Genomic DNA, 57,671 nt, shown 5'->3' on the forward strand with positions numbered 1-57,671 from the left:
ATTAGAGAACGACCTTGATGCTGACAATGATGTATTGACCTTAATTGCGGTAAGTACAGACGTCGGTTCTGCGGTGATTGTTGACAATACCATTCACTTTACGACGACTGATACATTTCAAGGCAGCGCACAGGTGCGTTACGCGATTGCTGATGGATTCGGTGGGCGTGACGAAGGATTATTGGAGATCAAGCAACAACGAGATTCAGCACCAACGATCACCGTGCCAAACCCAATAACGGTTAACGCAACAGGGCAATTTACCCAAGTGGATTTAGGCGTTGCAACTGCAATAAACGCAGCTGGTGATGCTATTGCTGTTACGCGTGAGGGAGGTGAGCACTTACCTTCAGGGCTTAATAGAATTTACTGGCAAGCATGTAGTAACGAGGTGTGTGATAAAGTTGCCCAGCAGGTAAACGTTAAACCTTTGATTGGTTTTTCATCGCCAAGCCAAGTGGTACTTGAAGGCAATAAAGCGGTGATCCCTGTAGTACTAAGTGGTGCACATTTTGAGTACCCAGTCACACTTGGGTACTCAATCAGTGGCACGGCTAGTACCGATGACTTTGGTTCACCAAGTGGTGAACTGGTTATCACACAAGGGACGCACGGGCAGATTGAAATTGACGTGTTGAGTGATACGTTAGCCGACACCGGTGAATCAATCGTGGTGACTTTGCAAAGTGATGAGCAAAACTTAAGTAATCAAACGAATCATGAAATTGTGATATCTGAATTAAACCTTGCTCCGGTTGTGACGCTAAGTGCGACGCAGGCGGATCAGCTGCGTACCACTATGTCGCAGCAAGATGGCAATATTCTGATACACGCCGCGGTAACTGACCAAAACCCTGATGATTCACATACCATAAACTGGCAACTACCGGATGGGGTAGTTAATAGTACTCCACAGTCGAATGAGCTGAGTATTGACCCGCAAACACTTGTACCGGGTATGTATCAATTGAGTGCTACTGTAACTGATGAAGAGGGATTACAAGATACGCAAAGTGTGTATTTTAAATTAGTTGCAGTTACGCCAACCCTTGATGAAACGAAAGACACCGATGGCGATTTGCTCAATGATGCATTAGAAGGGTTTGCTGATGATGATGGTGACGGTATTGCCAATTACTTAGATCCAATTGATAGTCAGTGTAACGTTCTACCAACTCAACAAAATGAGTGGCGTACTGGATTAATAGAAGTAGAAGCAGGTGTGTGTATGTCGTTAGGCAGCGCCAGTTTAGGGGCTGCCAGTGCGCGACTGAATGAAGAGCTGATCGCAAGCTCAGCGCATTTAAGCTTAGACACTGGCATGAAGAACCAAGGGGGGGTTTTCGATTTCGTTGTGACTACTGCCAGTGGGATGTCGAGTGTTAAGGTTGTGTTACCTCAACAGGCTGCAATACCTGCTAATGCACAGTATCGTAAATTTTTGCCAGAGCAAGGGTGGATCACCTTTGTTGAAGAAAATGGCAATGAATTGCACTCTGCTATGGGGCAACAAGGTCATTGTCCTGCCATTGATGCTCCGAGCTGGCAAGCTGGCTTAATCGAAGGGGCTTGGTGTGTACGTTTGACACTAGTAGATGGTGGTCAATATGATGCAGACGGTATAAAGAACGGCAAAATTGTCGACCCCGGTGGTGTGAGCGTTGCGGTGAGCGATAATCAGGCACCTGTCGCGGTAGATGATACGCTGGCTATGTCACAAAATAAGCAAGCAGTGGTATCGGTGCTAAATAACGACACAGACGCTGATAATGATGCCTTGTACGTCATTAGTGCGTACGCAGAATTCGGGCGCGTACACATTAACAGTGATTCAACGTTAATGTATGACAGTGCCTTGGACTTTGTTGGGACTGATAGGATTACTTACACCATCAGTGATGGTAAAGGTGAGACTGCCAGTGCGCATGTGACAGTGACAATATCTGCCGCGGTGAATGAAGAAAATCACGCGCCAATTGCACACAATGATAGCGCGACGGTGTTTAATGATGAAAGCAGTGTGATTGATGTATTAAAAAATGACACAGACCCCAATAATGACGCGTTATCTTTGTTAAGTGCTGTAGCCAGTTCAGGCGCAGTATCAATCGAGGCTGAGCAATTAGTGTATCAGCCTGTTGCGGGCAGCGAAGGCCAAGTGACGATTAGTTACATTGTTGCTGACGAACACGGTATGCAAAGCACAGGTAATGTTGAAGTGACGGTTAAAGCCAGAGCGGCAGTAGAGCCTAATAATGGAACGCAATCGTCTAGCGGCGGCAGTGTCCCAGTGTTTATATACTTGTTGTTAGTACCTGCATTGATGCGACGAGTAAGACGCTAACCAAAACATAAGTTATTAAATATAAACCCTTATTAGGATCAACTAATAAGGGTTTTTTTATGTGTAGAATGCCTTTGTATGCGCAGCGTAAAGCCCCGCCAACGGGCAAGATGAAATGGAGTACTCACCTCATACTCCGTCTTTCTGACGCAGGTCAGAATCTATTGTGTTTAGGAAGAGGCTAAATGACGTGTAGCTGAATTTACATGCGGACCCTGAAACCAGTTCAGGGAGACGAAGTTGATTGAATTTACTTACCAGCTTTTAGCCTTTGCATGCGTGTCATAAAGCGCCGCCAACGGGTAAGATGAAACGGAATACTCGCTTTATACTCTGTCTTTCTGACGCAGGTCAGGAACCATGGTTTTTATGAAGAGGCTGGGGCTAAATGACGTGTAGCTGAATTGACATATAGACCCTGAAACCAGTTCAGGGAGACGAAATTGGTTTAATTTACTTACCAACGTCTAACCTTTATATGCGCGGCATAAAGCCCCGCCAATGGCTAAGGTGAAACGCAATACTGGCCCCACACTCCGTCTTTCTGACGAAGGTCAGGATCCATGGTTTTTAGGAAGAGGCTGGGGCTAAATGACGTGTAGCTGAATTGACTTATGGACCCTGAAACCAGTTCATGGAGACGAAGGGTTGAATTTACTTAGTAACTGTTAGTTTTTATATGCACGGCATAAAGCCCCGCCAACGGGTAAGACTAAATGGCATGTTCCCGTCATGTTCCGTCTTTCTGACGCAAGTCAGAATCCATAGTGTTTAGAAAGATAGGTCATGGGACTAAATGACATGTAGCTGAATTGACGTATGGACCCTGAATCAAGTTCAGGAAGACGAAATTGGTTTAATTTACTTACTAACGCCTAACCTTTATATGCGTGGCATAAAGCCCCGCGAACGGCTGAGATGAAACGCAATACTGGCCTCATACTCCGTCTTTCTGACGAAGGTCAGGATCCATGGTTTTTAGGAAGAGGCTGGGGCTAAATGACGTGTAGCTGAATTGACGTATGGACCCTGAATCAAGTTCAGGGAGACGAAATTGGTTTAATTTACTTACCAACGTCTAACCTTTATATGCGCGGCATAAAGCTCCGCCAACGGGTAAGACTAAATGGCATGTTCCCGTCATGTTCCGTCTTTCTGACGCAAATCAGAATCCATAGTGTTTAGAAAGATAGGTCATGGGGCTAAATGACGTGTAGCTGAATTGACGTATGGACCCTGAATCAAGTTCAGGGAGACGAAATTGGTTTAATTTACTTACCAACGTCTAACCTTTATATGCGTGGTATAGAGCTCCGCCAACGGCTGAGATGAAACGCAATATCGGCCCCATACTCCGTCTTTCTGACGAAGGTCAGAATCCATTTTAGTATTGAGCGTGTAGTTAAAAGCGCATTTAAAATCATTGATGGTGCAGTTGTGTTTTTCATGTCATTATTTGTACGAACAGATGTAAAAATACCCTTTTATTTTTCGCTCTTTAAAAAAGCATTTAAAAACAATAACCTATATTTTCTTGGTTTTTACAAGGTAAAAATAGGTATATTGGTGTTAAGCTTCTGATTTTAATTGGTTTAAGATAAATTGGTCATTGTTCACTGCCGCACAGGCAGCTTAGGTGACACTTCGCCACTTTTTACTGATTGACTTAAAGTTCACTGCCGCACAGGCAGCTTAGGTGATGAGTGACCGAAACGAAGTTTCGCAGCACGAAGAAGTGAGGTCATGGATGACCGATGTAACCCCGCTCCAAGGACGGATTTAAAACGATGAGGTTAATTTTATCTATTCACAGCCGCACAGGCAGCTTAGGTGGTGGCAGGTTTTTTGTTCCAGACAAAACCTAAGTACCTGCATCCATGCAGGCAACGATCAATGTAACCCAGCTCCACGGATAGATTGCTCGCACTCTAGCGGCTATTGTGTGGACCCTGAATCAAGTTCAGGGAGACACAGGTTTAGTATATTTGTTTTTAAATGAACTCTGAATTTTGGGATTACTTGCAATACTCGCCTTATACACCGTCTTTCTGACGCAGGTCAGAATCCATTATTTCATAGGCCTGTTTTTGATTGATGATCTTTAGACCCTGAAACCAGTTCAGGGAGACAAAGGTTTAGTATATTTGTTTTTAAATGAACTCTGAATTTTGGGATTACTTGCAATACTCGCCTTATACACCGTCTTTCTGACGCAGGTCAGAATCCATTATTTTTAGTAAGACTATAGAGCTAAATCACTTGTATTTGAATGACATATAGACCCTGAAAAAAGTGAAAGTGGTGAGATAGGTATGTTTACTGTGGGGAGTAAAGCTTTAGTTGTGAAGTTATAACACGCTGGTTTAAAAGACTATACCAGTAAAATTACCTACTTCGGGTAAAGGTAACTAAAACAAAAAGATTGTATTGTTACATTGTAACAATTACCATAAGTGCAATAATATAACATACTAAAACCCTCAACTATGAAAAAACAATTACCTGCTTTAATATCTAGCTTACTCTGTTCTGGTGCCGCTTTTGCTAACACTGGGCAAGAGATTGAATCAATAGAAGTACTTAGCCATAAACAAGCTTATCGCGGTAATGTTGCGATTGCTGACTTACCTCAGTCAGTTTCAGTGGTGACCGCTGAGCAATTAGATGATCTTGGTGTAAATAACTTTCAACATGCCCTAAATCAAGTTAGTGCAATTTCAACACAAAACAATTTTGGCGGCTTGTGGGAAAGCTTTGCGATACGGGGCTTTGCAGGCGATGAAAACTTACCTTCGGCCTATCTGATCAATGGCTTTAGTGCCGGTCGTGGCTATAGCGGCTTGCGTGATGTGTCTAATATTCAAGCGGTAGAGGTGTTAAAAGGACCGGGTTCTGCGTTGTATGGCCGCAGTGAGCCTGGTGGTACCATTAATGTGATCACCAAAAAGCCACAGTTTGAGCAAAGTGGTTACGTGCAGCTTTCACTCGGTGAATATGACTACAAGCGGGTGGAAGGTGATTATACTAATTCTATTAATAGTACTGCGGCGTTTAGGGTAAATGGTGCTGTAGAAAAGTCGCAGAGTTACCGTGATACCATTGAAACTGACAAGGTTGCATTCACCCCGTCAATTTTAATCAACCTCAGTGATGCAACGCAGCTTACCTACGAGCTAGAGTATGCAAATCAAGCCATACCTTTTGATCGCGGAGTGCCTGTTTTACCCGGTTTAGACTTACCAGAAAGCCGATTTTTAGGTGAGCCCAATGATGGTGCCATGAATGTCGATGCAATGGGTCATCAATTAGAGTTGTCACATCAGTTAAATGATGACTGGTCTATCAGCGGTGGTGTGGGTATTCGGGAGTCATCATTAGAAGGGTATTCATCTGATACTGAACTGTCTCCGGGCCGTCAATTACTTTATGTTGATGGTGAAACCGTGAGTCGCCAACGCCGCTACAGAGATTATGATGCCACAGATTTATCAGCAAGGGCTGAGCTTAGTGGAACATTTGCAGCGATGGGATTGACGCACAATGTGATGTTTGGCGCAGATATCTATGACTATAAATTAGAGACGCATCAACAGCGTTATCGAGTCGCTTGGGGCGCGGGTGACACAACGTATAGCGTGAATGTATTTAACCCTGTGTATGGTCAAACTGCGCCTGAGCTAGCACCGACAGCTGATAATGTTGAGAAGCAAAAAGCATGGGGTATGTACTTTCAGGATCAGGTTAAACTAAATAAAAACTTGCAGGTGCTGGTTGGTGCTCGATTCGATCGTTTCGAACAAACAATAGAAAATAAGCTTTCGGGTGCAGATGCTGAGCACACAGAATCAGAGTTTAGCCCACGAGTGGGCGCTGTTTATACCTTTGATAATAGCGTTGATTGGTATGCCAGTTATTCAGCTGGGTTTAGGCCAAATTCAGGTGCTGATCACTCAGGAAACACCTTTGAGCCTGAAAACAGTAAGTCATTCGAAACCGGCGTAAAATGGCTACAAGATAGTGATGATTTTGCCCTGACAATGGCTCTTTTTCGCTCGACAAAATCGAATATTCTTACGGCCGATCCGGTTAACTCTGGTTTTAGTGCGGCATTAGGTGAAGCCCAAAGTACAGGTGTTGAGGTTGATTTTTCATGGGAACTCACTGAGCAGACTAACTTGAGCAGCAGCTACACTTACGTTGATGCGCATACCGTCAATGACATGGTTAATACCGACTGGGGCGTCGCAATTCCTGCCAACAGCCAATTGATCAATGTGCCAGAGCACAGTTTGAATATGGTACTGCGCCATTACACGCAAGTTATGGGGTATAGCGTTGATTTTGGTGTGAACTTACAATATGTCGGCACGCGATTGGGTGAAACAATCAACCCAGATTATGAATTACCAGCGTATACGCTAACGCATTTATTTGCCAATATTTCGCTTTCTGATGCTTTTATGTTGCAGTTTAATATTGATAATGCGTTGAATAAAAAGCACTACACCAATTCATACTCTCATTTGTGGACTATGCCAGGGCAACCAGCGCAATTTAGAGCCAGTTTAAAATACCACTTTTAATCGATAATAAGGAGTGGGCGTACTCTGGCTACGCCCATTATTTTATGACGAATAACACCTTGAATAAGCGATTAGTATCTATCGATATTCTGCGAGGCTTAGTGATAGTGATCATGTTAATTGATCACACGCGAGAGCGGTTTTTCTTGCACCACCAAGTAGCAGATCCAATGGATATTGACACGACTGATCCTGCGTTGTTTTTTACGCGGTTACTCGCACACTTTTGTGCGCCTATTTTTGTCTTTTTGACAGGTCTGTCTGCATTTTTATATCAAAATCCAATCAATAAGCCTGCACGTAATGTGCAAAGCTTTTTGTTGAAACGCGGTGCATTTTTAGTGTTGCTAGAAGTAACCTTGGTTAACTTTTCATGGTTTGCCGCATATAACACGTTATATTTGCAAGTAATGTGGGCGATTGGTGTGAGTATGATCGCGTTAGCTGCTTTAAGCTATTTACCAAGACTGTGGTTACTTGGATTGGGGCTGGCTATTGTATTTGGGCATAATGCGTTGTCGCCGGTAACGTTTTTAGCCAATGAAACAGGATATACGCTTTGGACCATATTACATGATAGGGGCTACCTTATTAGTGATGGGCTGGTTAAAGTGAAAGCCTCTTACCCCGTACTTCCTTGGATTGGGGTTATTATATTGGGGTATGTCTGTGGCCCATTATTTACTCAATCAGTAGCGGCTGCCGTAAGGCAAAAAGCCTTAGTGGTTGGCGGTATTGCGTGCTTAGTGACACTGTGCATTTTAAGGTCTCTTAATTTGTATGGGGAATCTCTCGACTTTGCAGTACAAAACACCTTAGTACTGTCTATTATGTCATTTTTGAATTACACCAAGTACCCGCCATCATTACCCTTTTTATTGTTTACGCTGGGTATCGGAGCGCTGATGTTAGCGTATTTTGAAAATGCACAAAGTAAAGTCAGTAATGTATTGCGTACATTTGGTTCTGTGCCATTGTTTTTTTATATTGTGCACTTATATGTATTGCTCGTGACGTACTTTGTCTTGCTACACCTATTTGGCCCAACCCCGGGTCTTGCTGGCGTTGCCGGATTTGAACTAGGGTTTTCTCACCTTGTGTGGATATGGCTCACAGCAGCGGTGCTGACAGGACTGCTTTATAAGCCTTGTAAAATGTTTTCTGATTTTAAGCATAGCAGTACTACGTGGTGGGTTAAGTACCTGTAAAATATATAACCCGTGTACGGCGTTAATTAAAGTATAATTTCATAAAGCAAAACCCTTATTAGGATTGACTAATAGGGGTTTTTTTATGTTTAGAGCTGGGCTTTTTCAATCTACATATTGACCCTGAAACAAGTTCAGGGAGACACAGTTGATTGAATTTTCTTAGTAACTATTAGCTTTTATATGCGCGGCGTAAAGCCCCGCCAACGGCTAAGATGAAACGCAATACTGGCCCCATACTCCGTCTTTCTGACGAAGGTCAGAATCCATTTTAGTATTGAGTGTGTCGTTAAATGTGCAATGAAATCATTGATGGTGCAGTTTCAGTTTTCATGTCATTATTTGTACGGACAGATGTAAAAATACCCTTTGATTTTTCGCTCTTTAAAAAAGCATTTAAAAACAATAACCTATATTTCCTTGGTTTTCACAAGGTAAAAATAGGTATATTGGGGTTAAGCTTCTGATTTTAATGGACTTAAGATAAGTTAGTCATTGTTCACTGCCGCACAGGCAGCTTAGAAATGCTTGAGGGATAGCTCCTGCTTGAGGGATAGGTTCACTGCCGCACAGGCAGCTTAGAAATGCAAGACCCGCCATACCGTCCAGTGCATCGCGTTCACTGCCGCACAGGCAGCTTAGAAAACAAAAAAGAAATGCTAAAAAGGGTTACGTTTGTTCACTGCCGCACAGGCAGCTTAGAAAACTTAGATGACCCGCTAAGACTTCCAAAAAGGGTTCACTGCCGCACAGGCAGCTTAGAAATTCAACTTGTACCATTTTTGGACCTGACACCAGTTCACTGCCGCACAGGCAGCTTAGAAATTCATTAGATAACCCCTTTTGCGACGAGCGTTGTTCACTGCCGCACAGGCAGCTTAGAAATGCTTAGAGACGGCCCAACTGAATTTAATTGTGTTCACTGCCGCACAGGCAGCTTAGAAAGTTCGATAAAATCATTATCACGTCTGAAGTACGTTCACTGCCGCACAGGCAGCTTAGAAACTTGCAGACTCTAGTTCAACAACACGCTTTTTGTTCACTGCCGCACAGGCAGCTTAGAAATTCTGGCTATGCGTAAATCATCTCCTTTCAGTGTTCACTGCCGCACAGGCAGCTTAGAAAAACGTATCGACGAACAGCGGTTTGCTTTTGCATGTTCACTGCCGCACAGGCAGCTTAGAAAAATGGCATTCAGCGAGTGTCATTTACAAAAGCGCTCACTGCCGCACAGGCAGCTTAGAAAAACCCGCACATATGCCCATTCATTACTTACCAGTTCACTGCCGCACAGGCAGCTTAGAAATTCATGTTGTATAATTTTTTGCATCTAATTTTGTTCACTGCCGCACAGGCTGTAGTGGATGCTTTGTGGACCCTGAATCAAGTTCAGGGAGACAAAAGTTGAGTATATTTGTTTTTAAATGAACTCTGAATTTGGGGATTACACGCAATACTCGCCTTATACTCCGTCTTTCTGACGCAGGTCAGAATCCATTATTTTTTAGAAAGCAGATGGGTTAAATGACACGTATTTGAATTGTTATGTGGACCATGAATCAAGTTCAGGGAGACGAAGTGTGAAACTTGCCATGTACGCGGCGTAAAGCCCCGCTAGTAGCTAAGATGAAACACCATACTCGCCTTATACACTGTCTTTCTGACGCAGGTCAGAATCCATTATTTTTTAGAAAGCAGATGGGTTAAATGACACGTATTTGAATTGTTATGCGGACCCTGAATCAAGTTCAGGGAGACGAAATGGGTTTAACAACGTCTAGCCTTTATATGCACGGCATAAAGCTCCGCCAACGGGAAAGATGAAACGCAATACTCACCTTATACTCCGTCTTTCTGGCGGAGGTCAGAATCCATTGTTTTACGGGCCCTTTTTTGATTGACGAGCTTAAGATCTTGAAATATCAGGCAAGTAAAAATAAAAAACTGAACAAAGAGCAGGCATACTATGCGTCACAATCTTGTAGGAGTGCATCAATGCAATGTTATGTTGAGGTGTTAAAAGATGCTTTATTACAGCATGCTACCATTGAAAAGGCGCAAGCCAGTCAACGGTTTTTTACCCATGAAGTCAGTTGTATGGGTGTAAATGCTGCAGATATTAAAAAAGTCGTGAGTGAGTTTCATATGGCTCATAAAGGGCTTTGCGCGAATGAGGTATTGGCCATTACTGAGGCTTTGCTCGCACAAGCGCATTATAATGAGGAAGTTCTCACAGCGTTTGGCCTAATCAATAAGTATGTGAAACGGCATTATGACGATAACTTATTAGCGCGATTTGAATACTGGTTAGAACATTACACAACCAATTGGTCTACGGTTGACGATTTGTGTATTAAAACCATTTACTTGTTTTTGTTGTCTCGTCCACATTTAATCGAAAAAACGCAGCATTGGCGTCATTCTGAGGTGAGTTGGTGTCGCCGCGCGAGCAATGTGGTGTGGGTTAAGTTTATTTATAGACCAATCGCAAACGCGGTGTATCGGTTGGATAAAAGCCTCGTGTTTTGCAACTGTGATGTGTTACTTGACGACCCTGATGAGTTTGTGCAAAAAAGCCTTGGATGGCTATTAAAAGTCACGGCTGCACATCATCACGATGCGGTTGTTGAGTATATTGAACATAATAGTGAGCATTTACAACGGGTCACACTACGATATGCGATAGAAAAAATGGCGCCGACCGTGCGAAAGCGTTTACTGGCGCTTTAATATTTATGAGTACATAAACAAATAAGCACAGCTGATGTACTCAAAAGGCGTCGGTGTAATTATAAGTCGAGATAGAGTCTGAGCATATCTTTGTGTTGAATGCCATTTTCAAAAATAGCTTCATCGTAATGGGTAATGAAGTGGTCTTTGATTACGCTGTCGACCCGAAAGCCGAGTTGTTGGTAGTAGCTCAGTTGGTAGCCAAAACTCCCTGTACCAAGTTCAATACGAGTTACCTGCTTCGCTTGCATTTGTTGCAGTGCAAAGGTGAGTAACTCTGAGCCAATGCCTTGTTTCTGATAGTCTGGTTCAACCGATATATTATACACTTGCACGGTGTTGTCAGATATCAACTTAGCAATACACGCAGCCACGATTTGATTGTTTTCTTGATAGACAAAGCACCATGAATCATCTCGGTATTGACGAATGCTTTTTTCACACGGGTCGGCTTCTAATAAAAGTGATATAGGTACGTCATAGCCAGAAACTTCGCTGAATTTCATGGGGTAATTCCTTTCATCAAATTTCACTAAAGATAGTGTTAGTTATTGTTTTTATGTGTTTTGAAACACTAAAAGTGGCATTGAGTCGTGCATCAATGAAAGTTTACATTACCTTAACACGGGGCACATGTACAACGATACATGTGCCCCAAATTTAAAATAGCGGGATATTAACCACCAATATTCTGGGCAGTAACGCGCCAAGAAGGAAAGCTGTAGTATGGCTGAGCGTCGGTCATGCCTGGTTTTTTATAAAGTAACTTAAGATCCCACGATGTGATCCCCCAAAAGTTATTATCTCGGTCAATATCCACTTCTATGTAGTTACCATAAAAATTAAGCTGGTTATTTTCTAAAGTAAATAAGTCTGTGCTACCCATGCCTGGGCCAGTACGATGTTGTGCGACGACATACACTTTATCAGCACCTACGGCAATATTGGTTGGCCAACAGCTGTCATTACAGCCGGTTTCAACGGCTGTCCAGGTGTTATTTGCATATTTAAAGATTTTCTTCGAGTCAGTGACAGCCCACACATGGCCTTCAGAGGAGACATCAATTTTGCTGATCTGTTCATTGGCAATACTAATGTAGCCGTCAAAACTATTGGTTTGTTGGTTATATTGCTTCAACGTACCATCACCCGTAACACAATATGCATTCTCAAGTGTGTGAGAGCTAATATCTTTGGCTTGCCAACACCCTGACACATTTTGCCAGCCTTGTGCGCTATCACGATAAGCGTTGCCACTGTCACTGATCACAAACGATGAAAATTCATCGTATGCATATCCAGCGCCTTGGCTGATATTTGGTTTGTAGTGAAAATAACTACCAGAAATAGCCACTGCTTTTTGGCCATACGGTAATGCTTTACTAAACCAGCCATCGAAAGAATCAAACTTATTTTTGTGTGGGACACCATTGGTATCAATCACCCAGCGTACTGCGGAATTGGCGTGCCCTTCTGCGTATGTCGGTAAGCTAAAAGTCAGTGCAGTACAGGCGCTTACAAGAAGCGCAACATTACTTAATTTCATTATAAATTATCCTTTTACATGGTATGTCCCCAGAATTGGGTGGTTGAAACTTAATCAATCCGAAGGTGTTTGGCAATCTTAAATGTTTAATTTAAGTAGTTATTTAGTTAACTGGATTGCTTTGTATTGATACTACGTAGGTTTGTATTAAGTTTTTGAGCGCGGGACAGCCAGTGAGTCTGTATTTATTCGCATCAAAGTGTGAGCGCTATACTAGATATACATCGCTTATTTTCGTTAAAAATTGCAGAATAGGCGCGGCTTTTTGTGGATTGATAGCGTCAGAGTGTGGTGCTGAAAACTGTTGACTGTCATTGTCAAAATAATGCCCAGTAGCATTATTGAACCGGTCAGTGAGGGAAGCTTCAACAAGAATATTTGCACCAATTTCAATATCATTACCTTGTACCCCAAATCCTTCATTGACCATTTTGCTATTGAGCATGGAACCCGGATTTACAGCCACAACCATAGGCCCCGTGGTTGCACACTCTACACCGATAAAATGTGACCAACATGTCAGTGCTAATTTACTTTGTGCATAAGCGCTCATATCATCGAGCTGCACTTTACCTTGCATAGCTGCCATCTCCACAGGCGCTTGCGCCGCTGATGACAAGTTAACAACACGGCTTGTATTACAAAATAATGGAGTAAGCCCTTTCATTAATAAATACGGCGCGATGGTATTGACCATAAAGCGCACATCGAGCCCTGAATTTGTTTGCTGTTGTACTATTTTAAAGACACCTGCATTATTAATGAGCACATCTAACGTATTGTGTTGTTGCGTGACGGCTTGAATAAGCTTTGTGATGTCATCAAACTTTGAAAGATCAGCAATATAGCACTCGATTTCGGCAGCATTTGGTTCTGACAATAATTGTTGTTTTATGGTCGCCAGCTTTTCTGAATTTCGACCATGAATAAGTAAATAGTGTCCTTGACTGGCAAGTTGCTTGGCTGTTGCTAACCCTATCCCGTCAGTAGCACCGGTAATGAGTATTTTCTTTTTCATGACGCTTATTCCTAATTTAGGTTTTTTTGAGAAGCAATGGGGTTGTTTTCGACGCAATCATTGCGGTATTTCCGTGCGTTTTACACAGTACAGTTGCTAGGCATATTGATAGCATAATTGGAGAGTAATCGAATGATAATCGTATATTTAAGTGAAACACTTTATAGATATTATTGATAATTTGGATTTGGCTACCCATTCCTTAGAAACAAAGTGATTCTCAATGGTTTCTATAAACTGATTATACAGCTTAGCTACTAATACTTTGCTATCGCGACTGATAGGCTAACTTGACTGGAATTAATAAGGTAATTGGAGCGAAGCAATGACACAGAGTAACTATACAACTTTTACAACTAAGATAACCGACGCCGTCTTAACGGTGACATTTGATCATGGCCCCGTTAATATTCAAGGGATCGCGATGTTAGATGACCTGAGTAAATTAGCGGATGAATTAGAACAAGACATAATGATTAAAGTGGTGGTGTTTCAATCAGCGCATCCAGACATATTTATTGCCCATGCCGACACTGGGTTTTTAAAAGATATGTCGACGCAAGCGGTGAGTCGTGACGAGGTGCAGCTACTTTATTTACAAACTGTGTTGCAGCGCATTAGCGAGTTACCGCAAGCCACCATTGCAAAAGTAGAAGGCTTTGCGCGAGGAGGCGGTCATGAGTTTATGTTGGCGTGTGATATGCGCTTTGCTTTAAGAGGTAAAGCAAAGTTTATGCAAATGGAAGTGGGTATGGGGATATTACCTTGTGGCGGTGGCGCATCTCGTATGGCAAGACAAGTCGGCTTAGGCCGAGCATTGGAAATTATCCTCAGTGCCCGTGATTTTGGTGCTGATGAGGCTGAGCAATATGGCACCATCAACAAGGCGCTTAATGAAGATGAAATTGGGCCTTATGTTCATGCACTTGCCCATCGTATTAGCCAGTTTCCTAGTGAGTCTATTACTGCGTGTAAGCGTGCGGTTTATGCCTCAATTGATTTACCAATACAAGAGGCTTTGCGAGAAGAAGCTTATCAGTTGTATCAAGCATTAAGTAAAACCCCTGCGCAGGTGCGCTTTCAATATGCAGATGATAATGGAGCGCAAAATGACATGGATAACCAGCACAATTGGGAACAATTGGTGATGGATATTCAATCTGTAGGCTAATATCACTGATATGTCACAAAACACAGTAGTGCCTGCTAATTAAACACTACTGTGTGATCATCGAAAAGTTCGATTAGTAGACAGTAAAGTAACTCACATTTACTTCACCTTCGTGGTACAAGGCGTTGAGCTGGTGGTAGTGCACTTGCATAGAGAGCTTGGCATAGTCGGTTTGCAATGACATTCCTCCAGTATCTCTTGGGATTGAATACATGCAGTGTGTTTCACTGTAAAAATAGTGAGGTTCACTCGGTTGCGTAAAATAGTTGACTTGATTTTCTGAGCAATTTTGTAATACATAACCTGCATTGGCGAGCTGTTGTTGCACCGCTTGGACTTGTCGACCATATTCCAATACTTCGGCGGTGGTATAATAACCAGACGCCAAATCTACATTTGTTGCCATAGATGACAAACTAATCAAACAAGCTACCGTTGCACACGTTGCAGTTACTCGATTTTTCACAAAAAATATCCTTCTAAATTATATTACGTGAAGGCCAGGTAACATTGAAATAATGTTAATTACTGGCGCTAGCTATTAGACGACTCATATATTAAAGTTTTCTTAAATCATGGCTTAAAGTTAAAACTCTAACTTCGTGTTTTTGTAACTAATGTAGTGCAGTTGTAAATAGTTATGTGCAATTTGATATGGCTTATTTATATCTTTTCTATTGTATTATTTTACTTTCACCTGTAAATTCCGTCGCTTTTTTAAAGTCAAAATTGGCTGATATTGACGCGATAAGGAACGTAAAAATGATTGATTATTCAGTATTACCTATGTTTTTAGCTGCCTGTTTTATCTTGGTGATCTCACCTGGGCCTGATCTGTTGCTGATTGGTAGTTATTCATCAAAACAAGGCGTTAAAAGTGGCGCGGCGATTACATTGGGTATTTTTGTGGCTGGCATACTACAAACCTTGTTTGTCGCATTTGGTTTAGCTAAGTTGCTTACGATAATACCTATGTTGTCTGTTGCGCTTAAATTAATGGGGGCGTTATACTTTTTGTGGCTAGGGCTCAAGTTAATACAGCAATGGTATGCACATGGAGAGGCAAGTGCAGCCCCTTTACAATCAGTAAATAAAAGCGGTGCGCAACTTTTCTTAATAGGCATGTTGAATAACCTTTTAAACCCTAAAGCACTGCTTTTCTTCGCGTTATTTTTGCCACAATTTACACACAATGGGGCCGATATATTCTTACAGATTTTGACATTAGGATTTATATTAATTTTTGTTGCGCTGCTGATCAACTTGGCTTTAAGTGTTGTATTTAGCATCGCGGGGAAGAAACTGGCTAATAAGTTTAAAATCGGCCGATATGTTGATGGCATACTCGGATTGCTTTTCATTACATTAGCGGGCCGCTTGGCATTTAGTAGTGAGCAAGGTGTATAAACTGGAAAGGGGCTTTACAGTGTGCAGATAGACACAAATTTGTGGCAGCTTTATTGTGACGTATATTTTTCCTCACATAGTGAAAACACAAATATATTAGGTTTAACTGATGGGGTAAAAGGTGCGATTATCTCTGTTTGGAATCCATTTGGGAAAACGCTTACTCTCCAACAAAATGTGTTGTTTTCACGTAAGGTGCTTACATACTTAAACAGTAAAGCAATACCCTATTTTTTGTTATGGGGTGGCTCAAAAGACATGGCTTATAGAGAGTTAAGTGTGTTTGTTCGTGTAGATAGGGCACGTGCCTGTCAGCTTGCTCAGCAATTTAAGCAATTGGCCTATTATTATGTTGATAATGGCATATTGATGCTTATCAATAGTCATAACAGGCAACAGCGAACAGCTGTAGGGGGGTTACATCGACGTGTTTTAAAAGTGTCAGGTTCACATAAGTGGCGCGATGCTCTTACTGCGGGCAATTTAGCCATCGCTAAATCATAAATGTTAAAGGCATACGTGTTAAGGAAGTAATTAATGATAAGAACAATGACCAAAGCGGATTTCATTGCGTTCTGGCCCACATTTGAAGCGGTTATTTTAGCTCAAGAAACTTACGCATTTGACCCAAATATGACCTGTGAACAGGCTTATATTATGTGGTGTGAGAGTGCATTAGCCAGCTATGTATATGAAGAAAATAGTAAGATATTGGGCTCGTATTATTTAAAAGCCAATGGCATGGGCCCAAGCAGTCATATTAGTAATTGTGGCTATATGGTCAGTGAACTTGCCAGAGGCAAAGGCATTGCCAGTGCTCTATGTGAGCATTCACAACACATTGCCATTGAACTGGGTTTTACCGCGATGCAGTATAACAGTGTGGTGTCGTCAAATGAGGTGGCGATTAAGCTATGGGAAAAACTGGGATATAAAATAATAGGCACTATTCCACAGGCATATCGTCATGGAACGTTAGGTTACATTGACAGTTACATTATGCATAAGCAGTTGGTACCACCTACTTTCACACGTTAATGAGTAGGTTGTAACAAAGGTTTTTTTTATATGGACCGTTGTGGTTATTTGTTATGGAATAGTACACTGCGGCTCATGCACCCTGAGTTTTTTATAAAAGTCTGGGTAATGGTGAATATAGCGCTTGGGGGGAACGAGCCTTTCTAGCCTTGAGCTACCGTTTTGATTGGTTCACTTTCTAGGGTGAATAAACGGTTGATACCACGCTCGGTTCACAGGGGGTCTCATGATCTGGGTGGTTTTACCTTTTACTCAGTTTAAGGCTTACTTGTAGGTTAATAATGCTTGAATATGCTCCGCAAGTTTTGCATTAGTGCTATTTCATAAGCTCGTCTAAACTAATGAGATGTATATTAAAATGAGATGGTTAGAATGCGGTTAAAAGTACGTTTGGCTGCGGTGTTGCTTGTGACTTCTTTACTGCCGCTATTGGTCGTATTTGTACTAAGTGTAACGCATAGTACAGAGCAATCACGAAGCCTAAGTATTCAAGGGACGCTCGCACAAGTTAGCAATGCTGCGGCATTGTTTGAACGTTACTTTAGTAATAGAAAAGCTGAAATTGCGCTTATGGCGCGTGACCCCAGAGTGCAAAGCATGGACTTTGTTACCATGAGGCCATTTTTAATAGATGAAAAAAATCGGCAAAATAATGTTTATGAAAAATTTATAGTCGGAACAAAAGATGGCAGCTTTCACAATACCGAAGGAGGTAATCCTCATCAACAAATGAAGCGCACTTTTGATGATACTCAACCTTTTTCAGTACAAAAAACCATTAAAAAACGAGACTATTGGCGAACGACGGTTGGTGACAATGTCGGTAATAGGGCAATCACATTTGTGTCTGATCCGATGATTTCTTACACCACAGGGGTAAGGCAAATCGTGGTCAGCGCAAGCATACTAAATGATAAGAAAAAGGTGGTTGGGCTGCTTGGCGGTAGCATTCCTTGGCGTGAAATTGATCGACTAGTATCAAGGGTACAAAACAAGGTGATGACTTTATTTAGTGAAGATGCGCGCTTAATGTTGGTGTCGCATTATGGCTATTATATGTATCACTGGGACCCTACTAAAGTGATCCAGCTTAAAAAGCAAAATGATACTTGGGTGCTTAATGAAATTGGCGAAAAGGTATCTGTAAGACTAAAAATAAACGAAGAAAAAAATGAAGCGGTTCGTGCCCTAGGAGTCAAAATGTTAGCAGGGCATACGGGGTTCACTGAGCTAAAGGATGCCGATACTGACCAATTGCAACATGTATTTTTTGCACCGATCCCGTCAACCGGATACAGCATTGCCGTTGTGGTCCCCAATCACGTGATGTTTGAACCGGTGGAGTCATTAAAACAACTGCTGTGGGGCACATTTGTGGTGGTGCTGATTTTGGTTATTGCACTTGCGGTTAAACTTACAGCGCACTTTTATGCACCGATACATAGTTTAACAAAAGCGGCGAAAGCCCTTTCTAATGGCGACTTTACCTATAAGATCATGAGCCACCGTAAAGACGAGCTTGGTGAACTCAGCCAGGCATTTGTCAAAATGCGTGATCAAGTTTATGTGCGAGAAAGTGAACTAGAAAAACACGTCAAAGAACGCACGCAGGCACTAGAGCATGCCACTGATCAAGCTCAACATGCGGTTCAGGTAAAAAGCCGATTTTTAGCCAATATGAGCCATGAGATCCGCACGCCATTAAATGGCCTGCTTGGTATGCTCGAATTATTACAATTACAGTCTAAATTAGATGCGGAGCAAGCAAAGTTAATTACGATGGGTGCCAGCGCGGGGCAGCACTTATTGTCGCTGGTGAATGATATTTTAGACATTTCAAAGCTAGAAGAAGGGCAAGTTGAACTCGTTATAGAAGACTTCTTAGTGTCGGAGCTGCTAGACGATGTACTTGTGATGTTACAGCCGCTGGCGACACGAAAGTCTCTGGAGCTTATTGTCCATTGTGACGATGCAGTCCCTACTGCGATAAAAACGGATAAAGTGCGATTGAAGCAAGTGTTAGTTAATTTAATGAGCAATGCGATTAAATTTACATCACGAGGGAGTGTAAAAGTCATTATTTCAGCTCGACCAGAACAGCAACAGCACCGAGTATTTTTTAATGTGATTGATACCGGCATTGGTATAAAAGCTGCGCAGTTAGATAATATATTTTTACCCTTTCAACAAGCAGATGATAGTACGACAAGGGAGTATGGCGGCACAGGGTTGGGGCTCAGTATTTGTCGAGAGTTGGCGACCTTATTAGGTGGCACGATTGAAATAAGCTCTGAATATACCGAAGGGACGCATGCGACGTTCGATATTTTAGTCTTTGAAGGTGATGCGAAAGATGAGTCAATTGGCTTAGCCGAAGCGCAATCTCTTTTATCTGGCAAGGTGTTGGTTGCTGAAGATAACCCCATTAATCAAATGGTGATCAGCGCGATGTTAAACAAGTTAGGTATGGATGTAACTATCGCTGATGATGGTGTGTTAGCGCTAGAGGAACTCAGTTTAGCGTCTTATGATGTTGTGTTAATGGATATGCATATGCCGAATATGGATGGTGTTGAGGCGACTAAACAGATCCGCCGTGATGCACGTTGGGGGAATTTGCCAATCATTGCGACCACTGCCAATGTTTTACCACAAGACATCGCATTATGTTTTAGTGCAGGGATGGATGATCACCTTGCAAAGCCACTGCAAATGGCACAGTTACGACGTGCATTAGTGCGTTGGTTACCTAACAAAGCTTAGTTCCTAAAATGGTTTTTATTACTTAAATTAATGTAATATATAAGGATTAATAATTTGCATAACGCAAATGCTCATTAAGGAATGACCATGAGTATACGAATTTTACAAGGGCTTGGAGTGTTAGCTCTGCTGCTATTTTTGCTAAATAGACCGACTGTTTTTTCGCCCTTGGGTACTTATAGCACAGTAACACCACTTGAAAACAAGGCGGTGGGAACTGATAAAATATTGGGGGTTGATGTATCACATCAACAGGGGGAGATCGACTGGCAGCAAGTAGCTAAAGCGGGCGTGTCATTTGCGTATTTAAAAGCAACCGATGGTATTACCTATCAAGATCCTGCTTTTTTAACCTATGCTACATCGATAGCGCGCACGACTATGCTCGTTGGGGCTTATCATTTTTTTGAAGCAGAAGACGACCCTATTGCTCAAGCTGAAAACTTCATCAAGCACGTTAAGTCCGTCAATATGTCATTGACGCCCATGGTCGATGTGGAAGTGACCAAAGGCCAAACCCCGCAGACGATCGCATCACGGTTACAAGTATTCCTACAATACATAAATGCATCTTTAGGCTGTAAGCCGATTATTTATAGCTCTCGTAATTTTTGGTCTGCTGATATTGGTCCCGCTTTTAATAGTTACTCTTTTTGGTTAGCTGAATACAATCCAGAGTTAACCTTACCCAAAGACATAAAAAATGTGGTGATGTGGCAATATTCTGATAAAGGTCAGATAGCTGGGGTGAGTCAGGCAGTAGATTTAGATAAGGCGATCAATGCGCCACAAGGATTGGAGTTACTAAAATGCAAGTACTAGGCAAAAACATCTCCATAGAGCGGGTAATTTATAACGATCATGGGCTTGCCAATAAATGGCTTTTTTTGGCATTGGCTGCAGTGTGTGCACTCTTGCTTGTTTTAAATATACAAGGTGAAGTAAACCTAAAAACACTTGCACATCAACCTACCTCTTTATATCAACATAACATTCACTATTTAACCAAGATTGAAGACACGCTTATATCAGACTTCGGGCAATTAAATACTTTAACGACGCAGCTCAATAGCAGAGTGAGTACCCCAGACAACAATGTGATATGGAGTAAAGATGTCGCTGTAATTTATCAGGAGTTTGTCACTATTTTAACGGCGGGAAGTCACTATGCTTTGTCGGCAGTTGCTATTGTTGGCGCTTTGCAAATAGTGAATTACCTTAGTGACTGGTTAGCGCCAGTTATTTTTAATGTGTTATTAGCTTATATGTCGATATGGAGCTTACTTGTGGCGCTAAAGCGTGAGTTATTATATCAAACTGCATTACTGTGGCTTGGCAAAGTGTTAATTGGGGTTTGGTTATGTCTTTATCTGGTGATCCCGTATTCAATTCATGTTAGCTCAGCAATGACGCATGAAATAGAAGCGCATTTTCATCATACCCTTGACCATGATTACTTTACATCAATCAATCACGATATTAGCCAGATAGCACACAGTGTAGAGCTTAAAAGTAATGCGCTTATGAAACAAGGTACTGTAACACAGGGGGCTACAATTCAAGTCGAATCTATGTTTATACCGAAAATAGCACAAGCTCAAATGGAGCGAGGAGCGCAGGTGATAATGACTGCTTTGGCGCATAAAGTGATTTCATTGTTGCTGGTGCCTCTAAGTATTGGCTTTTTTCTGTATATGGTTTTTCGCCGTCTATTACGAGGGATGGCCCGTCAAGAGGTGCGGTCAACGCCTGTGTGTAGAGATCCAATACCTGTTATGCCTTGAAAGTGATCCTGTTAGAGCGGGTGATGCTCTGTTTTTAGCGATATAGCTTATTTGGCTGTTCAATAATATCTACAGATAAAAGATAGAGCTGGCGCGTAATCTCGCTGCACAATCTGTTGAGTTAGGCGCTATTATGAAACTAATTTAAGCATCAAATGAACAATGGGTATACATATACTTAGTGTCAATAACTGTGGCGATCGCGGTAAGTGAGACCACTTGTCTAATCACAGAGTTACATGATTAACTGTTTTGCCACCTTTATTTGGTTTTCGAGGTTGTAAGCCATAATACGGTCAAAGTTAATGGGGTTAGCGTTAGAATCTCCTCCAATGTAAGTTATTTTATTCCCATTGTGTAAACATTTAACGCCCTCTAGTATAGCCTTTTTGATACAACCGTTTTGTTATAATTTGATGCTACTATTAATCCGTTTTTGAAAGTGAAGAGTATAGACTGAGGTCATGACATATTTTAAATGAGTCTAAAATGCGACTATTAATCATATTGCTTGCGCTGCTAACGGTTGCGGGTTGTTCAACAAAGTTTGCTTATCGAAACGCAGGGTGGCTTACTTATTGGTATTTAGATGATTATATTTCATTGACTGATGAACAAACGTCGCGTTTTGATGAACGTTTACAGCTTTGGTTAAGCTGGCATAAAGTTGAAGAACTAGACAAATATATTGTTCACCTCAAACAAATAAAAGCAGATGTTCAAGCCGGTAACATGTCTGTGCAGCGTATCGCGTATCACCAAAAAACACTACGCTCACACTGGCATCGTATAAGAAATAAATTAGCTCCAGATTTGGCGAAAATGGCGCCCATGTTGACACAGGAGCAAAGCGAAGCGTTTTTTTCTGAGCTAGCAGCATTCGAATTAGAATCAATTAAAAAGCGGCAAAAATACTCGGAACAAAAGCGTAAACAGCGTTGGCTGAATAAACGTGAAGATGGTTTAGAACGCTGGCTTGGGGATTTAAATGATGCACAAGAAAAAATGATAGCTGCAGTGTATGATAACCAACAGGACACAGGTGACTTAAGGTCTCAATATCGAGCTGACTATCAGCGCCAACTCAAGAGGTTATTTACTCAGCCTGATAGAGGTAAACAATTTGAAATGAGGTTATTAACGTTATTAACCGAACCTGAGCAAGTTAGAACTGCTGATTTAGATAGGCGTATCAAAGATAATCGGCAGCAAAGTGATCAGTTTTTAGCTGCTGTTTATCAGAGTTTATCTGATAAACAACGCCGCCATTTAGTTGAAGAGTTAGAGGCGCTTATTGACGATTTCACCTCGCTAAAAAGAGAGTAGCTTGATGAATACGAAGCGGTGATGGATATAAAGAAAAGCAGATTTAACGCTTTAACATGGGAATGAAGAATTCAAGATAGCGGGTAGGTTTGTTGTTTATGTGTAGTAGCTCATATCTGGTCTTTCAATTATTGATGAATCGGCTCAAATTTCACCTGACAGGCTGTTATGAGTGAGAAGCAGAGCTTTAATTTGTAGGCGAGGGTTCACCCTTCGCATTGGTTAAAGTTGGCATGTTGTCGCGTTGGCGACGGCAACCAAAGGGCGGCTGCCGCCGACCGCCCTCTGGACTCCCACGGCACCCCCATATCACGCTAAATCTTCAAATAACCAATTGATGTGAACGTAACCGCGATGTATTCGCCTTCCCTGGCGAAATCATCGCTTGGCTCGCATCCATGCGAGCGCATTACTCATCTATTGCTTATTTTCAGGCGTGATACAAGGGGAAAGGGTGGACTTCCCAGCTTTCACTAGACAGTTTCTAACTCAGAAAAATACGCTTCCTCAAACTTAGCTGGTGAAACACCGCCTGTGTGTGAATGGCGTTTTTTTGGATTGTAGAACATTTCTATAAAATTGAATATCTCAGCTTTCGCATCTTCCCTTGTCGAATATATCTTACGCTTAACTATTCGCTTTTTAATCGTCGCAAAAAAGCTTTCAGCAACTGCATTATCGTGACAATTCCCAGCTCGACTCATTGAGGGTACAAGGTTATGTTCTTTCATAAAGGCTAAGTAATCAGCGCTACCATACTGGCTTCCTTGATCACTATGTACCATTACGTCAGCTTTGGGTTGGCGCTGATAAACTGCCATGAGCAATGCTTTAATTACTAAGTGCTTGTCCATGTTTTTATCCATCGACCAGCCTACGATGCGCCTAGAGAATAAATCCATGACAGTTGCTACATACAAGAAGCCTTCATAGGTTCTCACATAAGTAATATCACTTACCCAAGTTTGATTCGGCGCAGGAGGATTAAACTGACGAGCTAGCAAGTTATCTGCAATGCGCGATGTTTTACCGCCTTTAATATGGCGACGTTTATACCCTATTTGCGCTTTGAGTTTATGTTGGCGCATGATCTTAGCTACGCGATTAACACTACATTGCTCACCAGCTTCACGTAAATCTGCGTGTATCCAAGGACTACCGTAAGTGCCACCACTGGCAACGTAAAACTCTCTAATAAGCTTAAGCAAACGATTATCTTCGATTGCTCTGTCACTCAATGGCTTCTTTAACCACGCATAAAAGCCACTGCGGTGTAGCTTAAATAGTTTACACATCGCAACAATAGAAAACTCATTTTGATGCTCACGAATAAAAGCGTACTTTACTCGGGGTTGCTGGCAAAGTACCTTGCGGCCTTTTTTAGAATGTCGCGTTCCTCCGTGACACGTTTTAGCTCGGCCTCAAGTTTGGCGATCTTTAGTTGTTCATCTGATGATTTGGTTTGTTTGGGTTTCTCTGATAACTGGCTTCGCCAGTGATATAACGTTTTGGTACAAATATCTAATCGTTCTGATACTTCAGCAACTGAATAACCACGTTCAGTTATTTGTTTAACTGCTTCTATTTTAAATTCTTGGGTATACCGTTTGCCTTTGCTCATAAAACACCTCTAATTAGAAGTTACAATGTAACTCATTGGGTGTCTAGCAAACTATGGGAAGTCCAAACAGGTGCCACGTCGAACTAAGTAAGGTCTGCTCTGCTCACGAAAGTGAGTAACCAACGAATATCAGCATGAAAACCGACGAAATTACTTGCTTCATCTTATGTATTAACTCGCTCTAATTCGAATTGAGAGATTATGGCTTATAGTTAAGCAGGGATCAGTGTGTTTAACTTGACAGTGGGAGTCATACCAACGCCCGCATTTGCGGTTGGTTTGGAGCGCAGCGGAAAACCAATCCGACAACATGCGCTTGTTAGATTCAGCCTCTACCATGTAGCACAACATTCATAATCTCTTTTACTAAAACTGGTAATTCATATTGCATCCAGTGGAGGAATATTCCTGAAACCATAGTCCCGCCCAATAAAATCAATAGGGTAAAGAATATGATATTACTCCAAGGAGTACAGTACTTGGCGGTTTTTTTAACAATCCAAGTGTCAGGTTTGCCAGAAGATATGCTGTTGCCTGCTACTACGATATGTAGGAGCGACATTGCTATTTGCCAGAATGTAAAAAAAAGAGCACATATACCAAATAAATGAACAGAAAACCAAAGAAGGTCATCTACCAAAAAATATCGCTTCAGGCCAGACCAGCCACTTTGATTGATAATTTGCTCAGCGTATTGAAAGTTCTCTGGTGCATGAACAGGATTAAAGGCGAAGCTTACAGCAACAAAATACATGATCATGAAAGCTACTACATACAGCAGGTATAAAGACCAAGTAACTCCTTTAAATCTACCGTTTACCATTGATCGTAGAACGGCTCCAACCCAAATAGAGAGTAAAAGTATCTCTCCATACAATAGAGAGGTTAAAATTGCTGTCCTGAAGAACCCATATAAGGTAAGGCCAACAAAGACAAATAGGCCGCCTATGAACATGAACAGCTCTGTTTCTTGCTGTACATTTTTTCTTAATTCAGAAGAATTGTTATTTATCGTATTAATGCTGACAGTTTGAGTGATGCTTGTTCCATTCCCTTCATTTATTGAATCGGTAGAAAATAATTTCGCTAGTAGCAACCCTAAAACAGCTCCAAATATTGATGTTGCTATAGCAATATAGATATCTACTTGCTTATTCATTACAACTTCTAACAATTTAACCTCCTATCCATGGGTGATTTTGGAATCTAACGCTCTGCTAAGTGGCTGACAACTCTACCACAAAACTCAAAATAAACACCGTAAACACAATACCCAATTTGAACCAAAAATGCCAAAGGTTGGCAGTCCGTCTTTAGCAGTTTGTTAGCCTTACTTAAACTCAATACTTGTCTTACCCATTACAATACTAGAGAATAAAATAGCATCATCTGTAACCTCATAATCATAAGGGGGATCAACGTGAGCATGACCAATTAAGTGACCTGAAAGTGAATATAACCGGCAATCTAGTTCACACAACTCTAGTATATTGTTATTTAAGCATTCCCATCCCCAGAATAAATCTGGGTAATTAATATCAATTAAGCTTTTGCTTGCTATATTTACAACCGCTGAAACATAGCCTGCACCAACGAATAATATACGCTCATCTTCACCCCAAAACAGCGATGGTTCAACATCTTCAGAAAAATGAGACCAATGTAAGACGATACAAGTAACAGAATTCCCTTCTCTAATTTCAATAATTGTCTTACGGTCAAAATCTTTTTCTTCGGATATCACAATATCCGCACCATTTTCTGGTGTAGTGCTAAAAATAGTTTTAGCTTTTATTGTCGAATTATTAAATAGAAATTCCATACTTTCCTTGTAAGGCTAACGCCCGCATAAGGGGCTGATAATGCTTGGCTATAATGTGAAGCGAAGCGGAACCGAGCCAAGCATTAGCAGTCCCACTACTTAATGCGCTTGTTATGTTTTTACTAAAGCTGGCGATCTCCATTGCCATACAATATCAGGATCACCTTCTTTTTGACCAACTAAAAGTCTTTTATAATCTGCTTCTAAAACATCTCTATTTTTAGAAAGTTCTTCAATATCGACGGGAGATAAAGAAAAGTTACGAATATTGTCCGCTAAAATAAACTTTTCAGGCGATTGGACTTCGATTGATGCAGTATATTCGCCTTCCTTCCAAGGAAACGAGTGCTTATTAAAATTGTATAGCTCTGTCATTTCTTGTTCACGAAGAAAGTCTTCTGCGTTGTATTTATTCTCGGCTTTTAGATATGCGATTTTTTTAACGGCAGTATTCTCATACTCTTTTTTAGATGCGATAAAAGCAACATCTTGAAAGCGAATAAACCGCTCTTCTATTTGAGTTTGATTAAGCTTTATCGCTAAAACTGATTGTTCTTTTTCAAATGGCATTGAACCAGCATCTGGAGTTGTCATTTTACCTACATTTTGTTTTATACCCTGCCATTCAAATACGCGTTCCTCACCACTTTCGTGTTTTAAACGGATTTTTAAATCTGATACAACAATATCTTTATACTCAACAGAAAAAGCTAAATGTAGATTTAAAATTGGCCCCATAGAAGTAAAACCTAGTTCAGCGGAGCGAGAAGTGATTATTCTTACTTTAGGTTTGGTGAAATGATTTTTAATCAAAGTTATCAAATGGGGAGCCCATGCTAACGCTCCCAAGATGGCAATTCCGTCTATAAACTTCAAACTTTACTCCTTACTTCGACAAAAACATAACAATTTAATATCGACCCATTGGGTCGTTTATCTACCGAGCCACGGGTCATTTTTATCATTGTACCAGTTCTATCACAATAACTAACTTGTTGCTAAAGATATATTTTTAAGCATTGTAGATATTATGGAAAGGATAAGAACGACCTAATGGGTCGTTTTCTTGACTATAGGAGAAACACAACAATACTGTATATAAATACAGTAACCTGCTAGAGCTAGCTCAATGAGAACTCGTTCACCATTTTTAAACCACATCGCCGAGTTTATGCTGACTAAGCAATATTCGCTCAGAACCGTTGATACATATCTTAAGTGGATTTCTTCCTATATTCATTTTCATGGCAAGCGACACCCAGCTTCAATGGGCAATAACGAGGTTGTCGAATATCTCGACTACCTTGTACTTAAACGTAATGTGTCGCCTAAAACACAAGCTACTGCGTTAAATGCGCTATCTTTTCTGTATAAGAAAATAATTAAACAGGATTTGTGTCCTAATCTCACATTTGTCAGAAGCAAACGCCAATCTAAGTTGCCAATTGTTATGACCCCTGAGGAGGTTAAACGTCTCATGTCGTTTTTAAGCAAACGATATTATTTAATTTCAGGTTTAATGTATGGGAGCGGCTTACGTGTAATGGAAGCGGTTCAACTACGAGTTCAGGATATTGACTTTGACTACAAGTGCATTCGGATCTGGAATGGAAAAGGGAATAAACATCGGGTGGTTACACTCGCCACAGAACTTATACCTTTGCTAAGAAATCAAATTGCTCAGGCTGATGAATACTTAAAATTAGATTCCCAGAATGAACAATATGCTGGTGTTTGGATGCCAAACGCACTGGCAAGAAAATATCCTAGCGCCAATAAGTTAATTGCTTGGCAGTATCTATTTCCCTCATATAAGCTAAGTGTTGATCCTGAAACTGGCGAGATCCGCCGACATCACTTTCATCAAACAGGAGTACGTAAAGCGGTTAAAGAGGCAGCCAAAAAAGCACAAATCACAAAACCTATAACGCCCCACACTTTTAGACACTCATTTGCTACTCATTTACTACAAAGTGGTGCAGATATCAGAACCGTACAAGCTCAACTTGGTCATTCTGATGTGAAGACAACGCAAATATATACTCATGTTTTACAGCAAGGCGCAAACGGTGTTGTTAGCCCTTTGAGCAAAATTTTCTAGCTTGTTTTGGGGCAGAAAAGATTGATACCTAAATGACTGAAATTGGCACATACACGACTGTCAGGTTTGATTGAGTCCTGCTAATCTCAAAAGGTGCTGTACACTCACAGCACAGGTACTTTCGCTAAACTTTATAGAACCAATACAGTTATGGTTACACCTATTTTTAACTACTTTACATAGTGTTTTTAACTTAACTGGTCGAGAAACAGTTCTTTTTTATTCAATGGTATGTCGATTGTTTTACTATAACCGTAGTTGATTTGCTTCATATTGACTTTATCATGAAGCAAATCATTAGCTATTTTAACACCCGAGCTTATTAAATCGAGGTGCTTTTATAAGCTTTATAAGGCCACTTTGACAAATTTAAGAGTCATTCGGTCGGACTCACCGATTGCGGTATAAACTGCTTTATCTTTGTCTTTTAAAGCTAGGCTCGGGGGCAAAGTCCACACGCCTTTTTCATACTCTTTGGTATCTTTTGGGTTGGCGTTAATTTCAGAGCTAGCAACTAATTTAAAACCAAGCGACTCAACCACGTTAATAAGATCTGACTGTTTCCAGCGTCCTCGATCTGAGGATGCCTTTCGATCGCCTGAATAGCTTTCATCTTCTCTGTGTTGCACTATAGCTAGAACACCTTTGTCTTTTAATATCTGCCATGACTGCTTCAAGCCTAATTCTAATCGACCTTGGTTTTGCCAATGATGTAGAGTACGCGTAATAAAAACAAAATCCAATGACCCCTCATCTACAGGTAACCCTTTAAGAGAAGGCAGCCAAGAACCAATTGCATTATTGCCATACAGCTCAGGCGCATTTTTCACTTTTTCAGGGTATGCTTGCAGAGTTTTCGCCAATTCAGGCCGTCTCCCATAGTATGCGGGGTTATGCTGTAAACCAACATATTTGCCTTTGTCTTTTAGTAAAGGGGCAAGTATATGGGTATACCAGCCTTTACCTGGCGCTATCTCACCGACTTGAGATGTTTCTTTTATGTCAAAAAATCTTAGTACCTCTTCAGGGTTACGATATTTATCGCGTTTTAACTCTTCCATCGTACGGTAAGTATTATTATGCACAGCGTGCCAAATAGCATCTTTCTCCGTTGATGTAGCAGATACGCTTTTCACGTTAAGAGTTGAGAATAACAAAATTATGCCTGCTAAATACGCATGTCTACTCACGTTATATGTCCTTTTTGTGATTTTTAATTATTGGTATATGTTTATTATTACTTACGGGTCGAGAATTTTTCTTTTTCTAAATTTATTTTTCTAAAACAACCATATCTCGGTTTTTATTTTCATTCAATGTTCAAAAGGCTTTAAAACGTGTTTTCATCATTAATTAGTTGTGTGTTGTTAACGCATAATTAATGTCATTTACTAAAGTCTCAATTTAATATAATCATTTCTTTTGCAACCAGTGCCGCTGAGGGTAAAAACATGGTTGAAACGATCCGCTGATCGACGACGACGGCGTGCTTGTCTTTTAGTGTTTGCTTATTTAGGGCAATTGCCCCGTTTTTATTCAGCTGGCTCTCGATAAGGAATGGTAACAAGGTACCTTGCTTCGCCCATGATTTAGATGTTTCAGTTGAATTAGGAAACCCAGCTACTTTTTTACCTTTCACTAAAAACTCACCGTTAGATAAAGTAACGTTTGCAATGCCTGCCGAACCATGTCCTCCAACTCCTATGACACCGCCAGACTCATATACTCGGCTTATGATAGCGTGAATTTTGGGGTTGTTAGCAACATCAAACATCACGCCGTAACCGCCGCCGATATACACGCCCCAATAGTTTGCAGGGTTAATTTGGGCGGGAGAGCGAGAGTTATTGGCTTTATCTAAAAAGCCTTCATATTTAATGGTGTAACTACTTATCCCTAGAGGGTCCATCATGAACTCGACGGAGCCTCCTTTGGGTGAAACAAAATCAACCTCAAAACCATGGTTTAAAAAAATGTGATAAGGCGGGGCGACTTCCCATAAATTATTGCGCGCATCATGCTTTTCAGGATCTCCCATGTCTACCATATTTGATACGACGATTAATACTTTCTTTGCTGGTGCTGCGATAGTATTAGTGGTTATAAAAACGGTTAGAAATAGAACAACGCTTAAGAATTTCATGGAGTGCCTGTTAACATAATTAGAATCGTTATGTTAGACGGGGAAAGTGATAAAAAGGTTTAAATATTCAACTCCCCATTTACAGCATATTGTAAATATTTTCCTGCAAGGTTGAGTTGTCGGTAATGTTGGAAACCGCGCTTGATAGGGAAGTCTTGTCGTATATGTACAATCTACCCGCACGTTTTTTTTAGTTCCTAGCTTGTCACTGTTCTCATCGTTAAGTCACACTCCCTTGTTGAACTTTTACATTAGTTTACATGCACTTTTCTTTGAATTTGGTAGATTGAATGCAGTTTCAATCTTGTTAGAGATTATGAGATTTATAGGTCGAAGGATCTATACACAAGGTCTAAAGTCAACGTGATCTAAAGTAGTGCACTGATAAATGCGCAACAAGCCATTTTGGATATAGGTAGGGTCCATCCTGCCTTTGGAAAGTTTAAGGATATAAAATGAATAAAATTACCTCATCAATCTGTTTGTTAATCGCCTCTATTACTATGGCAAGTCATGCAAGTGCGAATGAATCGCTCAGTGACTTTCAGGAGCCATGGTTTGGCCAGAAAACCCCGGGCGTGGTGGCAGAGCTGTTTGCACCCGATATGGTGTCAGTTGAGGGGCGTTATGAATTCGGTATTTCATTTTCACCAGACTTAACTGCAATGTATTTTACCACGTTAGACATAATAGAAGGCGTGGACACAAGCCCACAAATCTACTATTCAACAATTGAAAATAAGCGATGGACAAAACCAAAAAAGGCTAATTTTACCAAAGGTAAAATGACCGATGAATTATTGCCTTATGCAAGCTTAAACGATAACAGAGTTTACTTTACTGGCCGTAAGCCAGACTCCAAAGAGTCTGGTGTGTGGTATGTCACTCGCACTGAAAGTGGTTTTAGTGAAGCGCAAAGATATGAATTGCCTTACAACACAGGCCGGTTATCTGATATGAATCAAGGGCGAAATGGAGACTTAGTTTTTACCAATATGTCAGAGCGTAAAATGTATTACGCAAAAAGTGACAAGGGTCGCTTTCTTGTGCCTAAGCCAATAGACATTGAATTTGGTATTCATGGCTTTATGTCACCTACAAACGATTACTTATTAGTAAACGCGCGAAATACAGATGATGAACAAAGAAAAGATCACGATTTATTTATTTACTTTAAAGAGAAAGACGGCTCATGGTCAAAACCGATTAATATGGGCCCAGCAGTAAATACTAAGCACACAGAAACGGTGCCGAGAATTACACCAGATGGTCAGTTTTTATTCTTTGGACGCTATAACGAACCCAATGGTGCGTCTAATCTTTATTGGGTGAGTACACAGGTGATAACTCAATTAAAACAGCAGTATTTTAACAGGTGAGTACCTGTGCTGTAGGGTAAACGACGAGGGTCAGTAAGCTTACGTCATGATACTTTTAATTTTCAGACCGTATTATGGAGCTAGCCAGCTGACCCTATGTATTTTTTAGTAACAGTCTATGGCAATGGTATTCCAAGTGTTTGGACTGCCATCGGCATATTTATTACACATCCCTTTTGCAAACAGGTTCTCTAAGTGATACCCAAAGCTGGTGAAATCAACCAGATTGCCAAACAACGGAAGCCTTCCATAGAAGTGTAGCTCGCGGAGCATATTATCTAAGTTATAGTCCGTTTGTTCTGCGATAAACGTGTGGTCTATTTCTTTTAAATTGATAATTGTAGGCTCAGGGAAGCTTGGAATTACGACGTGTAAGTATTCTTCGTCATATTCACCATCATAGAATTTCACTGTTTGCAGCATTTCTGTAGGCGATAGTTGAGTCATAGCGAGTGAAAAGTCGGTGACGGTTAATTGTTCTTGAGTGAGGTTACGATTGACGTTTATGGTTCCTGGTAAAATATCGTGTAAGGCACGCATCACGCCTTGCTCGTTGTCATTCACACTTAGAGAAAGCGCGTAATTGGGAAATCTTTTATTGGTAAAACGCTGATAAGACTCTTTAACCATACCTATGAAAAACTCGAGTGTTTTTTGGCGGGCGATGATATGCGCCTGTTCTTCGGTGACTTGTCTAGACATGAGCAGGGTTGTTTTCTTGCCAACATAGAAACTGACTAGATTTTGCGTAATTGAATACACCGCGGCGTTGGACGCGTTTTTAGGGTTCCCTCCTTGATTAATTCGGGTGCCATTTGCGTAGTCGAAAATAGTACTTAAATCAAAACGGCCATTTTCATCATTTTCACGGGTTTCAGAGTTCCACTGAAAGAGGTCGTGAGACGCGAGTCCCATCACCCCTATATCAACGACACGTATTGGCTTTTTGGCAAAAGCAGGGATAGAAAACAGCAGAATTAGGAGTGCTGAGATTAATTTCATTTAGTAATTTTCCTTTATGCAAATGAGAATCATTATATTAAATTGTTTGTTTTTGTGAGTCAATGTATCTTAAATGTTAATTTGGGTGGTTTGTTTATGTGGCTTGATTTGAAAAAAGGATTAAATTGACTGGAGGTGCCTTTTCGATATTTAAGCTTAAGCACGGCTGTTCTAGATAATTAATCTGAGCCACCTAGAGGCAGTTAACAATAAAAAAAAGTTAATAAGCAGGCTAAGGTAGCAATGATTATAGCCGTTGACCATTATCGATGCGCCCAGGAAACTCCAAAAACGACAATGGCAAAAACTAAATAAAACTATATATAACAACCAGTTGGCGGGTGGTGTTCAACATACCCACATTTAACGAGCTCTACCATCAATGTTGAGGGGCTCGGCATCTCATAGTGGTGTAGTTCCTGTTAAAATATTAATAGTTTTATTGCCATAGGTGTTATCGCTAAGATCGAGATAATAGTGCCAATTAAAGTAACCCTCTTTGAACACGGGTAATTGGTTTTCATACCAAAGAGCGGCCGTAGGATCTTAACATGCGCGACAATAGAGCAGAGTATTGCACATACCAAAAATGTACCTAATAAAATAATGAAGGCTTCAAGCCAAGGGCCTAGTTTTAACGTACTTAAGCTGTAAGCAAGAGCGATAATGACGCTTTGGTGGAAAATATAAAATGGGAAAACAATCGTGTTTAGGTTTGTCAGTAGCTTGGAGGGGCGTTTCAAAAAGCGTGTGGCCAATGCCAGTATTGTCAATACACCCAGTAAGCTTTGCACCGTGTATATCATATTCATGCTCACAAGTTGCCAGTGAAGACTACTGCTACTGAGCCAAATCGCTTGGTATCCATAAACAATTATTATGTATGTGAAGGCGAATAACCCAAGTAGCCATTGCCAATATCGGCATAACTGAGTAAAAAACGTTGTGTGATGTACCAATAAAAAGCCATATAACAAAAACACAAACCCAATAGGGTAGCGATATGTTTCGCTTGGCCAAGTTAACTTAAGGACCCATAGGGGGAGCAATAGCCCCAAGCAGACGAAAATAAACGGTTGTTTTAAACAATATTGAATAAATTTTTGCAGCCAATTGCTCCGTAAAATTGGTAATACGACGAGTATCCCGATAGTAAATTGCCAAAGTGAGCGCAGATACCAAAGGTGATTGACATCAACGTGGGGCCAAATACCTGCTTGGTATTGTGTGAATAAAGGGTGAGATAAGTCTAAAAAAGCACTATAAAATTCAATGTAATTCATTGATAGCCCGACTTCCTGTTGCATTTGCGCATATAGCTGAATCGGTACGACAATCCACACTCCTACAAGCAAAGGCAACAAGATTTTAATCGAGCGGTTGAGTAGCACGTGTGTCATTGGTTTTTTTTGTAAAATGCTACTTAATGCTGCGCCAGAAATAAACCAAATTACCCCCATTCGCCATGGTGATAGCAATAACATCCAACTTTCGATATTGGTATTCATGTGCGAACTTTTAAAATGATAACCCCAGTTTTGAGCGTACAACATGCCGGTGTGATAAAAAATCAATAAGCCAAAGGCAAGGACTCTAAGCCAATCTAGTTCAACCATACGCCCTGTTGTTTGTAATGAAAATATTGATGATTGCCACAATGCTATGATGCGCTTTAGCATAGATAACCCTATAAAATGGTGTGATTAGATGTGTATAGCTTTTCTTAATTTGAGGTGGATTCATATTAATATGTGCTTAAAAAACAGCTACTAGGGATAAGCGGAGGAATACAGGGATAAACAACTTGGGGTAAACTCGGTTAATTGATAGTCTGGAGATCCATCAAACAAATAAGGTTAGGTCATGGTGCGTTCACCACACTTTTTACAGTATTCGAACCTTTATGGTGTGGGTTTTTTAGCGGCGTATATTTTCATTAATAACACCATTAATGCCACGTCAGATATTATGGAAGCGCAACGGTTGAATAAGCTACTGTTTGAATGGTGGGAACCATTTATTTGGGAATATAGTAGTGCATTGGGTACATTGGCGCTTGTTCCGGGTATTGTATATTTACTTACAGCTTATCCATTTAACTTTCAGGCAATGGGTCGCTCACTGTCAGTCTACTTGCTAGCATCTCTTATATTTAGTGTGTTGCATGTCAGTATGATGGTTGGCATAAGGGAGCTTGTGTATTGGAGTAACAATCGTGATTATGACTTTGGCTTATTGTGGTATGAGTTCTTATACGAGTACCGCAAAGATTTATTGAGCTTTGCTTTTCTGATTGCAGTGATAAAAGGTTATCAATATTTTATGGCTCAGCTCAAAGGTGAGGCTCGAGTGTTGCAAAGCGCCGAAGAGTCAGTGCAGCCGCAATTTGAACGCTTGCTAGTGAGAAAGTTAGGCAAAGAGTTTATTATTAAAGTGAGTGAGATTGAGTGGATAGAGTCTTCAGGGAATTATGTTAATTTACATATTAATGGGCGAGCTTACCCGCTCAGAACAACGTTAACCAAGCTCAGTGAGCAACTCATTTCTCAGGGTTTTTGTCGGGTTCATCGTAGTTATGCCGTTCGGTTAGATGCCATTTGTTCGATCATGCCAATACACAGTGGAGATAGCGAAATCACCCTGAAAAATGGTAAAAAAATAAACCTATCAAGACGTTACAAAGAGCAGTTTAAATCACTCCTATTGATTGACGGCTAATTTCTATATCGACTTAAGCTTAGCCTCACGTCTGGGCCTTTAGGCTAATTTATGTTTTAAAAAAAGAGGGATGATTGTAGTGGTGTACTAATAATGATGGGCAATGCTAACAGTACTAGACACTAAGCCCTGTGCTGCTAATAAAAGCGGACTTTGACTCTATGAGCGTTGTTGGTTTTTTTGATTCCGTGCTATCTAATGCAGCCATGAAGCACGATACGTAGTGTGTCAGGTAAACTTCTCTGGGTTTTATTCACTTCAATAATTTATTAGCTAATTTATTAGGTCTTTATATTAAACCGCTTTCACAAAGGGAAAACATGGTTTGTATTGGTTTTAGTTCAGTCATACGTGGAATAAGAGCACAATATACAGTCGCTAACGTCACAAAAGTGCAGGTTATATTTTTGAGTTGGTTTAAGGCGTTTGCTCCTAATACTGAAAATTCTCACCCCATCACCAGGATGAAAACGGTCTTTTATTGTAAAAAACAGTATAGATTTGGTGCGTACATACTCTTTGCACATTTACTTTCTAATTTTCTTACTATCGCAGTGGCAATAACGGTGCTTATTGCCAACACTTACTGGGTTGAATCTAAAGAGAGCAAATCATGACAAGACAAAGATTATTAGGGTTGATGCTAGTATCTTCGAGCATGCTAAGTGGGTGCGGAGGTGGCAGTGATAGCGGTTCAGGGACAACGCCAAATACCGATGATGGCGGCAGTGTGGTGGTGAGTAATTCAGCACCTGTTGCAGAAGCGGGTAGCGAGCAATCGGTTTCTGTGGGGGCAGTTGTGACATTGAGTGGCAGTCAAAGCCAAGATGCCGATGGAGATACACTCTCATTTGAATGGCAGTTTATTACTAAGCCAGCGTCAAGCCAGTCTAGTTTAGCCAATGCCACAAGCAGTAGCACGACGTTCACGCCAGATATTGCTGGGCAATATACTGTGGGTCTCGTTGTGAATGATGGTACGGTTAATTCAAGCCAAGATACAGTGACTGTGAATGCAGCCGCAGTTAATCAAATGCCTATTGCGAATGCGGGTAGCGATCAACAAGTGGTGCCTGGCGCAGAGGTCACGTTATCGGGGGCTGCAAGTCAAGATCCTGATGGTGATACATTGAGTTACCAATGGCAATTTGTGTCTAAACCCAATGGCAGTAATGCGGCGCTAACAGATGCACAATTGGTGAATGCAAAGTTCACCGCTGATGTTGCAGGTAATTATGAGCTGGGGTTAACGGTCAGTGATGGGCAAATTGAATCAACCCAAGATACAATGACGGCGGTGGCACAAGCATCGACCACGAACCAAGCACCTATTGCCAATGCTGGTAGCGACCAAACAGTGAGTGTTGCGGATGTGGTAACCGTATCCGGTTCGCTCAGTAGTGATGCTGATAATGATACACTCAGTTATACTTGGAGTATCGTGAGTAAGCCCTCACAAAGTAACACGGCACTTTCAAGTAGCACGTCTGACTCTGTGCAGCTCACGCCAGATACCGCAGGTACTTACCAGCTTTCTTTGGTTGTCAATGACGGTAAAGTGAACTCTGCGGCAGATATGGTCACGATAACCGCAGAGGCACAAGCTGGCGCACCTACTGCCAATGCTGGCGATGACCAAAGTGTTACTGTTGGTGACTTTGTTGCGCTCAGTGGCAGCCAAAGTAGTGGTGAAAGCTTAACTTATCAATGGCAGTTGGTGAGCAAACCCGACAACAGCAGTGCACAGCTTAATAATGAGGCGCAAGTGAGTGCGGAGTTTAACGCAGATATTGCAGGGGTGTTTGAGCTAAGTTTAACTGTAACCTCAGGTACTTTATCTGCAACAGATACACTGAAGGTGACGGCAAGTAATACCAGTGTGGATATCACAGATAAGATATTCACTAACGAGGCCGTCAGCTGTCGTAATTACGAAGGCAGTTATTTCTCTAACGTAAGTGACATTAAAAGAGCGGCGGATTTTACGGGCGATGTGGTGCTGACGGTGAATAACAGTACGTGTACCATTACGATGAACTCTATTCCAAATCATGATTTTAATGATGGGACTGCGTCTTTTGCAACCAATGCTTCAGAGCAGAACCTAGTGTATAACGTACCAATTACTCCCACATTGGCCAGTTCAACAACGGCACAAGGTATTGGGACTACAGAGGGCGTTTTACTCAATGGCGTGACGCTCGATTTACTACCTGCTGCGTGCTACGACGTGGGGAGTGAGCCGATTGGACAAGAAAAAATAGGCTGTGGTGCAGACCAAAATGATAACCCTTGGCGATATGATCCTATGTCATCTTTGAATTCATTTGGCACTGACTCACACAATGCGCATACTCAGCCTTCTGGTAAATATCATTATCATGGCAACCCTGTTGCTATGTTCAACCAAACGTGTGGTAGTCGCTCATCTGCGGTGATTGGTTTTGCAGCCGATGGGTACCCAATATATGGGAGTTGTTTTAAAGACTCAAGTACGGGCACTATTCGTAAAGCAACCTCGAGTTACGTACTTAAAAATAACGGAGGCGCACGTCAAGCTGTATCTGGATACACTACACCTGTTGGTGGCACTGGTGCGGTGGCAAGTAGTAATTATGATGGACAGTTTAGAGGCGACTGGGAATACCAAGCTAATCAAGGTGATTTAGATGAGTGTAATGGTATGACCGTCGATGGCCAGTATGGCTACTATGTTACCGATACTTTCCCATGGGTATTAGGCTGTTTTAAAGGCAACCTTGATAATAGTTTTACCACAGGGCCGCAAAACTTGCAGCGTAGAAGTCATAGTCATGGCGATACGGGGGAGCACCGTCATTAACCATCCGTAACGCTCTTTGTGGAGGTCACTGTTGTTTGGCCTCCACAACGGGCATTCGCAAGGTCTGAGTATGTTGATCCCTAAGCTATACAAAGTTTAGGTAAAATAGTTAAACCCAATCGCATTCCATATCCAAAATACATAGATAAAACTTAAGCAGCTCAGTGTAAAAAGCCAATAATGTATTTTATAAAATAAAGGCAGGGAGCTAAGGCGCGATATCACTGGCAAGCAGATCATCTTAGCCAAGGTGGTTAGCGCAATGACCATCAGTAAACTCAATAGTAGTTTTACCTCAATCGTAGGGAAGTTTATAAGAAAGTCATAATCATCAACGGCTAAAACAACATTCATAAAAATAAAGCCCAACACAGCCGCTAATATCATTCCGGCGGAACAACATGCCAACAGCTCGGCTCTGCTCAGTGTGTTACTTTTAAAGCGTCGCATAGCGCTGAGCAATAAAGTCGACATCGACAATAATGAAGCGAGCGCCAAAGCCAAATAAAAGCACAACGGGCTTTGCAAAAAAGCCACTCGTTCATAATCACCAGAGTACATACTCGCCGAAAAGCGGTCGATATTTCCCGAGTCATCTTGATAAAAATAAAACACTGGGGCCGCTTTAGATGCTCCTTGAAAGACGTTTTCTTTGAGCCGTTTAAGTTTTATGGTGTGCCCCGAATTGTTCATGATGAGCTCACCTTCCTTATTTATAGATATAGTGGTTAAGCTATTTAAGGCTGATAGTTTTTCTAATTGGGTGTATGAACGGCGCGTTGTTAGATACGTTCCTGTGTAGTCTTCGAGGTGCCGTTGAGTTATTTGTTCACTTAAAAACTGACTGTATGAGTGTGGTTTAGTCTGTTTTACGGGCTGAAGCCCAGCTGTGGGGTTAGTTGACTGATGTCGATAGTATTTATTAACGATTGCAGTAGCTAACGAGGTCACTAATTGAGATTGCGGCTCAACCGCGTTGGTTGAAATAAAAATACCCAATTGCAACTCAGGGAACATAACCATATTAGATGAAAATGTATGGGTTCCGCCTGAATGATGTCGTTGTTGATAGCCTTTAAATGCGCCATGAAACAGACCATGTGTAATACCTGTTGCTAATGGCCTATCGTTGTAAAGCCGTTGTTTCATTTGCTCGTGAGTATCTGGGTTGACTAAACGATTGTTATTATTCATTAGCGCACGCATGTAAAGCGCCATATCATGCGCGGTTGAAGAGGCGGCTCCTGCTCCGGCAATATGCCCCGTGAATTCAAAAGGTTTAGCGATATTTTGGTCTTTTGTATTTCGAAAATACCCTGTGGCAAGATGATTTTCTAATACCGACTGCATAGACGTGAAGGCCGTGTTATTTTTTGTCGGCTCTCGTAATGTTGTATAACTCATACCTAGCGGGGAAAATATAGCCTGATCCATATAAGTTTCTAAATTCATCCCAGATTGCAACTCTACTAGGTGGCCAAGTAAAGCAAAGCCATAGTTTGAATAAGATACCAAGTGACCGGGTGGCCACACTCTTTGAGGCATATATGTAGCCAAATATTGTTCAGTACTCAAAACCTCTAACGGGTTTTGCACAAACAAGTTACCAGCGTCGGCCTGTTCAAAACCCGCACGATGACTGAGTAAAGCGCGGATCGTAATGGGGTCATTAAATGTGTTAGGGATTTTAAATGCGCTTAGGTAGTCATTGATATCAGCATCTATTTCAAGTTTGCCCTGCTCTACCAATTGCATAACCGCAATGGCGGTCATTGTTTTGGTTATAGATGCTATGCGGAACAACGTATCGTTAGGGTCCACCTTTATTTTGCGATTTAGATCAGCAAAGCCGTAGCCTTTTAACAAGACAATTTTGTCATCTTTAACGATAGACACAGCCACCCCGGGTAAATTGTGCCGAGCAATTTCTGTGTTTATTAAATAGTCGACATATTTTTGTAACCCTTTAAATTCTTGTGTTTGTGAGCGGGGCTTTAATGGGCTTTGTCTATTTGATTTGTCATTATTATGAACGATTTGACCACAACATACGGGGTAAACACTGGCACATACAGGCTGATTTAACCCTATGCCAATAACCAACATTAAACTAAGGCGCCTCAGCATCAAAATAAGATCAGTCCAGAATGTGTTCATTGCGAGTCCTTTTTATTTATCCTTATTATATTACCTATGGCCAATACAAATGGCTATTGTGATTTTCGCTTAAAAATCATCTATTAATACGGAATGAATTGACTAATTAACGGTCTAAATTCACCTGTTTGTTATTTACTCTCAAATATAAAATTGTCATAAATCTGGCACCAATTTGCCACTTTATTTTAGCTTAAATGTCTTTTTCACCTTCTATAGTAGTGTCTCTAAAAATGATAAAAGAGAAAGGGATTATGAAAACAAAATTACTGCAATTGGCTGTTTTATGCGGTACTTCTGCACTATTTACAGGATGTTCTGATTCAAATAATGACATAGAAGTTATCGCGCCAGTGCCTGCGCCAGCTCAGGGCACACAAATTGAATTACGCCTCTTAGAAACCACAGACTTGCATGCTAATCTGCTGAATTACAATTACTTTGCGGATAAGCAAGACGATAAGGTAGGGCTAGTGAAAACGGCCGCTTTGATCCATCAAGCACGTGCACAAGCAACCAACTCAGTGTTAGTAGACAATGGTGATTTGATCCAAGGGAGCCCGTTAGGTGATTACATGGCCAAAGTTAAAAACTTAGCCGAAGGCGATGTGCACCCAGTGTATAAAGCCATGAACACCTTGGATTATGATGTAGCAAACATAGGTAATCATGAGTTTAACTTTGGCATTGAGTTTTTAGAAGAAGCGATTGATGACGCGAACTTTCCTTATATCTCGGCTAACGTATTTGTAGATGATGGTGATGATGATGAAACGAATGATGTGCCTTTATTCTCACCCTATCTTATTCAAGACAAAACGTTTAAAGACACTCAAGGCAATAGCCACACAGTCAAAGTTGGTTTTATTGGTTTTGTGCCGCCACAGATCATGCAGTGGGACAAAGCGAATTTACAAGGCAAAGTGATTGCAAAAGATATTGTGGCAATGGCAAACAAATATGTGCCTGAAATGAAGCGTAAAGGCGCTGATATTGTAATTGCGATTCCGCACTCAGGGCTTGAGGTGGCTGAGCATAAACAAATGGAAGAAAATGCCAGCTATCACCTGTCTAAAGTGACCGGTATTGATGCCATTTTGTTTGGTCATGCGCATGCGAACTTCCCCGGTAGCCGTTATGAAGGCATGGCAGATAAAGGCATTGATATAGAAAAAGGCACGGTCAATGGGGTGGCTGCGGTGATGCCTGGGTTTTGGGGTAATCATTTAGGGGTGATAGATCTGACACTGCAATATAGTGCAGGTGAATGGCAAGTTACTGATTCTCAGTCTTCGCTTCAAGCAATTTATGAGACAGGTAATAATCGCCAAACGATTGCTTTGGTTGATAATGACCCGGAAGTTGAAGCAGCGGTCACTCACGAGCATACGCAAACACGCACATGGGTCAACGAGCCTTTTGCAAAAGTAACCGGCTCAGTGAATAGCTTTTTTGCCCTAGTTAATGATGATCCGTCAATACAAATTGTGACGGATGCGCAAACTTGGTATACCCAAAAAATTGTACAGGGCACTGAGCTTGCAGATTTACCAATATTGTCCGCAGGTGCACCATTTAGAGCGGGCCGAGGCGGAGCGGATGATTACACCTCAATTGCACAAGGTGACATCGCGTATCGTAATGTGGCTGATTTGTATATTTACCCGAATGTGCTGAAAGTCCTCAAACTTAATGGCGCCGAAGTCAAGGAATGGCTTGAGATGTCTGCGGGGCAGTTTAACCAAGTTGATAGTGCCAGTGCAGAAACTCAGTCTTTGATCAATTCAGCATTCCCGTCATATAACTTTGATGTGATTGACGGTGTTACCTACCAGATTGATGTTGCGCAACCAGCGCGTTATGACAGCAAAGGTGTCAAAGTGTCAGACGGTGAACGCATTGTGTCGCTGCAATATCAGGGTAAAGATGTGACCGCAGCGCAGCAGTTTTTAGTGGCAACCAATAATTATCGTGCGTCTGGTGGTGGTAACTTCCCAAACATTGGCGCAGATAAAATTGTCATTGATTCACCCAATGAAAACCGTCAGGTAGTGGCCGATTACATTGCTTATCAAAGTGAACAAAATGCCGGTAAAGGACTTGATCCGTCAGCAGATATGAACTGGGGCTTTGCGCCAAATAGCCATGCTGATATTCAGTTTATTAGTTCAAATAGCGACGATGCTAAAACGTACAGTCAGCAATTTGGCCATATTCAAGCGTTAAACCAAACCAATTCTGATGGCTTTGCTTTGTATCGCTTGGATCTAACTCAAACTAACTAACCTCAGGTTTGGATAAGGGTTTTGGAATAGAGAATGTTTTGAAAAAAACTTAACTACAATCCAATGATGATATTTTGTTCAATATCAAGGCGCTTTTATGCAGTAATAGCGGGCTATTACAAATGAAAGCAACGCCGAGAGTGAGAAAAATAGCTTTATTGGGCAAATTCGCTTATCCAGAGCTGAGGTTAACTAGCCAATTTACTTATGAGCAAGCGCAATGCTTGCTCTGGTGTTCATGCGCGTTGCTTATGTAACGAGCGTGAGCACTTTCATTACACATACACTCAACGGGAATTGAATCATGATCAGTATGAATAAAACAACGCTGGCAATGGTGCTTGGCGCAGGCTTATTTGCACAGGTAAATAGCGTGTCGGCCGCCGCTTACGACTGGAATAATGTCGCGCCAGTTAAAACGCCAGCAGCGAGTAATAACAATGGTAAAACAGTCTATTTTGATGTGTCGCATGGTGGCGTAGAGGGCAACGCAGACTGGGTTATTGACGGTGCATTTTCTGACTTTGCCGATGCGTTAGTACAACAAGGGTATACGGTAAAAGAGTATCGAGGCATTGATTTAAATAATGATGGCGCGATCCGCTTTTATGACGACCGAACTGGCAATGGTGCGCAAAACGAAGCCATTATTACGTATGATGCTATTAAAAGCTCTGATGTATTCGTATTGGCGGAAACCAATCGTCCTTTTACAATGGTAGAACAAGCAGCGCTAGAGCAATATATCGCCGCGGGTAAAGGTATATTTTTTGTCGCTGATCATTATGATGCAGACCGCAACCTAAACACATGGGATGCCACTGAAGTATTTAACGGTTATAACCGCTCTGACTTAAGCAAGTATAACTTAGGCGGAGAATATGGCGATTGGCGTAACCCAAAGTCAGAAAATGCGGGATGGTTAGTAGAGAATTTTGGTATTCGCTTTCGCTTTAACGGTGTTGATTATAAACAAGGTGTTAGTGGGGTTGAGTCAAGCGCTCAAACAGAAGGCATAACACAAGGCGTACAACCTATCTTAATGGCTGCTGGCGCGACGCTTGCGGTTGTGGATGCACAAAAAGCCAAGGGGTTAGTGTATTTCTCAGAGTCTGATAATCCAGTTAAATGGAAACACGCTAAAGATCAGGGGCTGTATTTTGGTGGCAAAGCGGAAGGGCCTTATGTGGCAATCGCTAAATCGGGTGCTGGTAAAGCAGCTTTTATTGGTGATTCATCACCGATTGAAGATGCTAGCCCTAAGTACCGTCGCCAAGATTCTGGCAGCACAAAGCGCACTTACCCAGGTTGGACCGATGCGGGCAATGCAGCCACGCTTGCGGTGAATATTATCGACTGGCTAGCTACGCCTGAAGGTTACCAATATTTTGATAACCAAAACGGTCATAACAGTGGTTTTGTAACGCCGACCCCAATGGCTGCGCAAGAAATGAGTGATCCGAATAATGGTCAGCCATGGGGGACGCCAGCGAGCGGGTTTAATCCATGGGATACAGACACATACAAAAACAATTCATTTAATGCGCCTTTTGGTGATACCAGCACGAACCCAGATCCAGACCCAGACCCTGATCCAACACCGACACCTGGCGGCACACTATCGGTAACTGATGCGCTTGCTACAGCACAAGGGCAGCCGGTTGTTGTTATAGGTAAAGTTACGGCCGCGGTTAATGGTATTTATGGTTTGCAGTTAAATGATTTAACGACGCAATCAAACCATATATTTGTGAAGCTAGAAAGCGCGCAACGTGCCGACTTTAACCCGCAATTAAATCCCGCGATTTTAAACCAGAATATAATCGTGACGGGGACGCGTAATAGCTACATGGGCGAAGCGGGTATTCGATATGTCAGCGATATAAAAATTGCACCGACGGCTTTATCTGTTGAGCAAGCATTGGCGTCGTCGACGGGCGAGGTCATTGAAATAACAGGGCGTATTAAGTCTGCGTTAAATGGTATCTATGCCTTGGTACTTGAAGACAGTAACAACGCGAATTTTACCATTAATATTAAACTAGAAAGCAACCAGCGTAACGACTTTAGCCCACAGTTGAACCCTGAGTTACTGAATGCGACGTTAACTGTTAAAGGCGTACGTGACAGCTATATGAGTCAGCCTGGGGTACGCCAGGTATCGCAATTGAGCTTATCTGGTGGCAGTACAAATGAACCGTCCCCAACAACAGACTCTTCAGTGGCAGAAGTGCTCGCGTTAAGTAATGGTGAGCCTGTGACCGTCGTAGGGGTAATTACCCGTGCTGTAAATGGTAAATATGCGTTAGAGCTACGCGATGATAATAACACACAGGATACGGTGTATATTAAATTGGAGTCGTCGCAACGTAATATGTATAGCCCACAACTGAATTCTAATGTGATCGGTAAACGGTTACGTGTTGAAGGGATCAAAAATAACTATATGAGCCATGCTGGTGTGCGCAATGTCAGTCGTTTGACCTTGCTAGATTAATAAAGCGAAGCATGATAAAAAAAACAGAGCTAATAATTAGCTCTGTTTTTTTGTGAAAGATCAATAAATCACATACATTTATTTACGACGGCGGATCAAGCCTGCTGCTGCAAATAATAATGCGAACCACCCCATAGAACCAGAACTATTACTGCTTGAGTCAGGCAATGTTGGTGGCGTTACTACCGGTGTTTCATTGGTGACATTGACGGTGGTAGATGTTTTCACCTCAGTTGAGCCATCATTGACGGTTAACTCAAATTTTAACATGGTGTCTTCAGTAATACTTGGCGGAGTCACTGAGAGAGTCGCTGAGTCGCTGCTCGCGAGTGTCGCTTCTGGCCCTTCTATCTGCATCCAATGATATGTCAAAGTGTCATTATCTCGGTCTGTTACGGTTGCTGTAATTGTGGCTGTGTCAGTTTCATTGACATCGACTGATTCAGGAGTACTCACAATCGGCGCGACATTGTCACAGGCATTTTCATTCCCTGCAATGGTTGAATGAAATTGTGAAGAAGCGACGTTTTCAAAGCTCACTTGATCGATAAACCAACCAGTTTCTGCTGTGCCACCATCTGATGTAATACGGAATCTGAATTTTACCGTTTGGCCATTAAGGTGGTCGCCAAAGCTGACCTTTTCCATATTTCCACGCTGCTCTGCGGTGAAGTTAGAACCAGAAAAGACCGGGCGTTCTTGTAATGCTTGAGAGGGGTTCTCAATCAGTGCCTCGGTATTGTAGCCTGTAGTAAATGTACCACCGGCAATTTCTGAGGTGACATCAACCCAATTGCCATTATTAACGCTTATTTCTAGTACGCCACCATCCCAGTTCTCTTCTAAGATGAATAAGTGCCAAAAACTAATAGAGAAGTCATTGCCAAAGCCCACTTCGAAATTCTTTGTCTCTACTGCAACATCAGACTCAAAGCCATTGTTACGCAGGAACATGGTTTGCTCACCAAACTCAACCCCTTCATTGCCTGCTGCAAAGAAGGCGGTGTTGCTAGTATTAAAGTTTTGCGTGCCCTTAGCTAACTCACCGCCTGTCATAACATGTTCTTTAAAGTCGGCAAATAAGTTGTAGCCTTCCATGTCCACTAATGCAGAAGTACCTTGATGCGCTTTAACTTTAAAGTCGTAGTTTACTGTTGTTGAAATTTCCATGGTGGATTCGCCAACAACTTCTTCCCCTTCAAAAGTGACCCCAAAGGTGAGGTTGTCAGCGGTATCGGCCTCATTGAGTGTAACTTTCAGTGGCATACTTGTCATTGACGTAAACGGCGCGAGCGCGTCAAACGATATCACCCCGCCATTTTCAAGCGTCACATCGTGTCCACTGGTAACCACTACTTTAGCCTGAATATTACTGAGTTCAGTATCTCCGGCATTTTTTACCGAGACAGATAACGTGCCTGTTTCCCCTTTATCGAGGATGTCATCATTTGAGCAATACCCTAATTCAGCGCCATTGTAGTTGGTGTTGAGTGTGACTTTTTGCACTTGGAATGCCGATAGTGATGTTTTATTTGACTCTACAACGCCTGAATTATCGGCGCTGTCACGAGGTGGTGCTATTGCGCCAAGTCCTAGGCCTCTGTCAGCGAAAGCTTTCAGCGCCAAAGTGAAATCAGCCATGTCGGTGGCGTACATAGAAGCAAGGATCGCATCACGGGCTTCAACATAGGTTGGTGATATTGGTGTCGCTTTATAGCCTGAAATGAGGTAAGTCGCCATTCGATCTTGTGCTTCTTGGAAACCATGCTTGTTGATCAGACCAACGTAAATGTTCCAAAGCATGTTCGCCCAAACTTCGCCTGCCGCATGCGGCGAACCGCCATTTGTTGGTGGTAAGCCATCGACTTCTGCACCACTGGTAATATGTTTAAAAGTGAGTGGGTTAACAGACATATCTGTTGAGTAAGGCGCACGGCGGATCCCCGTAGTAAAGTTCTCAACAAATGTACCGGTAGCATAAGACAGCTGGAATTGATCATTGCCTGCAATCGCTAAATCAGATTCAAGGGCAATGAACATCAATGAGTGGAAGTCTCCCCAACCTTCACCCATGGCACGGCCTTGGAAGTTATTTAACCCTGAACTGTTACCAATAAGGCGGTTAGAGATATAGTGGCCCCATTCGTGTGCAACAATACCATTATCGAACGTTGAATCTTTAAGTGGGAAAGTGCTCATTAGATTGACGGTGACCATGTCACCATTAGCCATCAGGTCGTAGATTGTTTTACCATCTTGAAAGCTCAAACCCATTGATGGTACTGAGATTGTGTCGTCAGTGCCGCCCATTGGCGCTGGCGTACCATCATCAACATTGTTCACAATAATAACACCAATTGCGCCGCCTTCTTGTGCGTTTTTAGCTTTAACAGTGAAGGCGCAGCCACCACGGTCAATCAAAGCAATTTTTCCGGCTAATTCATCTGTATTCGTTGCGGCTTCACAGCCATCGGTTTCTGTGTCGGTGCCATCTTTAAGCCTTGCTGTGGTGCCTGACATATCATATTGCACAGGGCCAAATGACGCGACTCGTGATGATGCTAGTAAGCCGACTTGATCGTGTGAAGTCACAGTAACACCAAAATCCGTGCCGACTACAGCATCTTTACTGTTCCAGAGGTATTGCTGCATACGTGGGCTTCGACCATCTGCAGGGGTTGCCATATTGGCGTTGTTTAACCCTGAATAGTCTTGTGCTTGAACATGTAGTGGGTCATTCTCTTCACCTCCTCGGCCATAGTTTGTTTGCTGAGCATTACCGGATGCCTCATCAAAGCCATAGTCGTAAAAGAAATCATGTAGGAAGTTATTCATATAAAACAAGTTAACAATCGCCGCTTTGCGATTATTTAAGCTGGTGGGCGATTGGCTTGGTTCGTATGGGTAATCAAATATTTTGGCCGATGTGAGTTCAGCACTGAAATCACCTTCGGTAAAGCCATCAGGGGCAACGACATCCGCATAAGCAAATACATTGTTTCCTGATGTGATGTTTGCATCCTCTGCAAGCCATGCGTCCGCGGTGCTAATTTTTGAATAGTGTGACAAGGTAACAAGAGGTGCAACTTCAATCTCTGTTTTATCGGGGCCTGTGCCTATTTTCGGCAATACATCGCCATGAGGCCCTTCCATTGGATAGCCATCTTGGTTGGCATACACTCGATATGTATAGTGACTGTCGTGTGCAATTAAATTATTTTTGAATAGAACTTTGCCTGTGTCTACAGCGATGACAAACCCATAGGCTTGCGATTCAACACTATTTTTTGGTGCTACATCAACTTCGACGTAATGCGCCGCAATGAGCTCTTTACCGGTATCGAAGAATACTTTTTTTGCGCGAGGTGAAAAGGAATTGATTACACCTTCACTGTTTTTCGCAGTGAAAGAGGTAAATTGCCCCTGTGTTTTTTTGCCGGTTAAGGTTAGTTCTGTTTCATCGGCTCCGATGTTGCGAGCGGCAATGTTAATAGCTTTTTCAGGATCACCAAAATAAGTGAGTGCAGCATCAACGGTGTTAGCCACTTTAGTGTGTGATACAAAACCCGATGAGGCGACAAGGTTGTATTCTTTGTCAAGCATCACATTGTATTCGCGATTAAATACCTCAACACCACCAACAACCTGCTTGTATTTAGCAATTGCTGGCCCGCGTTTTGGTTGATGTAAACTGCTCAGCTCTGCACCGTTTAAAATAGCCGACTTGCTCGTTTTTAAACCAGTGAGTTGTTGCAGGTAGTAATCTGCGACAAATGCATTACGTTTTTCTATAGCAATGTGAGCGATGTTCGGGGTTACCAGTCCTTTACTGGCCCACAGAAAGGTTGCTTTACCTAATTCACTATCATAATGACTTGCCATACCTGAGCTGGTGGATTGTTTGGCAAGTGCTTGTTGTTGAGACTTAATTAAATCCAAATGGTTACTTTCATTTGTAAAATAAGCCAGCTCAGACAATGTGTTGCTTGGAAGTGCAGAAACCGTGGATGCACCTAATATCGCAGTTAAAGACGCTGCAATTATAGTTATTTTTGGTACATTTTTCATTCTTTCACCCTTGTGTTATTGTTATTAGACTGTATTAACATCTCTCTTTTTTAATAATAATTCAAAGTTTTTTTTACTTTTTAGTGGGATTTTTGGTCTATGCGTGTGCTTTTAGTTCGATTTTTATTCTTTTTGTTTTTTTTATCAGGGTGTTCTTTTGTTGCAGAAATTGATCGTAAGCAGAATGCGACAACAAGCCAGTATGAAACAAAAACAACGACTAACGCTCGGATCAGTAAAGCGGAGCCGGTTATATCTTTACCAAAGAAATATTTACAAATAACGGCTTTGGATAAGATTATATTAACGGCGGATACCGTGCATAAAGGTGACCAAGTAAAAAATGTAACAACTGGAAAAATAGGTATAGTAACGGGGGAAATTATTGTTGTTTTAAAGAAAAACCAGCGTGCACCGCAGCTGGCAGAGCTAAAAAAACACGAAAAATCAGACTTATTGATTAGCTATATTGTGGTGTCGTCTGATGTAGATTTACTTAGTAAACTTAAAGAATTGCAAGGCATCAATTCGATCCTATCTATCGAGCTTCAAGTAACCTACCCAGGCGCGTTTGTGGAGGCGTATTAACACATATTATATTCATTCGGGTTTAACTTTTACTCTACGGTTGTGCAAATGTTAGAGCGTTGCAATGTATAAGGCTTAGTTATTCTAGTTATGATGCTTTTTTCAGTATTACTTAATTGTGGCTCGCTTATTCATAATAAATACGCACTAATGTTTCGTCTACTTGTATCAGTAAGTCTAATTGGACTGCGCCTTTATGAGGTGTATTCTGTAATTTAATAGAAAGTAAGCTAGTATTTTTCCTCAAAATAAATATAGAGGTGTCGTGGCTTCCCTATCTTTTGATCCTCCCAGATATTGTAAGTTTGCTTTTATTACGTTGCTTTTTAAATAGTAAATACAGGCTTATCAATTAGATTTTGCGTAATTCTTTACGTTTTATGAATTGGTTCATTCTTTTAGTGCATGAATTGTTTTCAATATTTTTTACAAAATAGAAGTGTTAGGTTATCGCAGTTCTATTTTTGAACAGTTTACTTATGGTTTAACTAAGTAAATAAACAACATGAAAGGAATAACAATGAAAATGATTACTAAAAAACCATTAATGGCAGTTGCGATGATACTTTTATCTGTTAGTGCGACCTCTGCGATTGCGGCAGCGTGTAGTTCTAATTGTGCACAGTGGGCTGCACAAAAACGCAGTCAAATATGTGCCGCTCAAAATGGTGGCTCAGCCTGTGGTAGCAGCGTGCCTTTATACAATTATTTGTATCGTCAGTGCCAACAAGGTAATTGTAACGCGAGCTAAGACAGTATAGCTTTGTCTCGAAGTGAAGTAGGTAATGGTTTTTTAAAATACATTACCTATCTCAATCTATGTACTGAGCAAACTTGTTATAAAAGCTGAGCATCGTTTTAGAGTGCCCTTCTAAGGCAATTGGCACTGAAATGTAAGGGTTTTCTGAATGACCAGAGTATATCAATGACACGTATTTGGATACATCGTAGGTGCCTTTATTTTTAGAGTTTTAGGTTAAATCCAGCTGATTAATCCAGTAACTAGCATACCCAATAAACCAGCCAGTGACAGTGCAAACGAAATACTGCGTGCAAGGTGTACATTAAAATAGTAAAAACACATATGCGTTAGTCGTGCAAAACAATATATACCTGAGAAAATAGCCAACCAATCAGCATTAGCTTGAGAAAAAACAGCAAAAAGAAGCAGCAAAATGTAAATGCTAATACTCTCATTGGTATTGGCATGTGCTCTGACTGCTCGAAAAACAAAGCGAGTATGATCAGGCTCTACGGGATGCCCTGCTTGGTGCTTTTGTAAAAACAAAGCAATATCAGCAATAATAAGTTGCAGTAGAAAGAGCCCTGCGAGTATGCCGACTATAAAAATGGAAGTGTGATAATGCGTTAGAATGTCTATCATACCAACAATGTATCCTTTAGTTTTTTAGGTACATTAACTGAGTTACCTTGCGACTTCCAGTGTTCTGATAGTATGCTCTTGCTTGACAAGCAAGAGCAATATTTTGCGTGAGCCGGTTAATTTTCAATAAACTTCCATGTATCGGCCCCATCGAAATGGCGTATTTTGACGTCGTTGATTAGCTTCTTTGACACCATTTTAAAGTTTACCGCCATTCTTTGTGGGTTCCCTATTTTTGTTGGTGTGTAGTGAGTTGTGCAGCCGCACCGAGGGCAATGGTGAAACTCAATATATTTATCACCGTGGGAATACGAAGTTGTATTTTCAGCGACGGCTTTGACGGTAATATTACTCGGGTGGGTGTAGCCCCACAGCGCCCCTAGTTTATGGCAAATTGAACAATTACATGATGTAAGAGCGTTCACTGGTGCATCAAATATCACCGTAATATTGCCGCAATGGCATTGAGCGGTATAAGGCATGGTTGATAGTCCGTTAATGATTGTTTTTTCTTATTATTAAATGCGCCGTATCGTACTGATCAAATTGACTGGCGGCAATACTTCGGGCAGCTCGCTGTCGAGCATGTCTATTACGCTTTGATAGCCATATTTTGGCTGCCATTGTAAATCCTTCTGCGCTAAAGCTGAGTCATAAACACGGTCTAGTGTGTTAGGCAAAGGCCAATGCCGTTGTACAAATGCCTTTGCTAGATCAGGTGCCTTTTTTTGGAGCATATCACCCGCATTATGATAAAGCGCAATGCAGTCATCTCGATCAAAAGGTGTATGGCCAGAAATAATATAGGTTCTAAAACCTGTTAACCGAGCTGAGATTGCACATGCGTGGGCGTGTGCCACATCACGCACATCAATGCCGCGTGTTAAGCGATAAACACTCATGATGTTAGCAGGCTCGGGGAAGCACCTGGACATACGTAAGACGGTAATGGGTAGATTAAATAACTGAGAAAGACGCTTGAGCTTATTTTCAGCTTCAATTTTTGAGGTATGATAAATCGTTTTTGGTTGTGGTTGAGTGTGCTCATTTACCCAACCAGCCTGCCCTTGAGGGGTCGAGGCCAAGCCATACAGTGCTGTCGTGCTGGTAAACACGAAATGTTTAACATTTTGCTTTATGCCTTCTAATGCGAGTCGCTCAGTGGCATCGATATTGGTTTGAATAAACTCTTGTTCCGTCGCCAGATCAACGTGAGGAGCATGTAAAGCGGCGCTGTGAATAATGACGTCAACGCCTCGAAGGGCGTGTATTATTTTGGGGGTATCTCGAATGTCAGCCACCATGTCGACAGTAGAGCAAGGTGTTGTATCAAGCCCAAACACAGCGTGTTGTTGCATTAAATTGATATAAATGGCACGTCCAACACGCCCGGCAGAACCAGTGATCAGTATTTTCAATATCGCCTCTGTGTAATCAATTGAAAGGTTTTTGTTGCAGCTAAGAGCTATAACTTGGCCGTTTCTTTATTCGACTTAGGCTATTTTAATACTAGCCGGTACTTTTTCAAAACGGTTATGTGGAAGTGTAAATGCCAGTCGCTTTATTGTAATCAAAGTACATGTTTTAGCGCCGCAGCTTTGAAGTTTTATCTATACCAATTTTATAGAGTATAGGAATAACAAGTTTGAACTCGAAAAATCGTCGCTATAGTGCATGCTTTTTGTGTATCGGCCTAGTTGCCGTTTTCCAATCGCTTCATTTCATCAATGATCATGTCTAGCATCGCTTTTTTAATATCTGCTTGCTTGGTGAGTAACGCACTTTTTTGTTTCTCTAAATTTTGAATAACAGCTTCATTATTATTCTCTTGATATTCTTTTACGCCTCGGTGTGCAGTGAGGTTTATATGGTTATTGCGTCCTTCATTTTCAGGTTGAGTACTTTTTTGAATATGCATTTGCGTAGCAGGTGTCTGTGGATTTTGTTTTAACTGGGTGATTTGCTTATTCACTATGTCTATTTGTCTTTGTAAGTCCTCATTGACGACTTCTAAGTCTTCATAGTGACTTTTGAAGTTGGCATTACCCTCTTTGTAGTCTTCTGCCATTGAATCTAAGTATTTTGAAAATGTGTAGACTTGTTGCTCATCTTCGATATCTTGCGGGTCCTCATTGGCGGGGAGCTGTTCTTTTTGGGCGTGTTCAGGTCTACTTTCGAGCGAGTGACGTGTGATTCTTGATACGACAAATGTCTGCGGTAGTGCATCAGTTTTCATTTTTAATCCTTAAATATGAATGTATTTCTTAATCACTCATAGTATCGACTGATTTGTTTATTTCTGAAGGTATTTCCTGACTATAATTCGTAAATTAAGAGGGCTCGGCTACGCTTATAAATATAAAAAGGAGGTCTATTATGAAATGGTTTTTGGTCGTTTTGAGTTGTTTATGTGCGTGTGGAGTGTCAGCTAAATGTGACGATAAAGGATACCGAGAATTCGACTTTTGGTTGGGTGATTGGCAAGTATATACACCTGATGGTAAATTAGCAGGGCGTAATATTATCACTGTTGATTATAACCATTGCGTGATAAAAGAACGCTACACGAGTGTATCGGGTTATCAAGGTGAGAGCTTGGGTATTTATGATATTACGAGGAAGTTATGGCATCAAACTTGGGTAGATAACACAGGATTATTACTACAACTTGAAGGAAATTTACAAGGTAATGTGATGGTGCTGACGGGCTCCGATTTTGATAAGGCTGGCAATTATTTAGAAGAAAGGATCACTTGGACGCCTAATGCCGATGGCACTGTACGGCAAGTATGGAAAACGAAAGCGCTCGATCAAAAATGGCAGGTTATTTTTGACGGCTTATATGTTAAAAAGACAGAAAAGTGAAAGTAGTGTTCCGATAAAATCAGCTGCTAGCATTGGTTGATATGATGTTTTTTCACCTCGCGGTTGGCACGTTAGCACAGGTTAATACCCCTCAAGTTTTTTAATAATGCTGTTGCTCCAATACGTGTCGTCAACCCCCTTTACAGTGATTGACGTTAGAACCCTTCAATAATATAACGCAGGGCATATTACAGGCGCCATTAACATTCCGCTCGATCAAATCGCTCAGCATCAAGTGCAGTTGAATGCGATAAAAGAGTCAGCTTTGCTTGTTTATTATAGGCCTAGCCGTCGTTCGGCCATTTTGAAACGCAATTACAAAAGAGCGTTTTGATGTAAAGCACCTCAGCTGCGATATGAATGCATGGCTCGCGTTGGGCTGCCAGTCATAAAAATGAAGGTAAGTAACGTTTTAGGGCTTATTTAAGGGTTTTTTAGATTGCCATGAACTTTAAGTGTTTGTATTATAGGTGATTGTTTTTATTTTGATGAAATCTATGAGAAAGCTGTTACTGTCATCTTGGTTGGTGTATCTAACTGCCGGATATTGCCTTTTGCACCAAGGAGAGGGTAATACGGCGGCTGAAGCCAACACTCAATTAGCTAACAAATACATATCAGGGTTAATTTCTAACGACCAGCCCGGTATTTCAGGGTTAGACAATCCACGTCAATTGAGTATATCTGAGGATGGTAAGCGGGTATTTGTTGTAAGTGGTGATGACAATGCGCTTAGTATATTTGCTCGGAAAAAAGGTGGTCAACTTCAATTTAAACAGACATTTAAAAATATAGATAACCCCGAATTCAAATTGGAAGGAGCATCGGGTGTTATTGCTTTCAATAACGACGAGTTGCTTGTAACCACGAGTTTTTATGATGGTGCAGTGTCATTGTTTAAGAAGGTTGACTCGGGTGCATACCAGTTTGTCCATGCATTGAGTGATAATTTAACACCGCATAGAGTATTTAAAGACCCTAGCCCAATAGGTGAACTCGATAAGTTAAATGTGTTAGGTGCATGGGGGATGATAAAACTCGACCAACAACGTTTTGCGGTAGCAAGCTATCAAAGTGATGCGGTTAGCTTTTTCCAAATCAAGAATGAGCAACTGTTATTAGACAAAGCTGCTAATGACGCGGTAAAAGGGCATCGATTTTCACGCCCTGTTGCTATTCAGTCACTGGGTGATCAAGCTACGCTTGACGGGTTACTGGTATTAGGACACGAAGAGGCCATGCTGAGCGTTTTACATAGTGAACCCAGTCCGCGTTTCCGAATCGCTCAAGTACTCAATTTAAAACAGTATGGATGCATCAGTCCACAAGCCCTACATCGAGTCAATATTGCTAATCTTGTTTATGTTGCGTGTACCGGCAGTGACCATATTCTTGTTTTAAGTGATTTAGGCCGTGAAGCAGGCAACAAACGCCTTAAAGTGTTACAGGTATTACAAGCGCCAAGTTTAAAAGGGATCAGCAGCTTGGCATTTACGTCCGATGGTAAAAAGGGATACGGCGCAGCTGAAAGTGGCAGGGGGATTGTTGTTTTAAGTACAGGCCAAACAGGTCATTTAGAGGTCAATAAAACGGTGCTAAAAACAGCTCTGTTTGCCATCTCGTCGCTCACCTTGTTGAATACAAATACGTTAATTGTCACAGCCGCTTTGCAGGATTCGATAATCACCTTAGATGTATCATCTTTGAAATGACGAATGCTCAGCACTGTCTACTGAGTCTTTACGTAAGTGATTGTCACTTAAATTTCGTTTGCAATTTAGGCGCAAACAAATAAGCTATTAAATAACTAACAGCCCCTAATGAATATCAAAAAAAAATAACGAAAAGGAATTGTAATATGCTAAAAATTAAAGCAGCTTTAGAGAAGTTAGACGACGCTATGATTGATTTTTCTACCCTGTCTGTTGCGACTTATACCGGTGACCTTTCAGTGGTATTGAAAGCTGATGATGGCGCATCAATAAAGCTCAATGAATTAGACTTTAATGATGTGTTACAAAAAGCCATTTCAGGGGCATCAGCATCGACCGAAGGTAAGATTGAGCTAGTAGCACTTAACACGCATAAATTAGATGGTGATGGCATGGTCTTTCGCCAAAAGGACATCTCGCCTGAGCTTGAGACCGCTCATAACGCGGCGTTGAGTGCAGCGCGTGAAACCAGAGAAGGTCTGTTGGCGTTAGTAAAAGATGTATTTTAACCACACTTTGTTGGGTAACTGTTATAAAGCGTACTTAGGGTGAGCTTAGACACTGTACTTGAATGCTATCAGCTAGCAGAGTCTAAGATTGAGCAGACACTTAAGCACCATCTGTTACCAGATTTTGCAGCGAATGAGGTCGATAAAAATGTGGCACTGTTGCGTGGCCCCTTAGGGCAGACGTTATGTGATCGCCTCTATCGCATGCAATACCTATCAGCTGAGCAGCGTGAAAATTTTATCGACATTCAATCTGTGTTGCGAGCGCATACGTCGCCATGGTCGCATGAGGTAAGGCAGTGGTTATCAACTTTCTCAACGGCAATCAAAACGCTCCAGTCTGAAGCGGGTCTGCATTGTGATGCGTGGTTTGGTCATAAATCGTTTACAGTTCTACAGCAGGTGTATTCATTTGAAGCGCCCACCGAGTTAGAAGGTTGGTTTTCAAAGCCAGCGTGTAGCAAGTTTTTAAATCGCGCTATTTATGTTCGCTTACGTGCGTTAGGGCTTTTGCCCGGTAAAACACGGCGCTTTTTCACAGAGCCAGCGGCACATGAGCTACTTAACCAAGCTGTTGAAGCGGGCTTGAGGTATTGGCAACAGCTCTTGCATTATTGGGGAGCGCTTGATCCTAATGTCCGCGTAACAAAACTGAGTTTGCTCCAGTGGCTATTTGACACAGATGGCATTACTCGATTCATAAACGCTAAGGCTAAACAGTTCTTTGAACAACACAAACAGTTGACGCGCCCGATTGTGTGGAATAATGCCGATAATGACGTGTTTCCTGATGTGACGCCAACTGAATTACCGAGATTGAGCTTACGTGTGATCATGGCACAGGCGCGCATAGAGGCGTGGTTAAACGGCTTTGGCAGCAAACAAAGTGACTTTGCTAAAGGGGGAGATTTTCACCCTGGCGCGCCTATTGACGCCTATCGATATAGCGAATTTTTTAAACCAAGGTATAAAACCCGATATACCAGCGCTTTACCTCGATTACATCCTGAACTAAAACGTGTTATTCGTTTGTGGGATGACTTTGAAAGAGTGAAGCATG

At 41.5% G+C, this 57,671-nt stretch carries 42 protein-coding genes and 1 CRISPR repeat array (2 of these 43 cut by a window edge); of the genes, 24 read left to right on the plus strand and 18 right to left on the minus strand.

Going from position 1 to position 57,671, the window contains the following annotated elements:
* The 4 genes from BGP78_RS18045 to BGP78_RS18065 form a co-directional block, all read left to right on the plus strand.
* On the plus strand, window positions 1-2,344 hold the 3' portion of the coding sequence (locus BGP78_RS18045) for an ExeM/NucH family extracellular endonuclease (RefSeq protein WP_119862684.1). The gene continues 5,690 nt to the left of window position 1, outside the view; only the last 2,344 of its 8,034 coding nucleotides appear in the window; its start codon lies beyond the left edge, outside the window; the stop codon is at window positions 2,342-2,344.
* Window positions 2,345-4,830: 2,486 nt separating this feature from the next.
* Window positions 4,831-6,927, plus strand: coding sequence for a TonB-dependent siderophore receptor (locus tag BGP78_RS18055; protein ID WP_119862685.1), 2,097 nt, complete (start codon window positions 4,831-4,833; stop codon window positions 6,925-6,927).
* Between the two features lie 59 nt (window positions 6,928-6,986).
* Window positions 6,987-8,135, plus strand: a complete 1,149-nt coding sequence (locus tag BGP78_RS18060; RefSeq protein ID WP_310732138.1) for a heparan-alpha-glucosaminide N-acetyltransferase domain-containing protein — start codon at window positions 6,987-6,989, stop codon at window positions 8,133-8,135.
* A 497-nt stretch (window positions 8,136-8,632) separates the two neighbouring features.
* A CRISPR array of direct repeats spans window positions 8,633-9,441; the repeat unit is 28 nt; unit sequence GTTCACTGCCGCACAGGCAGCTTAGAAA.
* A gap of 689 nt (window positions 9,442-10,130) precedes the next feature.
* Complete coding sequence (locus BGP78_RS18065; RefSeq protein ID WP_119862687.1) at window positions 10,131-10,865, plus strand: DNA alkylation repair protein; 735 nt, start codon at window positions 10,131-10,133, stop codon at window positions 10,863-10,865.
* A gap of 59 nt (window positions 10,866-10,924) precedes the next feature.
* On the opposite strand, the gene BGP78_RS18070 is transcribed toward BGP78_RS18065, so the two are convergent.
* From BGP78_RS18070 to BGP78_RS18080, 3 genes are all read right to left on the minus strand, one after another.
* On the minus strand, window positions 10,925-11,371 hold the full coding sequence (locus tag BGP78_RS18070) for a GNAT family N-acetyltransferase (protein ID WP_119862688.1): 447 nt from the start codon (window positions 11,369-11,371) through the stop codon (window positions 10,925-10,927).
* A gap of 170 nt (window positions 11,372-11,541) precedes the next feature.
* Window positions 11,542-12,411: a hypothetical protein gene (locus tag BGP78_RS18075; RefSeq protein WP_119862689.1), complete on the minus strand. Its 870-nt coding sequence runs from the start codon at window positions 12,409-12,411 to the stop codon at window positions 11,542-11,544.
* A gap of 208 nt (window positions 12,412-12,619) precedes the next feature.
* Complete coding sequence (locus BGP78_RS18080; protein WP_119862690.1) at window positions 12,620-13,429, minus strand: SDR family NAD(P)-dependent oxidoreductase; 810 nt, start codon at window positions 13,427-13,429, stop codon at window positions 12,620-12,622.
* 325 nt (window positions 13,430-13,754) lie between these two features.
* Here BGP78_RS18080 and BGP78_RS18085 point away from each other — a divergent pair, with 325 nt between their 5' ends.
* Window positions 13,755-14,600: an enoyl-CoA hydratase/isomerase family protein gene (locus BGP78_RS18085; protein WP_119862691.1), complete on the plus strand. Its 846-nt coding sequence runs from the start codon at window positions 13,755-13,757 to the stop codon at window positions 14,598-14,600.
* A 73-nt stretch (window positions 14,601-14,673) separates the two neighbouring features.
* On the opposite strand, the gene BGP78_RS18090 is transcribed toward BGP78_RS18085, so the two are convergent.
* The gene (locus BGP78_RS18090) at window positions 14,674-15,066 is read right to left on the minus strand and encodes a hypothetical protein (protein WP_119862692.1); all 393 of its coding nucleotides are present in this window, start codon (window positions 15,064-15,066) and stop codon (window positions 14,674-14,676) included.
* 296 nt (window positions 15,067-15,362) lie between these two features.
* Between BGP78_RS18090 and BGP78_RS18095 the strand changes: the two genes are divergently transcribed.
* The 7 genes from BGP78_RS18095 (at window position 15,363) to BGP78_RS18125 (ending at window position 22,918) form a co-directional block, all read left to right on the plus strand.
* The gene (locus BGP78_RS18095; RefSeq protein WP_119862693.1) at window positions 15,363-16,007 is read left to right on the plus strand and encodes a LysE family translocator; all 645 of its coding nucleotides are present in this window, start codon (window positions 15,363-15,365) and stop codon (window positions 16,005-16,007) included.
* A gap of 21 nt (window positions 16,008-16,028) precedes the next feature.
* A complete protein-coding gene (locus BGP78_RS18100; protein WP_119862694.1) occupies window positions 16,029-16,511 on the plus strand; it encodes a DUF3293 domain-containing protein in 483 nt (160 codons plus the stop codon).
* A gap of 33 nt (window positions 16,512-16,544) precedes the next feature.
* A complete protein-coding gene (locus tag BGP78_RS18105) occupies window positions 16,545-17,045 on the plus strand; it encodes a GNAT family N-acetyltransferase (RefSeq protein ID WP_119862695.1) in 501 nt (166 codons plus the stop codon).
* 372 nt (window positions 17,046-17,417) lie between these two features.
* Complete coding sequence (locus tag BGP78_RS18110; RefSeq protein ID WP_182912322.1) at window positions 17,418-19,808, plus strand: hybrid sensor histidine kinase/response regulator; 2,391 nt, start codon at window positions 17,418-17,420, stop codon at window positions 19,806-19,808.
* An 87-nt stretch (window positions 19,809-19,895) separates the two neighbouring features.
* Window positions 19,896-20,630, plus strand: coding sequence for a glycoside hydrolase family 25 protein (locus BGP78_RS18115; protein WP_182912323.1), 735 nt, complete (start codon window positions 19,896-19,898; stop codon window positions 20,628-20,630).
* On the plus strand, window positions 20,618-21,592 hold the full coding sequence (locus tag BGP78_RS18120; RefSeq protein WP_119862698.1) for a hypothetical protein: 975 nt from the start codon (window positions 20,618-20,620) through the stop codon (window positions 21,590-21,592). The genes BGP78_RS18115 and BGP78_RS18120 overlap by 13 nt, the downstream gene beginning before the upstream one ends.
* 489 nt (window positions 21,593-22,081) lie before the next feature.
* Complete coding sequence (locus BGP78_RS18125) at window positions 22,082-22,918, plus strand: DUF6279 family lipoprotein (protein ID WP_119862699.1); 837 nt, start codon at window positions 22,082-22,084, stop codon at window positions 22,916-22,918.
* A 473-nt stretch (window positions 22,919-23,391) separates the two neighbouring features.
* Here the strand turns inward: BGP78_RS18125 and BGP78_RS18130 are convergent.
* From BGP78_RS18130 to BGP78_RS18145, 4 genes are all read right to left on the minus strand, one after another.
* Window positions 23,392-24,539 (minus strand): IS3 family transposase gene (locus tag BGP78_RS18130; protein ID WP_119862700.1). Its coding sequence is split into 2 segments (ribosomal slippage): window positions 23,392-24,302 and window positions 24,302-24,539, totalling 1,149 coding nucleotides; the frame shifts between segments, so codons are not numbered across the junction.
* 325 nt (window positions 24,540-24,864) lie between these two features.
* Entirely contained in the window at window positions 24,865-25,698 is an 834-nt protein-coding gene (locus BGP78_RS18135; RefSeq protein WP_147386095.1) for a hypothetical protein, read from the minus strand.
* 171 nt (window positions 25,699-25,869) lie between these two features.
* The gene (locus BGP78_RS18140; protein WP_119862702.1) at window positions 25,870-26,361 is read right to left on the minus strand and encodes a hypothetical protein; all 492 of its coding nucleotides are present in this window, start codon (window positions 26,359-26,361) and stop codon (window positions 25,870-25,872) included.
* A gap of 111 nt (window positions 26,362-26,472) precedes the next feature.
* Complete coding sequence (locus BGP78_RS18145) at window positions 26,473-27,237, minus strand: hypothetical protein (RefSeq protein WP_119862703.1); 765 nt, start codon at window positions 27,235-27,237, stop codon at window positions 26,473-26,475.
* 253 nt (window positions 27,238-27,490) lie between these two features.
* On the opposite strand from BGP78_RS18145, the gene BGP78_RS18150 reads away from it, so the two are divergent.
* On the plus strand, window positions 27,491-28,462 hold the full coding sequence (locus tag BGP78_RS18150) for an integron integrase (protein WP_119862704.1): 972 nt from the start codon (window positions 27,491-27,493) through the stop codon (window positions 28,460-28,462).
* Window positions 28,463-28,809: 347 nt separating this feature from the next.
* On the opposite strand, the gene BGP78_RS18155 is transcribed toward BGP78_RS18150, so the two are convergent.
* Both BGP78_RS18155 and BGP78_RS18160 read right to left on the minus strand, forming a co-directional pair.
* Window positions 28,810-29,652 carry a class I SAM-dependent methyltransferase gene (locus BGP78_RS18155; protein ID WP_119862705.1) on the minus strand — a complete coding sequence of 281 codons (843 nt, stop codon included), beginning with the start codon at window positions 29,650-29,652 and terminating at the stop codon, window positions 28,810-28,812.
* Between the two features lie 209 nt (window positions 29,653-29,861).
* On the minus strand, window positions 29,862-30,605 hold the full coding sequence (locus tag BGP78_RS18160; protein ID WP_119862706.1) for a DJ-1/PfpI family protein: 744 nt from the start codon (window positions 30,603-30,605) through the stop codon (window positions 29,862-29,864).
* A 455-nt stretch (window positions 30,606-31,060) separates the two neighbouring features.
* On the opposite strand from BGP78_RS18160, the gene BGP78_RS18165 reads away from it, so the two are divergent.
* A complete protein-coding gene (locus BGP78_RS18165) occupies window positions 31,061-31,984 on the plus strand; it encodes a hypothetical protein (protein ID WP_119862707.1) in 924 nt (307 codons plus the stop codon).
* A gap of 105 nt (window positions 31,985-32,089) precedes the next feature.
* Here the strand turns inward: BGP78_RS18165 and BGP78_RS18170 are convergent, their stop codons facing one another.
* The gene (locus tag BGP78_RS18170) at window positions 32,090-32,986 is read right to left on the minus strand and encodes a hypothetical protein (protein WP_119862708.1); all 897 of its coding nucleotides are present in this window, start codon (window positions 32,984-32,986) and stop codon (window positions 32,090-32,092) included.
* Window positions 32,987-33,408: 422 nt separating this feature from the next.
* Window positions 33,409-34,665 carry an acyltransferase gene (locus tag BGP78_RS18175; RefSeq protein ID WP_119862709.1) on the minus strand — a complete coding sequence of 419 codons (1,257 nt, stop codon included), beginning with the start codon at window positions 34,663-34,665 and terminating at the stop codon, window positions 33,409-33,411.
* Window positions 34,666-34,849: 184 nt separating this feature from the next.
* Between BGP78_RS18175 and BGP78_RS18180 the strand changes: the two genes are divergently transcribed.
* Together BGP78_RS18180 and BGP78_RS18190 are read left to right on the plus strand one after the other, a co-directional pair.
* The gene (locus BGP78_RS18180) at window positions 34,850-35,704 is read left to right on the plus strand and encodes a LytTR family DNA-binding domain-containing protein (RefSeq protein ID WP_119862710.1); all 855 of its coding nucleotides are present in this window, start codon (window positions 34,850-34,852) and stop codon (window positions 35,702-35,704) included.
* 613 nt (window positions 35,705-36,317) lie between these two features.
* Window positions 36,318-38,546 (plus strand): YHYH protein, encoded by a 2,229-nt coding sequence (locus BGP78_RS18190; protein WP_119862712.1) that lies wholly within the window; start codon window positions 36,318-36,320, stop codon window positions 38,544-38,546.
* A gap of 96 nt (window positions 38,547-38,642) precedes the next feature.
* Here BGP78_RS18190 and BGP78_RS18195 read toward each other — a convergent pair whose 3' ends face one another.
* On the minus strand, window positions 38,643-40,703 hold the full coding sequence (locus BGP78_RS18195; protein ID WP_119862713.1) for a serine hydrolase: 2,061 nt from the start codon (window positions 40,701-40,703) through the stop codon (window positions 38,643-38,645).
* 254 nt (window positions 40,704-40,957) lie between these two features.
* Here BGP78_RS18195 and BGP78_RS18200 point away from each other — a divergent pair, with 254 nt between their 5' ends.
* The gene (locus tag BGP78_RS18200; RefSeq protein WP_119862714.1) at window positions 40,958-42,988 is read left to right on the plus strand and encodes a bifunctional 2',3'-cyclic-nucleotide 2'-phosphodiesterase/3'-nucleotidase; all 2,031 of its coding nucleotides are present in this window, start codon (window positions 40,958-40,960) and stop codon (window positions 42,986-42,988) included.
* A gap of 304 nt (window positions 42,989-43,292) precedes the next feature.
* Entirely contained in the window at window positions 43,293-45,485 is a 2,193-nt protein-coding gene (locus BGP78_RS18205; RefSeq protein WP_119862715.1) for a DUF6359 domain-containing protein, read from the plus strand.
* Window positions 45,486-45,563: 78 nt separating this feature from the next.
* Here BGP78_RS18205 and BGP78_RS18210 read toward each other — a convergent pair whose 3' ends face one another.
* The gene (locus BGP78_RS18210) at window positions 45,564-49,553 is read right to left on the minus strand and encodes a rhombosortase-dependent M36 family metallopeptidase (protein ID WP_119862716.1); all 3,990 of its coding nucleotides are present in this window, start codon (window positions 49,551-49,553) and stop codon (window positions 45,564-45,566) included.
* Window positions 49,554-49,652: 99 nt separating this feature from the next.
* On the opposite strand from BGP78_RS18210, the gene BGP78_RS18215 reads away from it, so the two are divergent.
* Entirely contained in the window at window positions 49,653-50,141 is a 489-nt protein-coding gene (locus BGP78_RS18215) for a hypothetical protein (RefSeq protein ID WP_119862717.1), read from the plus strand.
* 520 nt (window positions 50,142-50,661) lie between these two features.
* Window positions 50,662-50,892: a hypothetical protein gene (locus BGP78_RS18220; RefSeq protein WP_119862718.1), complete on the plus strand. Its 231-nt coding sequence runs from the start codon at window positions 50,662-50,664 to the stop codon at window positions 50,890-50,892.
* Window positions 50,893-51,117: 225 nt separating this feature from the next.
* Here the strand turns inward: BGP78_RS18220 and BGP78_RS18225 are convergent, their stop codons facing one another.
* The 4 genes from BGP78_RS18225 to BGP78_RS18240 all read right to left on the minus strand — a co-directional run bounded on the left by BGP78_RS18225 (window position 51,118) and on the right by BGP78_RS18240 (window position 53,761).
* Complete coding sequence (locus BGP78_RS18225; protein ID WP_119862719.1) at window positions 51,118-51,525, minus strand: MAPEG family protein; 408 nt, start codon at window positions 51,523-51,525, stop codon at window positions 51,118-51,120.
* 116 nt (window positions 51,526-51,641) lie between these two features.
* Window positions 51,642-52,007 (minus strand): GFA family protein, encoded by a 366-nt coding sequence (locus BGP78_RS18230; protein ID WP_119862720.1) that lies wholly within the window; start codon window positions 52,005-52,007, stop codon window positions 51,642-51,644.
* A gap of 36 nt (window positions 52,008-52,043) precedes the next feature.
* Complete coding sequence (locus BGP78_RS18235; RefSeq protein WP_119862721.1) at window positions 52,044-52,943, minus strand: NAD(P)-dependent oxidoreductase; 900 nt, start codon at window positions 52,941-52,943, stop codon at window positions 52,044-52,046.
* A gap of 275 nt (window positions 52,944-53,218) precedes the next feature.
* Complete coding sequence (locus BGP78_RS18240; protein WP_119862722.1) at window positions 53,219-53,761, minus strand: hypothetical protein; 543 nt, start codon at window positions 53,759-53,761, stop codon at window positions 53,219-53,221.
* A gap of 140 nt (window positions 53,762-53,901) precedes the next feature.
* Between BGP78_RS18240 and BGP78_RS18245 the strand changes: the two genes are divergently transcribed.
* From BGP78_RS18245 to BGP78_RS18260, 4 genes are all read left to right on the plus strand, one after another.
* Window positions 53,902-54,390, plus strand: coding sequence for a hypothetical protein (locus BGP78_RS18245; RefSeq protein ID WP_119862723.1), 489 nt, complete (start codon window positions 53,902-53,904; stop codon window positions 54,388-54,390).
* A 497-nt stretch (window positions 54,391-54,887) separates the two neighbouring features.
* Window positions 54,888-56,102, plus strand: coding sequence for a YncE family protein (locus BGP78_RS18250; RefSeq protein ID WP_119862724.1), 1,215 nt, complete (start codon window positions 54,888-54,890; stop codon window positions 56,100-56,102).
* Between the two features lie 146 nt (window positions 56,103-56,248).
* Window positions 56,249-56,611, plus strand: coding sequence for a hypothetical protein (locus tag BGP78_RS18255; protein WP_119862725.1), 363 nt, complete (start codon window positions 56,249-56,251; stop codon window positions 56,609-56,611).
* 39 nt (window positions 56,612-56,650) lie between these two features.
* Window positions 56,651-57,671 carry the 5' portion of a hypothetical protein gene (locus BGP78_RS18260; RefSeq protein ID WP_119862726.1) on the plus strand. Its footprint extends 728 nt past the window's final position, so only the first 1,021 of its 1,749 coding nucleotides appear in the window; its start codon is at window positions 56,651-56,653; its stop codon lies off the right edge, out of view.

This window comes from Pseudoalteromonas sp. MSK9-3, assembly GCF_003590335.1.
Classification (GTDB): Bacteria; Pseudomonadota; Gammaproteobacteria; order Enterobacterales; family Alteromonadaceae; genus Pseudoalteromonas.

Excerpts from the sequence above, each read along its gene's own strand:
- BGP78_RS18055 (WP_119862685.1), top strand. The coding sequence starts at position 4,831 with ATGAAAAAACAATTACCTGCTTTAATATCTAGCTTACTCTGTTCTGGT.
- BGP78_RS18065 (WP_119862687.1), top strand. The coding sequence starts at position 10,131 with ATGCAATGTTATGTTGAGGTGTTAAAAGATGCTTTATTACAGCATGCT.
- BGP78_RS18070 (WP_119862688.1), bottom strand. The coding sequence starts at position 11,371 with ATGAAATTCAGCGAAGTTTCTGGCTATGACGTACCTATATCACTTTTA.
- BGP78_RS18075 (WP_119862689.1), bottom strand. The coding sequence starts at position 12,411 with ATGAAATTAAGTAATGTTGCGCTTCTTGTAAGCGCCTGTACTGCACTG.
- BGP78_RS18080 (WP_119862690.1), bottom strand. The coding sequence starts at position 13,429 with ATGAAAAAGAAAATACTCATTACCGGTGCTACTGACGGGATAGGGTTA.
- BGP78_RS18085 (WP_119862691.1), top strand. The coding sequence starts at position 13,755 with ATGACACAGAGTAACTATACAACTTTTACAACTAAGATAACCGACGCC.
- BGP78_RS18095 (WP_119862693.1), top strand. The coding sequence starts at position 15,363 with ATGATTGATTATTCAGTATTACCTATGTTTTTAGCTGCCTGTTTTATC.
- BGP78_RS18105 (WP_119862695.1), top strand. The coding sequence starts at position 16,545 with ATGATAAGAACAATGACCAAAGCGGATTTCATTGCGTTCTGGCCCACA.
- BGP78_RS18110 (WP_182912322.1), top strand. The coding sequence starts at position 17,418 with ATGCGGTTAAAAGTACGTTTGGCTGCGGTGTTGCTTGTGACTTCTTTA.
- BGP78_RS18115 (WP_182912323.1), top strand. The coding sequence starts at position 19,896 with ATGAGTATACGAATTTTACAAGGGCTTGGAGTGTTAGCTCTGCTGCTA.
- BGP78_RS18120 (WP_119862698.1), top strand. The coding sequence starts at position 20,618 with ATGCAAGTACTAGGCAAAAACATCTCCATAGAGCGGGTAATTTATAAC.
- BGP78_RS18125 (WP_119862699.1), top strand. The coding sequence starts at position 22,082 with ATGCGACTATTAATCATATTGCTTGCGCTGCTAACGGTTGCGGGTTGT.
- BGP78_RS18135 (WP_147386095.1), bottom strand. The coding sequence starts at position 25,698 with ATGAATAAGCAAGTAGATATCTATATTGCTATAGCAACATCAATATTT.
- BGP78_RS18140 (WP_119862702.1), bottom strand. The coding sequence starts at position 26,361 with ATGGAATTTCTATTTAATAATTCGACAATAAAAGCTAAAACTATTTTT.
- BGP78_RS18150 (WP_119862704.1), top strand. The coding sequence starts at position 27,491 with ATGAGAACTCGTTCACCATTTTTAAACCACATCGCCGAGTTTATGCTG.
- BGP78_RS18160 (WP_119862706.1), bottom strand. The coding sequence starts at position 30,605 with ATGAAATTCTTAAGCGTTGTTCTATTTCTAACCGTTTTTATAACCACT.
- BGP78_RS18165 (WP_119862707.1), top strand. The coding sequence starts at position 31,061 with ATGAATAAAATTACCTCATCAATCTGTTTGTTAATCGCCTCTATTACT.
- BGP78_RS18170 (WP_119862708.1), bottom strand. The coding sequence starts at position 32,986 with ATGAAATTAATCTCAGCACTCCTAATTCTGCTGTTTTCTATCCCTGCT.
- BGP78_RS18175 (WP_119862709.1), bottom strand. The coding sequence starts at position 34,665 with ATGCTAAAGCGCATCATAGCATTGTGGCAATCATCAATATTTTCATTA.
- BGP78_RS18180 (WP_119862710.1), top strand. The coding sequence starts at position 34,850 with ATGGTGCGTTCACCACACTTTTTACAGTATTCGAACCTTTATGGTGTG.
- BGP78_RS18190 (WP_119862712.1), top strand. The coding sequence starts at position 36,318 with ATGACAAGACAAAGATTATTAGGGTTGATGCTAGTATCTTCGAGCATG.
- BGP78_RS18195 (WP_119862713.1), bottom strand. The coding sequence starts at position 40,703 with ATGAACACATTCTGGACTGATCTTATTTTGATGCTGAGGCGCCTTAGT.
- BGP78_RS18200 (WP_119862714.1), top strand. The coding sequence starts at position 40,958 with ATGAAAACAAAATTACTGCAATTGGCTGTTTTATGCGGTACTTCTGCA.
- BGP78_RS18205 (WP_119862715.1), top strand. The coding sequence starts at position 43,293 with ATGATCAGTATGAATAAAACAACGCTGGCAATGGTGCTTGGCGCAGGC.
- BGP78_RS18210 (WP_119862716.1), bottom strand. The coding sequence starts at position 49,553 with ATGAAAAATGTACCAAAAATAACTATAATTGCAGCGTCTTTAACTGCG.
- BGP78_RS18215 (WP_119862717.1), top strand. The coding sequence starts at position 49,653 with ATGCGTGTGCTTTTAGTTCGATTTTTATTCTTTTTGTTTTTTTTATCA.
- BGP78_RS18220 (WP_119862718.1), top strand. The coding sequence starts at position 50,662 with ATGAAAATGATTACTAAAAAACCATTAATGGCAGTTGCGATGATACTT.
- BGP78_RS18225 (WP_119862719.1), bottom strand. The coding sequence starts at position 51,525 with ATGATAGACATTCTAACGCATTATCACACTTCCATTTTTATAGTCGGC.
- BGP78_RS18230 (WP_119862720.1), bottom strand. The coding sequence starts at position 52,007 with ATGCCTTATACCGCTCAATGCCATTGCGGCAATATTACGGTGATATTT.
- BGP78_RS18240 (WP_119862722.1), bottom strand. The coding sequence starts at position 53,761 with ATGAAAACTGATGCACTACCGCAGACATTTGTCGTATCAAGAATCACA.
- BGP78_RS18245 (WP_119862723.1), top strand. The coding sequence starts at position 53,902 with ATGAAATGGTTTTTGGTCGTTTTGAGTTGTTTATGTGCGTGTGGAGTG.
- BGP78_RS18250 (WP_119862724.1), top strand. The coding sequence starts at position 54,888 with ATGAGAAAGCTGTTACTGTCATCTTGGTTGGTGTATCTAACTGCCGGA.
- BGP78_RS18255 (WP_119862725.1), top strand. The coding sequence starts at position 56,249 with ATGCTAAAAATTAAAGCAGCTTTAGAGAAGTTAGACGACGCTATGATT.